Here is a 55,726-nt window from a genome sequence, read left to right on the forward strand (position 1 = left end):
GGAGTGATTGCGATCGTGGTCCTGGACCGCCCCCGGCTCGGCGCCGGCGGGCAGTGGGCGGGCGGCTTCGTGAGCGGCACCCTGCTGACCTCGACCGGTCTCAACGGTCCGGCACTGGTCCTCACCGTGCAGAGCACCGACCTGGACCCGCGTCAGCAGCGCGCCACCTTGCAGGCGGTATTCGTGGTCCAGGACGTCGTCGCTCTCGGGCTCTTCATCGTCCTGGGCCAGATCTCCCAGGCCGCACTGGTGATCGGCCTGGCCGGTGCCCTCGGAGCGCCGTTGGGCTGGGCGGTCGGCGACCGGGTCTTCGCCCGGCTGAACCCGGCCCGGTTCCGGCGCGCGGTCCAGGCGACGCTGGCGATCAGCGCGATCGGCTCCATCTACTCCGCAACGAAGTGAGTTCCGATGACCTTGACTGAGACCGACGCCCGAGCCCTTGCGGACGCCGTCCGCGGTGTGGTCGGGCGGTACGCCTCGATCACCGAGACCCGGTCCGAGCTGGAGAAGTTGGCGCTCGGTGGCGAGCCGCCGCTGTGGGCGGCCCTGGTCGACCACGAGTTGCACGCGCTCCATCTGCCCACCGAGGTCGGCGGAGGCGGTGCTGGCCTGGCCGAGCTGGCGGTGGTGGCACGGGTGCTCGGGGGAGAGTTGGCCCCGGGGCCGTGGCTGGCCACCGTGCTCGCTTCGGCCGCGCTGCAGGCGGTGGCGCCGGAGCATCCGGTTCTCGGTGACTTCGCGGGTGGTGCCCGCGGAGCGCTGGTCCGTGGCGGTCTGGTGGCGGCGGAGGTCGACGGCGGCTGGCGGCTGGACGGCGTCTCGGATCCAGCGCTCGGGGTGCCCGGAGCGCGGTACCTGGTGATCGAGGCGGCGCTGGCGGACGGGCTGACGGCCTGGTTGCTGAGCGAGGCGGAGCCATCGGCCGTCGCGGTCGACGAACCGGTCGACCTCACCCGCTCGGTGGGCCGGGTCCTGGGCGCTGAGCTCGGCGCTGTGTCCCTGCTCGCCGTCGACTCCGACGGCGAGTTCGGCATCCGCGTGGCGCTGCTGCGCAACGCGCTCTTCGGCGCAGAGGCGGCCGGGGTGATGGCGACCGCGCTCCGTACCGCGGTCGACCATGTGGCGACGCGCGAACAGTTCGGGCAGCCGGTCGGCGCCTTCCAGGCCGTGCAGCACAAGGCCGCGATGATGCTGATCAACACCGAGGTTGCGGCGGCGGCGGCCTGGGACGCCGCCCGGGCAGCCGAGCAGCCCCTCGCCCAGCAGCAGCTGGCGGCAGCGAGTGCGGCGATCACGGCGGTCCACCCGGCGGTCGAGGTGACCCTGGAGGCGATCACCCTGCTCGGCGGCGTCGGCTTCACCTGGGAACACGACGCGCACCTCTACTGGCGTCGGGCGATCAGCCTGGCTGCGCTGGTCGGCGAACGGGACGCTTGGGAGCAGCAGCTCGGTGCCTGCGCGCTGGAGGCGGAGCGGGACTTCAGCTTCCTGGAGCCGGACACCGCCCGCGAACTCCGCGCCGAGATCGGCCCGGTCCTGGACCGGTTGGCCCAGCTTCCGGACGCGCCCCGCACCGCGGCCTGGCGACGGCTTGAGGCCGGTCCGGCCGCCGAGCTGCTGGCCGATGCCCGGTTGGTCGCTCCGCACTATCCGGCCCCCTTCGGACGTGACGCCGACGTGATCGAGCAGGCGGTGATCGCCGAGGAGTTCGCGGCCCGAGGACTGGCCGTGCCCAGCACGGTGATCGGCGAGTGGGTGCTGCCCACCCTGTTGCAGCACGGCGATGCAGCGCAGCAGGAGCGGTTCGTCGACCCGACCCTGCGCGGACACATCGTCTGGTGCCAGCTGTTCAGCGAGCCGGGCGCCGGCTCCGACCTGGCCTCGCTGACCACCCGCGCGGTGAAGGTCGACGGTGGCTGGCGGCTCCAGGGTCAGAAGGTCTGGACCTCGGGGGCGCACCTGGCGCACTGGGGTGTCTGCCTGGCCCGGACCGACGCCGAAGCCCCGAAGCACAAGGGGATCTCCTATTTCCTGCTCGACATGTCGACGCCCGGCATCGATGTCCGGCCGCTGCGCCAGGCGACCGGCCGTGCCGAGTTCAACGAGGTCTTCCTCGACGACGTCTTCGTGCCTGACGAATGCCTGGTCGGGCAGCCGGGTGACGGGTGGCGGCTGACGGCGACGACGCTGGGCAACGAGCGGGTCAGCATCGGCAGCCGGTTCCAACATGGCGGTGCGGCCGGGTTCGCCGAGCAACTACGTGCTGCCGCCTCGGTGAGCGAGGCCGCGACCCGAGCACTCGGCAGATCCGCTGCACGTGAGATCGCCTTGTCCGCCTTGGGGCTGCGCAGCCTGCTGGCGCGTGCGGAGGGCCGCGAACCGGGTGCTGAGGTGAGCGTCGCCAAGGTGTTCAGCGCATTGGCGCAGCGCGCCAACACCCGTGACCAGTTGGCCGCCTGCGGTGCAGTGGGTGCGGTCGCGGGCGGCGTGGCCGCCGAGGCGCTCGGGGTGCCCGCCGTCCTCTTCGGCGGTGGCACGGTGGAGATCCAGCTCAACGTGATCGCCCAGCGTGTGTTGCGGATGCCGCGATGAGCGCCGCACCGTTGACCGCGGCCCAGGTCGTGGCCGGGGTCGATCTCGCCGGCGCGACGGTGGTGGTCACCGGCGCTACGACCGGGATGGGGTTGGCGACAGCGCGAGCGCTCGCCACGGCGGGCGCCGAGACCGTGCTGCTCGGCCGGGACCAGGACCGGCTCGACGAGGCGGTACGCGCGGTGGCCGCGGCGGCGCGCCAACGGACCCACGGCGTGCTCGCTGAGCTGGCCGACCTGAACTCGGTCGCCCGGGCCGTCGACGAGATCGCGGCGACAGTCGGCGACGTCAGGATCCTGGTCAACAACGCTGGGGTGATGTTCACCCCCTTCGGAGTCACCGCCGACGGTCACGAACTGCAGTTCGGCACCAACCACCTCGGCCACTTCGCCTTGACCGTGGGGCTCGAACCCCTGCTGGGTAAGGGCGGAGCCCGCGTCGTCAACCTCTCCTCGGCCGGCCACAAGATCGCCGCCCCGGAGCTCGACGACCTGGGCTGGGCGCGGCGCACCTACGACAAGTTCGCCGCCTACGGTGCGTCGAAGACCGCCAACATCTGGTTCAGCAGCGAGCTCGACCGTCGTTGGGCGGATCGTGGCGTCCGGAGCTTCGCCGTGCACCCAGGAACGGTTGCCACCGACCTGGCCCGGCACATGGATCGCGACGACTTCAAGACGATGGCGCAGCTGTCGGCAGCCCAACCCGGTGCCGCCAAGCGGATGAGCTTCGCAACCCCCGAAGAGGGTGCGGCAACCGCCGTCTGGGCCGCGGTCACGCCGGATCTGGCAGACCGGGGCGGGCTGTATCTGGCCGACTGCGCGATCAGCGAGGACGTGGCACCGTGGGCGTTCGACGCCGATCGGGCCGCCGAACTCTGGGAGCTCTCGGAGCGGTGGGTGTCAGCTCCAGCCTGACGGGAGTAAATCCCCATCAGGCACGGGATCTTCCTAGGTTGCACTGACCATTGGGCGCGTTCAGATCTTGCCCACGAGCAGTGAGGACCTTTCATGGCCATCGCCGATAACGCCGACCAATTGGCTCTTGCCGAGCTGACCACCGGACTGATCCGGCGCCATGCGCCGGTCGAGCGGACTCGCGAGCAGTTCAGCGTCCTGGCCGAAGGTGCTACCCCTAGGCTCTGGCAGGAGTTGGTGGAGCACGGGCTGCATGCGCTGCACCTTCCGGAGGCGATGGGTGGTGGTGGCGCCGGGCTGGCCGAGTTGGCGGTGGTGGGGGAACAGTGCGGCCGAGGATTGGCGCCGGGGCCGTGGTTATCGACGGTCATCGCCAGCGGGGTGCTTGCAGCGCTCGACCCGAGCCATCCTGCGCTGAGCAACTTCGTCGCCGGCGCGACGGGCACGCTGGTGCGAGGGCTGCGCGTGACCAAGGTGGGCGAGCGCTGGCAGGTGTCGGGAGTCAGCGAGCTCGCGCTAGGTCTGGTTGGTGCCGAGATCCTGGTACTGGAGACCAGCGACGATCACGGAGATCGTCGCTGGTTCGTGGTACCGATAGACGAGGTCGTCGCTCGATGCATCCCGGTTGAGGCGACGGACCTCTCGCGTTCGCTGGGCCGACTCGACGCCGACGGCTTGGAACTGGCTGCAGACCGGGCCCTGCACGCAGGGGACCGGCGGGTTGACCTGATCCTCACCACGGTGCTGGCCGCAGAGGCCTCTGGGGTGATGGCGTGGGCGCTGGCAACCGGGGTGGACCACGTGCGGACCAGGGTTCAGTTCGGTCGCCCGGTAGGTGCCTTCCAGGCGATCCAGCACCGGATGGCATTGATGCTGGTTCGGGCGGAGAGCGCGGCCGCCTCGGTCTGGGACGTGGCGCGCGCCGAGGCTCAGACGGTCGGTCAACAGAGGCTCGCGGCAGCGCACGGTGTCCTTAACGCGGTGGCGCCGTCGGTCGATCAGGTATTGGACCTGGTCACTCTGCTGGGAGGGATCGGCTACACCTGGGAGCACGATGCACACCTCTACTGGCGCCGCGCGATGAGCCTGGCCGCCCTGGCCGGCAGCGCGGAGCACTGGGCGCTGGAGCTTGGCCATGCGGCCGAGCAGGTCCAGCGTGACTTCACGTTCCTTAGCTCTGAGACGTTGCCCGCGCTCCGGCGCGAGGTGGGTGCGGTCCTCGACCAGGTGGTCGCACTGGGAGAGTGCGCCGAGAGCGGAGGGTGGGCTCAGTTTCGGCCCGGCCCGGCCGCGGATCTGCTGGCCCGGGAAGGCTTGGTGGCTCCGCACTTCCCGGCACCCTACGGCCGGAGCTGTGACGCGCAGGAACAGGCGGTGATCGCCGACGAGTTCGAGCGCCGCGGGCTGAGGCAGCCGAACCTGGTCTTCGGCGAGTGGGTGTTGCCCACCCTGCTGATGCATGGAAGCGCTGAACAGCAGGAACGGTTCATCGTGCCCACCCTGCGCGGGCAGTTGGTCTGGTGCCAGCTGTTCAGCGAGCCTGGGGCAGGGTCGGACTTGGCGTCGTTGAGTACTCGGGGGACCAAGGTCGAGGGCGGTTGGACGCTACAGGGCCAGAAGGTATGGACCTCCCGGGCGCATGAGGCGGACTGGGGCGTCTGCCTGGCGCGCACCGACGCCAGTGCGCCCAAGCACCAGGGGATCAGCTACTTCCTGGTCGACCTGCGCTCGGCCGGGGTCGAGGTTCGGCCGTTGCTCCAATCCACCGGACGGGCCGACTTCAACGAGGTCTTCCTCGACAACGTGTTCGTGCCTGACGACTGCCTGGTGGGCGAGCGTGAGGGTGGTTGGCGACTGGCGATGACCACGCTGGGTAACGAGCGGCTCAGCGTGGGCCATCGGCTGACTCACGGTACGGCCGCCCGGTTCGCGGACCTGCTGGCGGCGCAGCGACCGGGGCCTGTCCGGGATGAGACGCTTCGAGCCTTCGGACGATGCACCGCCCGGGAGATCGCGCACTCGGCGATGGGCCTGCGCGATGTGCTGGCACGGGCGTTCGGGCTGGAGCCGGGAGCACAGAGCAGCGTCAGCAAGGTCTTCGCAGCGCTGCTCCAACGTGACGGCGCCCGTGACCTGGTCGTCGCGGCGGGGCCGCAGGCTGCTGCGGCCGAAGCGGGTTACGCGATGGACCAACTGGGGCTGCCGGCGGTCCTCTTCGGTGGCGGTACCGTTGAGATCCAGCTCAATCTGATCGCCCAACGAGTGCTCGGCCTGCCCCGTTGAGGCCGGTCGGTACCGCCCAGTCCGGGAAGAGCAGCGCCGAGGTGCGGCGGGCCGCATGAGCGACGATCGGGGCGAGGCGTTGGAAGTGCAAGGTGCTGGTGCCGGCCAGCGCGATCGCCCCGATGGGGCCGCGTGGGCCGAGGATCGGTGCGGCGATCCCACTGATCCCGCGGCGGCACTGCCCGACGTTCGTGGCGATGCCGTGGCGCCGACGGACGGCGTCAAGTTGCTGATGGAGGTTCGATAGGTCGGGAAGACCACGACCGTTCGCGGTGCTCTGCACGAGATGGTCGACGTGTTCGGGGGTCAGACAGGCGAGTAGCGCCTTGCCGGACGCCGTCCGATCGGCAGAGATGCGGCCGCCTACCCGGCTGGGTACCGTGTGTGCCGCCGCGCCGCCGATCTTATCGAGGTGGTGAACGCAGGCTCCCTCCAAGACGCTCAGGTGCGCCACGGCGCCGGTGTGGCCGTGCAACTCGTTGAGGGGTGCGGTCGCTGCCTCACGCAGACCGTCGTAGTCGTTGTGAGAACGGGCTCGGACGCCGTGGGACCGTGCCCCGAGCCGATACCCGCGCGGGCCGTGCTCCAGCCAGCCGAGATCGGTCAGTTGACCGAGGATCCGGAAGGCGGTGGAACGGGGCAGCCCGGTGTGGCCGCTGATCTCCTCCAACAGCACCCAACCGGCGTGCGCCATCACGACGTCGAGGATCTGGGTGACTCGTTCGACGACGCTGGGCCGGGTCATTGATCGGCCTGGCCGAAGACCAGATCGATGACGGAGTCGACATCGTGGACCACGTCGTCGTAGGTGGCGCGGCCGCCTTGCCAGTGCATCACCGAGAGCGACATCGTCGAGCTGATCGCCCTCGCCATGGCGTGCGTCTGATTGCCAGGACGGTCGCCGATCAGGGTAACCACCATCCGCCGGTTCTCCTCGGTGACCCGCGCGATCTCCTTGCTGGCATACGGGTCGGCCGATGCGTATACGAACGTCATCAACCGTGCGAAGTGCGGGTGCCGGTAGAAGCTGTGCATCTGGAGATGGACGAACCGGCTGACCCGTTCGCGGGCCGGAAGGTTCGCCGGGACCAACGCGGTCTCGACCTTGCCATCGGCGTACTCCCGCTCCACCTGCGAGGCGAAGCTGCCGTACCAGTCGGTGAGGGAGGCTGCCAGTAGATGGTCCTTCCCGGAGAAGTACCGGTAGACCGCGCCCAGGGAGACCAGCGAGCGTTCGGTTACCTGCTTTACCTGTAACTGCTCAGGGCTGACCTCCTCCAGCAACTCGATCACGGCCGTGGTGAGGCGGGCGCGGCGGGCCAACTGCCCGCGCGTCATCTCGCTCACCGCGAGTGGCGGCTGCGCCCTGGTATCAGGTTGAGTGGTGTCTGGCATCGGTTCCGAGCTCATGGTCAGGGATCAACGAAGGTAGCCGGTGCGCTGGCGTGGCTGGACGGGTTCGCTGAGCCGAACCGACGCCAGGCGGAGACCGGAGAGAAGCGCATTGCGCGCTTCTCGAGGATCGATCACCTCATCGTAGGTGACACTCGAAGCGAGTCGCCACGGCCCGGACGCCTCATTCGCAGCGAGGGCCTGCTGGGTCGACTCGGAGGCCTTCGCGGTGCGTCCGCCGACGCCGGCCGGGATGCCGCCGAGGGTGACTCCAGGGAAAGTGAGGGAGACGGTCTGGGCGTCGAAGGCGTTCATCCCCATCACCGACGAGCCGAAGCCGAATGCCTTGCGGACTGTCAGGTGCAGCTTGGGCACCCCGCTTCGGTGTTGGGCGGCGAACATCCGTGCTGAACTGCGCAGGATCCCGGCCTGCTCCGACACGCTTCCGGCGAGCACCCCGGGATTGTCGGCGATCAGGACCAACGGCAGGTGGAAAGCGCTGGTGACTTCGATGAAGCGGGCGGCCTTCTCCGCGGCCTGGACGTCGATCGAGCCGGCCAACACCATCGGCTGGTTCGCGACCACCGCGACGGGTTGGCCACCGAGCCGTCCCAGCGTGGTGATGATCGAGCGGGCGTGGTCCGGTTGCACCTCGAACATGCTGTCGGCATCGAGGATCGTATCGAGCACGGGACGGATGTCGTAGGGGCGCCGGGAGTTCGGCGGGATCAGATCGAGCAGTTCGGGCAGCAGCCGCGGACCCTCGGCGTCGTCCCGCACCGGCGGTCGCTGCCATGCGTTGGAACCGAAGTAGGACAGGTAGGTGCGAACCAGTGAGAACGCTTCGGCCGGGCTGGCGGCGATCCGATGGGCCACGCCGCTGACCGCGGCGTGAACCTGCGGCCCGCCCAGCGACTGCTTGTCGATCCGTTCACTGAGCGAGGCCTCGACCAACGGGGGACCGGCGGTGAAGAGGGCACCGTCATCGGCAACCATCACCACGAAGTCCGAGAGCGGAGCGGCGAGGGCTCCGTGACCAGCGGACGGGCCGACGACGATCGCGGCGGTCGGCACGATGCCGGCGAGGTCGGCCGCCGCCTGCAGGTCGTTGGGTGCGGGCCGGTGCGCCTCCAAAGCGTTGGTGGCGCGGTGTCCGGCACCTTCCAGCATCATCACCAACGGTAGGTGCTCCTGGCCGGCGAGCTGAGCGATCCGGTGCCGCTTGGTGGCGCCGGCGGTGCCGATCGAACCGCCGGCCACGGTGAAGTCCTCGGAGCCGATCAGCACGGGGCGGCCGTCGATGGTGCCGCTGCCGGCGACGAAGGCGTCGCTGGGAAGCTCCGGTGTACCTGCCAAGGTGCCGAGCTCGACGAAGGAGCCGGAGTCGAGGAACTGATCGATCCGGGCCCGGGTGTGGAGACGACCGGTGGAGCCGTAGCGGCGCACCTTGTCCGGGCCGCCCATTTTTCGGGCCGCCCGCTGCCGGGCGGCCAGATCCTCGAGGAGGACGTTCCATTCATCGCGGTCGGTGGTCATCGGAGGTTCCTCCTGGGCTCAGTTGCTGAGTCGTGGTCAGGCGAGGACGACAGGTCGTCCTCGGGGATGAGATGGCAGGCGACCGTTCCGCCGTCCGCGCGGCGACGAGGAGAAGGTACCTGGCTCGTGCAGGCAGCGACTGCGTCCGGACAGCGCGTGGCGAAGACGCAGCCCCGGGGTGGGTCGGTCGGGTCGGGGAGCTCGCCGCGCAGCCGGGTGCCGCGCCTTTCGGCCTGGCGATCGGGATCGGCCACCAGAGCCGAGGCGAGCAACGCCCTGGTGTAAGGGTGCTGAGGGTCGGCGAAGACCGTCGCGGTGGGACCGGTCTCCACGATCGTGCCCAGGTACATCACCGCGATCCGGTCCGAGATGGTCCGGACCACAGCGAGGTCGTGCGAGATGAACAGGCAACTGATCGCCAGTTGCTCGGTGAGCTGGCGAAGGAGCAGTAGCACCTGGTTCTGGGTCGAGACGTCGAGCGCGCTGACAGCCTCGTCGGCGATGATCAGATCCGGGTTGCTCGCGATCGCCCGCGCGATTGCGATCCGCTGCCGTTGGCCGCCCGAGAAGTCGCTGGGGTAGCGCCCAGCGTGTTCCTCGCGGAGGCCGACCAGCTCAAGGAGTTCCACCACGCGGCGGCCGCGCTCGGCGACGGTGAGGTCGGTGTGTACTTCCAGCGGCTCGTCGATCGATCCACCGACCGGAAGCATGGGATCAAGGGAGGAGTACGGGTCCTGGAAGATCATCTGAACGTGTTTGCGTAGGTGGGCGAGCCGCTTTCCGCGGGCCCGGTCGAACCGTTCGCCGACCAGTTCGATCTGCCCCGTGCTCGGCACCAGGCGCAGGATCGCCCGGGCCAGGGTGGACTTGCCGGAGCCGGACTCGCCCACGATGGCGAGAGTCTCGGCCCGGCCTACCTCGAGGCTCACCCCTTGAACGGCTCGAACCTGGGTGTGCCGACGTCCGCGGACCCTGAAGCGCACGTTCAGGTCGCGCACCCGCAGGACCGGGCCTGCGTCGGGGTCGGCGGTGCTGGGGGACCTCTCAGACATGGCTACCTCGTAGGTCGAGAACGTCGGCGCGGGCGCACCGCACCAGGCGTCCGGGGGCGGCGGTGGTGAGTTTCACGGCACTGTCGGAGCACTCGGGCTGAGCATGCGAGCAGCGGTCTGCGAAACGGCAGCCGACGGTGAACTCGGTGGGCAGCGGCGGCCGCCCCGGGATCACGAACAGTTCGTTGCTGCCTTCGACGCTGGGCCGGGCACGCATCAGGTCAGCGGTGTAGGGGTGGTTCGGGTTGGTGAAGAGTTCGCGGGTGCCGGCCTGCTCGACGACCTGGCCGGCGTACATCACGACCACCTTGTCGCACAGGTCGGCGACGACGCCGAGGTCGTGAGTTACCAACAGGATGCCCATCGTGAGTTCGGAGGCGAGTTCCCGCAGGAGGTCTAGGATCTGCGCCTGGATAGTGACGTCGAGCGCGGTGGTCGGCTCGTCGGCGATGAGCAGCCGCGGATTGGTTGATATCGCCATCGCAATCATCACCCGTTGCCGCATGCCGCCTGAGAACTCGTGCGGGTACTGCCTGACCCGTTCGGCGGCCCGAGGGATGCCGACCAGGTCGAGCACCTCGATCGCGCGTCTTCTGGCCTCGGTGCGGGAAGCGCCTAGGTGGCGGCGGACCGCCTCACTAATCTGGTGGCCCACGGTGAGTGAAGGGTTCAGACTCGTCATCGGTTCCTGGAAGATCATCGCGATCTCCCTGCCTCGGATCCGATTCAACGCACGGTGCGACATCGTGACCAGGTCGGCGCCGTCGAGTCGGATCGAACCGGCTGCGATCCGGCCCGGTGGGGACGGGATGAGCCGCAGGATGGAGGAACAGGTCACCGTCTTACCGGAACCGGACTCGCCGACCAGGCCGACGACAGAGCCCGCCTCGACGGTGAAGGAAACGTCGTCGACGACGGTGGTCCGGCCATCGGGGGTGCGGAACTCGACGCTGAGCCCGTCGACGGCGAGCAGGGGGTGGGGCTGATTCATCACGACCTCCTGTCGTTGCCCATGGAGTCGCGGACGCCGTCTCCGAGCAGGTTGCAAGCCAACACGCTGATCGCGATCGCGCTGGCGGGGAGCGCGACGGGCCACTTGGTGTAGAAGAGCGCCTCGCGCCCTTCCAACAGGATCCGGCCCCACGACGCGTCGGGTGGGTTGACGCCCAGGCCCAGGTAGCTCAAAGAGGCCTCGGAGAGGATCGCGAATCCGCAGGCGAGGGAGACCTGGACGATCAACGGGGAGAGGGCGTTGGGCAGCACGTGACGGCGGATGATCCTTCGGGTCGGCGTGCCGATCGCCCGGGACGCCTCGATGTAGGTCTCTTCACGCACGCTGAGGACCGCCGCCCGCACCACCCGGAAGAACCGGGGGGAGAAGACGATGCCGATGGCGAGCATGGCATTGGTCAGGTTCGGTCCCATGGCGCCGACGATCGCCATCGCGAGCAGCAGCGGCGGGAAGCTGAGCAAGGTATCGGCGACCCGCGACAGGATCGTGTCCCACCAGCCGCCGAGGTATCCGGCGACGGCCGCCGGGACCACGCCGATGGCCATCCCGATCCCGACCGAGGTGGCTGCTGCTTGCCCGGCGACCCGGGCGCCGAAGAGCATCCGCGACAGCAGGTCGCGCCCGAGGTTGTCCGTGCCGAGCGGGTGATCGGGGCTTAGCGGTGGCAGGTGCCGCTGGCTCATGTTCTGGACAAGCGGATCGTGGGGCGCCAACCAGGGCGCGAGGATCGCGGCAAGTGCGAGGAGTACCAGGATCAGCCCAGCGATGAGGTTGACCTTGCGTCCGGCAAGTCGACGTAGGAAGGTGCGACTCCGCCCGTGTGCCCACGGCAGCTTGTCGCGGCGCCGGATCATAGGAAGCGAGCTCATCAGTTTCGTCGCACTTTCGGGTTGAGGAAGCCGTAGGAGAGGTCGACCAGCAGACTCATCGCGACGGTGACCAGGACGGCGAACAGGACGACACCCTGAATGGCCGGGAGGTCGCGGGCCAGCACAGCCTGGACCGCGAAGTCACCCAGTCCGGGGATCCCGAAGACGGCCTCGACGACAGCTGTACCGCCCAGCAGGTAGGCGATCTGCATACCCAGCACGGTGACCACCGGCATCATCGCGTTGCGCATCGAGTGCTTGACGATCCGGGCCGGGGTGCTGATGCCCTTCGCCAACGCGGTCCGCATGTAGTCCTGTTGCATGGTGTCGGCGACGGAGGCTCGCAGTTGCCGCGCGATCTCGGCGGCCACCATGATGCCTAGGGCGATGCCGGGCAGAACCAGCCGTTCGGCCCACGGGCCGACGCCCTCGGCGAGGGGAAGATAGCCGGTGGCGGGAAAGAGTTGCTGCTCGACCGCGAGCATCTGGACCAGCGCGAGACCGATCACGAAGTTGGGGATCGCCAGGCCGCCGGTGCTGAGCACGGTGGCGATCCGGTCGGGGAACCGGCCCGCGTACAGGCCGGCGACGGCGCCCAATGGTATGCCGATCAAGAGGGCGAAGAGCAGGGCCATCGCGGTCAACGACAGGGTGACCGGTACGCGCCCGCTGATCATCTCGGTGACCGGCGTGTTGTAGGCATAGCTGGTACCGAGGTCACCGCTGACCGCGTTGCCGACGAAGGTGGCGTACTGCACCAAGAAGGGGCGATCGAGTCCGAGATCCGCTTCGATGTGCGCGACCTGCTGAGGAGTGGCGTTCTCGCCGGCGATCCGTTCGGCCGGATCTCCTGGGATCAGAAGAACCAGGGAGAAGGTCAGGAACGAGGCGATGACCATCACGGGCAGTAGCGTCAACAGACGCCTGCCGATCATCCGGAGCACAGGGGCTTCCTTTCCGCTCTTCGGCTGGTGCTCCCGCTGGGGAGCGGGAGCACCAGCAGGGGAGTTACTTGGCGACGCCGACGCCGCGGAACTCGTCGCCCGCGACGTAGGGCGTGTAGCCGACGAGGTTGTTGCTATGGATCGCCCCCTGGTTGAAGAAGGCGATCGGCAGGTAGAGGGCGTCGTCCATGACGAGCTGGCTGACCTTGCCGAGCAGGGGTCCGCGTTCGGTGTCGTCGAACGCGCTGTTGGCGGCGCTCATCGCCTGCTCGAAGCCTTCGGCGGACGACTTCGACGGGTTCCCGGGCGCGGCCGGGTTGAAGTACTGGTTGAGAAGGATCGCGGGGTCGCCGCGTCCGGCCCAAGCGTTCATCGCGGCGTCACCCTCGCCCCGGTTGAAGGCGGCGGAGAGGTCGGCGAGAGCGACGGGGGTGATCTTCATCTTGATCCCGACCTTGGCCAGCTGAGCCTGGATGATCTCTGCCTCGCGCACGATCTGGGCCACGTTCAGCACCAGCACCTCGAAGGAGAATCCGTCCTTCAGGCCGACCGAGGCGAGCAGTTCACGGGCCTTGTCGGGGTCGTGCGCGTAGCTGCCCTCAAGTGCTTCGTTGTGGGCGAAGTAGCCGGTGGGGAACGGCTGGTCGGCGACCGTCGCCTGCCCGTCCAGAGCGCCTTCGACGATCTCCTGGCGGTCCACCGCGTAGAGGACCGCTTGGCGTACCTCGACCTTGTCGAACTCGCTCTTGGACCGGTTGAAGTTCAAGGTGTGCGAGTTCAGCGTCGGCTGCGCGCTGACGACGAGTTCCGGGCGAGCTTCGGCCGGCGCCACTAGGGTGGTCGAGACCTGAATGATGTTGGCGTCGTTGGAGGAGATGGCGTTGAGGCGCGTCTGCGGGTCGGCGACGACCTGCCATTCGAAGGTGGTGGCGCCGATCGCCGCGGGGTCCCAGTAGCCGGGGTTGGCCTTGAGTACATAGCGGGCGCCGGCCTCGGCGTCGGCGAGGGTGTAGCGGCCGGCGCCGGCCGGCGTGGTTTTCAGCTTGGTGGCTGCGGCCGGGGTGGCGAAGGCCTGGGGGCTCACCATCATGCCGGGTAGGTCGGAGAGGGTCAGCGGCAGCGCGGCACCGGGTCCCTTGAGCGAGATCACGACCGTCGTCGCGTTCTCGCTGCGTACGTCGCCGACCACTGCGAGTAGCGGAGCGGTGCCACTGTCGGGCTCCAAGGCCCGCTTCAGGTTGGCCACCACGGCGTCGGCGTCGAACACGGAGCCGTCGGAGAAGGTGACCCCCTCGCGCAGGTGCAGGGTGAGCGCCTTGCCGTCCTTGTCGAACTCCCAGGATTCGGCAAGGCCGGGGATCGGATCCCCAGCGGGCGAGCGGTGGACCAGGCGGTCGTAGAACATGCCGAGGAACAATCCGTCGGCACCGAGCATGGTCTTGTGCGGGTCCATTCCCGAGGCGGCCCAGCTGTTCTGGTAGACGACGGCGACGCCGGGGTCGATCTCGGCGTTCGGGTCGGCCTTGGTGGTCTCCGATCCGCCACCGCACGCGGCGGTGATCAGCAGCGCTACGACACTCGCTGCGCTCGCCAACTTTCTTTTCACTGAGTCTCTCCAACCATCCGTGCACCGCTGGGCGCGGCTTGCCCAGGCGCGATGCCGGAACGCTAGGACGAGAATTCGGTTCTCGTCAAGAACATAATTCCATTTTGGAATCTGCTTCTCATTTTCCGGGAACCGCTCTACGCTGCGGATGGGCCCGCTCTCTCGGGCCCCGAGACGACCCGGATGGAGGCAGCGTGCAGGGCAACGAGCTAGGCGATGCGGTGAAGGTGAGCCGGATCAGCAGCGCGGAGGTGATCGCTAAGGGTGACCGCTTCGCGAAGCTTCTCGACGAGGCCGGTATCCCTCGCGATGCCACCATCGTGTTGTTGTCGGGGAACCGGACCGAGTTCCTGTGGTGTCTCCGGGGCGCCAGTTGGTCGGGCCGCAACGTGGTGCCCATGTCGTGCCGTTGGGGAGTGGCGGACGCTGCACATGTGCTGGCGGACTCGGGTGCCGCCTGTCTCGTTGCGGACGCCGGCCAGGCCGAGCTTGCTACCGCACTGGCCAACCAGGTGCCCGCCGCGGCACGTTTCGTCTTCGGTGGCTCGCTTGCCGGCTTCCAGGAGATCGAGTCGTTGTTGCCGGCATCCGCGGAACCGTGCGCGGGGGAGAGGGCAGGGGACGTGGTGCCCTACACCTCGGGAACCACCGGGCAGCCCAAGGGCGTCGTCCGGGCGCCGCGCACCGGGCCGCCACCGACCTTCTCCGCGCTCCGGGGCGCGGCAATGTTGATGCAGACACCTGGCGCCGACAGCGGTACCCATCTGGTCTGCACACCGCTCTACCACTCTGCGCCGCTGTTCTACGCCGACGGCGCGGTCCACCTGGGCAACGACGTCGTGGTGATGGAGCGCTTCGACGCCGAGGCGTTGCTGGCCGCGATCGAAGAGCACCAGGTGGCCTCGATGTTCGTGGTGCCGACCCAGCTGACGCGGATGCTGGCGCTTCCCGAGGAGGTTCGCGCCCGCTACGACCTCACGTCGCTGCGTCTGGTGATGCACAGTGCCGCACCGATCTCCATCGCCGTCAAGCGTGCGGCCATCGAGTGGTTGGGACCGGTGCTCTACGAGTTTTATGGCGGCTCCGAAGGCGGCGGGGCGACGGGCATCAACTCGGCTGACTGGCTCGCCCATCCCGGTTCGGTTGGGCGGATCATCTCCGGCGCCGCGATCCGGATCCTCGATGAGGAAGGTAACCAGCTCCCAGCCGGCGTCGAGGGCCAGATCTGGTTCGAGGGTGGCGAGAGCTGGGAGTACCGCGACGCCCCGGAGAAGACGGCAGCTGCGCGCCGGCCCGGGATGGGCACGCTGGGTGACATCGGCTACCTGGACGGTGACGGCTATCTGTACCTGTGCGACCGGCGCACCGACCTGGTCATCTCCGGGGGCGTGAACGTCTATCCGGCTCAGGTGGAGGGGGTGTTGCAGGCGCACCCGGGTGTTGCCGACGTCTGCGTCTTCGGCACTCCCGACCCCGAGTGGGGGCAGGTCGTCACTGCCGCGGTGCATCCAGCCGCTGGACAGGGCCCTGAGCTTGTCGACGAGCTGATCGCGTGGGCCCGCGAGCGATTGGGCGGTCCACAGGTCCCGCGCCGCATCGTGCTGACCGAGCTGGTAAGGACCGAGACCGGCAAGCTCTCCCGCGGTAAGGTCCGCGACGCATTGCTGGCCCAGGGGCGCCGATGAGCGACTCGGGTCTGCGTCTCTCGCGTGCGGGCGCCGTCGTCCGGATGGAACTGGACCGGCCGCAGGTACGCAACGCGATGGGCTTGGACACCTTCGACGCGATCGGTGAGGCGGTGGCCGAGGTCAGCCGCAGCGAGGTCGACCGGGTGCTGGTCGTTGCCGGGCAGCCGGGGTTCTTCTCCGCCGGTGGTGAGTTGCCGCGCGAGCCCGCACAGCCCGTTGCCCACGGGGTCGGTCTGGTGCGGATGCAGCAGGTGGTGGGTACCGCGGTGCAGCGGCTGTTCTCCTGCCCGAAGCCGGTGATCGCAGAGATCGACGGCTACGCGTTGGGGGCCGGGCTCTCGCTCGTGCTGGCTGCCGATCTCGCGATCGCGAGCACGCGCAGTACCTTTGCCGCTCCGTTCGTGGAGCGGGGCCTGGGGCTCGACGGTGGGCTGAGCTGGAGCTTGCCGCGAGCGGTGGGGCTGCGCCGCGCCAAGCAGATCGTTTTCTACGGTGAGCCTCTTCATGCTGAGGAAGCGCTGGCGATCGGCCTCATCAACGAAGTGATTGAGCCGGAGCGCCTCGCCCAGCGCATCGCGGAGCGGGCCGAACAACTGGCCGAGAGGTCGCCGACGGCGCTGACCTTGGCCAAGCAAGCACTGAACCGGTCGTCGGCCACGTCGCTGGCAGATGTTGTGGAGACCGAAGCGCTAGCACAGGTGATCGGCACGCGTTCGGGGGAGGTCCGGTGGAGGTAGATGTCCGGCTCGACTCAGAGCCGGTGGACTGGGCTCGTCGCGCGCACGAACTGAACGAGAGTGGGGTGGACGGTCTGTTCACCTTCGAGGGAAAGCACGACATCTTTCTGCCCTTGGCTGTCGCCTCGGCCGCGGCGCCGATCGACGTGATGACCAACATTGCAGTCGCTGTCCCGCGCAGCCCGCTCCATCTGGCTCATGCCGCCTATGACCTCCAGCAGCTCTCGGGTGGGCGGTTCAGGTTGGGTCTTGGTTCACAGATCCGCCCACACATCGAGAACCGGTACGGCGCTACCTGGTCGCGGCCGGTAGCACGGATGCGCGAGATCGTCCTTGCTGTGCGGGAGATCCTCGACTCCTGGCAGGAGGAACGGAGCCCCCAGTTCGTCGGCGAGTTCACCCGTCACACGCTGATGCCTCCGACCTTCCGACCTGCGCCGTCGCAGCACGGACGGCCTCCGGTCATGCTCGGTGCGCTGGGGCCGTTGATGACCACGGCGGCAGCGGAGGTGGCGGACGGGTTGCTGGTGATGCCGTTCAACACGCGGCGGCACTTCGTGGAACGGACCCTGCCGGCTGTCGATTCGGGGTTGGCAACCTCGGGGCGTACCCGCGAGCAGTTCGTGATGGTTCCGCAGTTGATCACCGGGATGGGGCGCACCGACCAAGAGGTCGACACCGCCGCCCGCGGGACCAGGCAGTTGGTGGCGTTCTATGCTTCCACCCCTGCGTACCGACCGGTCCTCGAGGTGGAGGGCTATGCGGATCTGCAGCCGGAGTTGAACCGGCTCTCGAAGCTCGGTGACTTCGCGGCGATGGAGGCGTTGATCGATGACGATCTGCTCAGCGCGATCGCCGTCCTCGGGACACCTGAGCAGTGTGCGGCCCAGATCGTCGAGCGGTTCGGGCCGTACGCGCGCCGGGTCTGCGCCTACTTCCCGGGCTATCAGGTCTCCGCTGAGGATCTGAGCGCCTTCGTGACCGCGCTCCATGCGGCCGACGAATCACCGTAGGTACCCGCCGAGGAAGATCTGCGACATCTGGGCGGTGAACTCCGCGCGGCTGTAGGCACCTCGGTTCGGCCAGTGGCGGCTCGCCCAGAGCGCGTCGCGGACGGTCCGGTAGAAGGTCTCGGCGGGTACGTCGTCGCGGAAGGTGCCGTCCGCGACGCCGGCCTCGATCGCGTCCAGCCAGAGGGATCGCATCTCCCGTGAGGGGGCGTCGACCTGCTCGAGCAGGCCGTGCTCGCGCAGATAGCGCCGGTCCTGTTGGTAGATCGCGGTGGGTCGCGGGTGGTCGTCGATCACGGCCAACGTCTCGGCGATCAATCCGTCGATCGTCTCGCGGGGAGTGGTGGCCGCGGCGACGGCAGCGGCGAACCGCTGCTGGATGTCGCTCATGTACGCCTCCAGCAGCTCGGCGACGATCGCGTCCTTCGACCCGAAGTAGTGGTACAGGCTCCCCGACAGCACCCCGGCCCGTTCGCCGATCTCGCGGACGGTGGTGGCACCGACGCCGCGTTCGGCGAAGAGATCAGCGGCGTGTTCCAGGATCTCGGTCCTGCGGTCCTGCGTCATGGATTCCCCTCCGACAAGGACGTTCCTGCTCCAACTCAGTGGGAGCTGAGGCCTTCGTGCTGGGCCCTTTTCCTAGGTTATGGCCAAGCGCTTGCTCAAGTGAAGGGAGGGTAGCCGATGGCCATTGCCACCGAAGACCTGTTGGATCGGTTGAAGATCTTCGTCGGCCGCGAGGCCGAGCCGCCGCGCGTCGCGCGTTACGCCGCGAACACGGCGATGATCCGGAACTGGGTCGAGGCCCATGAGGATCTGAACCCGGTCTACGTCGACGACGACGCGGCCCGCCTGACCGGACGGTGGGGCGTGATCTGCCCGCCCGCCATGGTCTCGACCTGGGTGATGAGCGGTCTGCGCCGCTACCGCGAGGTGCAGCAGCTACGTGCCGACGGTGCGAGCGAGCAGCACGCCTACTCGCAGATGCTGTCGCTGCTCGACGAGAACGGGTACACCTCGGTGGTCGCCACCGACGTCGAGCAGACCTACGAGCAAGAGATCGCCACGGGCGACCGGGTCCGCTGCGACTTCACCATCGAAGCGGTCAGCGACTTCAAGTACACCGGCCTGGGCCACGGATGTTGGATCACGCTGCTGAAGGTCTACCGCAATCAGCACGACCATGTCCTTGTCACCGAGCGCTTCAAGCTGCTGCGCTTCGATCCCACCAAGAAGAAGGAGACGCCGGCATGAGCGGTGTGCCGCACCTGATCCGGACCCAGGACAACTCCTGGTTCTTCGACGCCGCCGCCGCCGGCCGCCTGGAGATCCAGCGGTGCAGTGACTGCCAGACCCTGCGCCACCCACCCGGTCCGGCCTGCCCGGTCTGCCGCAGCTTCGCCTGGGAGACCGTCGTCTCCTCGCGCCGCGGCACCGTGCACTCGTGGACCGTGTTGCACCACCCCAAGGACGACGCCTTCGACTACCCGCTCGGTGTCGCCCTGGTCGATCTCGCCGAGGGCACCCGCTTCGTCGCCGACATGGCCGGCTTCGACCTGGACGCTCTGGAGATCGGGATGGAGGTCGAGCTCGGCTTCGGCGAGCACGCCCACGGCGAGTGGCTGCCCCGGGTCTTCCCGGTCGGTCAGGCCGAGGGTCTCGACGGCGCGCCGAACCGGGAGGAGGCCCCGTGAGCCTGACGCCTTTCCCGAGCTTCGAGGTCGGCACCGCCCTGCCCACGTTGGAGATCCCGATCGACCGGACCACGATCGTGGCCACCGCGATCGCCTCCCAGGACTTCGAGGATGTCCACCACGATCCCGGCAAGGCCGCGGAGCGGGGTACCCCGGACATCTTCATGTCGATCAACTCGACCAACGGTTTCCTGGACCGCTATGTCACCGACTGGACCGGGCCCTACGGCCGGATCAAGAAGGTCAGCCTGCGCCTCGGCGTCCCCAACTTCCCGGGCGACGTGATGACGATGACCGGCGAGGTCGTCGAACTCGCGGGCACCGACGCTGTGGTCGCGGTGACCGGGCGCAACCAGCGCGGCAACCACGTCACCGCACGGATCGTCGTCGGGCCGAACCAGACCATGACTGAAGGAGCAGCACGATGAAGGGCTTCGCGCGGCAGAGTGCGATCGCAGGGATCGGCGCTACCGAGTTCTCCAAGAACTCCGGGCGCAGCGAGTGGCAGTTGGCCTGCGAGGCGACCCTGGCGGCGCTCGCCGACGCCCAGATCGCGCCGGAAGAGGTCGACGGGTTCGCGCTCTTCACGATGGAGACCAACCCGGAGATCGCCGTGGCCCGCGCCCTGGGCATTCCGGAGTTGAAGTTCTTCTCGCGGATCCCGCACGGCGGCGGCGGTGCCTGCGCCCCGGTGCAGCAGGCCGCGCTCGCGGTGGCCAGCGGCGTCGCCGACGTGGTCGTCGTCTACCGCGCCTTCAACGAGCGTTCGGGACACCGCTTCGGCCAGGGCCCGCCGCCGTTCGCCTACAACGCGAACACCGACCAGGAGTACCGCAACTGGATCAACCCCTACGGCCTGATGACGCCGGCGCAGCAGGAGGCCTTCCTTGCTCGTCGGTACATGCACACCTACGGGGCCACCAGCGAGGACTTCGGTCGGATCTCGGTACTCTCGCGCAAGCACGCCGCGAACAACCCGAAGGCGTGGTTCTACGAGCGTCCGATCACCTTGGAGGACCACCAGAACTCGCGGATGATCGCCGACCCGATCCGGCTGCTGGACTGCTGCCAGGAGTCCGACGGCGGCGTCGCGATGGTGATCGTCTCCGCCGAACGTGCCCGTGACCTGCCGCATGCACCGGTCATGATCGCCGGTGCCGCGCAGGGCGTCGGGCCGCAGCAGATCTCGATGTCCTCCTACTACCGCGACGACATCGACCTGATGCCCGAGGTGAAGCTGGTCGCCGATCAGCTCTGGGCCCAGGCCGGGCTCCGCGGCTCCGACGAGATCGACGCCGCGATCATCTACGACGCCTTCACCCCGATGGTGCTGCTCCAGTTGGAGGAGTACGGCTTCTGCGGCCGCGGCGAGGCGCCTGCCTTCATCCGCGACGGCAACCTCGAGGTCGACGGTCGCCTGCCGATCAACACCAACGGCGGCCAGCTCGGCGAGGGCTACATCCACGGTGTCAACGGCATCGCCGAGGGCGTCCGGCTGATCCGCGGCACCTCGGTCAACCAGCCGGCCAAGTCGCTGGCACACGTCCTGGTCACCGGCGGCTCACCCGTGCCGCACTCCGGCATCGTGCTGGCCGCCGACAACTGACCTGACTCACCCACACATTCTCTGGAGACGATATGAGCACCGCACCCGAACAGTCCTTCCAAAGCGACGACGTGATGACCGAACGCATCACCTATGCCCGGGCGACGCATGGCCAGGCCGAGATCGACGCTGTGTTGAGTGTGCTCAACGGCGGGCACCAGAGCCTGCGGATCGGCACGAACGTCTTCGAGCTGGAGCGCCGGATCCCCGAGATCTCGGGCAAGAAGTACGGCGTCATGGTGAACTCGGGTTCCTCGGGTCTCTACCTGGCGATCGAGTTGTTGAACCTGCCCGCCGGCAGCGAGGTGATCACCTCGCCGTTGACGTTCTCCACCGATGTCGCGCCGATCGTGCGGGCCGGGTTGGTGCCGTCGTTCGTTGACGTGAAGCCGAACACCTTCAACATCGACGAGGACAAGATCGAGGCTGCGGTCACCGCGAACACCTCGGCGATCCTGGTGCCGAACTTGGCCGGCAACTGCCCGGACTGGGACAAGATCCGTGAGGTCGCCGACCGGCACGGATTGAAGATCATCGAGGACTCCTGCGACGCGCTCGGCCCGACCCTGCGCGGTACGCCGACCGGTGCTCGTGCCGACATCGTGGTGACGTCGTTCTCGATGGCGCACATCATCACGTGTGCCGGCACCGGTGGCATGGTGATGATGGACGACGTCGAGATGCGTGACCGTGCGCTGTTGCTGCGGCGTTGGGGTCGTCGTTCGGAGCCGAACCTGTTCGGTGTCAACGCTGGTGCGGGCAAGGTGTTCCGTGAGGACCTGGACGGCGTGGCTTACGACAACGACTTCATCTTCGATGAGATGTCGTGGAACTTCGAGCCGCAGGAGCTGGGTGCGGCCTACGGGGTGGTCCAGCTGAACAAGCTGGGGGACAACTACAAGGTGCGTAAGGCGACCTGGCAGGCCTACACCGATGCGTACAACCGGTTCCCGCAGTTCTTCACCACCCCGGTGGAGACCGAGGGCCTCGACACGGCGTGGCTCTGCTACCCGGTGATGATCAACGCTGATGCGCCGTTCACGCGTTCGGACCTGCAGGAGCACTTGGACGAGTGCGGTATCGACACCCGCACGGTGTGGTCGGGCAACATCACCCGGCACCCGATGATGGCCGGTGTTGAGCACCTGGTCCCGGCCGATGGTCTGCCGGAGGCGGACGCGGTCTTCGAGCGTGGGATGACCCTGGGCATGAGCCACGGTCTGCCGCCGGAGCACATCGTCCGGATCGGCGACGCGATCGCCTCGATGGCGGAGAAGCACCTGTGAGCGGGGCAGCAGGCCGACTCGTCGGCCGCCGCGCCGTCGTCACCGGTGCCAGCCGCGGGATCGGGGCCGGCATCGTCGAGCGCCTCGCCGCCGAAGGTGCCGACGTGGTCGCCGTCGCACGCACGCTGGAGCAGCACGACCACCTGCCGGGAAGCCTGCAGGAGACCGTGCAGCGCGGGTCGCGCTACGGCACCAAGGTGCTGGCGCTGACCGCCGACCTGGCCGCCGAGGACGACCGTGACGGTCTGATCGGCCGCGCCGCCGAGATGCTCGACGGACCGATCGACATCCTGGTCAACAACGCCGCCGCAGCGATGTACCACTCGATGGCGGACTTCCCGCTGAAGCGCCGTCGGCTCACCTTCGAGGTCAACGTGCACGCCCCGCTGGACCTGGCCCAGCAGGCGTTGCCCGACATGATCGAGTCCGGTGCCGGCTGGATCGTCAACGTCTCCAGCGCCACCGCCAACCTGCGCCAGGGGCCGCCGTTCGAGTTGCCGCCGCCAGGGACCGCGATGGCGATCTACGGTGCCTCCAAGGCAGCGTTGAACCGTCTCACCAACGGCCTGGGTGCCGAGCTCTACGGCGCCGGCGTCCGGGTGAACACCATCGAGCCCCGGTTCGGGGTACTCACCGAGGGTGCCGCCGCGCTGGTCGGAGACTCCTATTCCGCCGACATCTTCGAGTCGATGGAGGAGATGGTCGAGGGCGTCCTGGTGCTCTGTGACTGTGCTCCGGAGCTGACCGGCCAGGTGACGGTGAGCCTCGACCTTCTGGAGGAGAACTCGATCCTCGCCCGCGGGCTCGACGGTCAGATCCGGGAGGCGGTCCGATGAGCAAGCCCGTCATCGTCGACCTCGTCCGCACCCCCTTCGGCAAGCGCGAGGGCTGGGTCTCCCCGCTGCACGCCACCGAGTTGATGGGCCACGTCCAGAAGGGCGTGCTGGCCCGTAACGGCGTGGACCCGACGGCCGTCGACCAGGTGATCGGCGGCTGCGTGACTCCGGTCGGTGAGCAGTTCGGCAATGTCACCCGCACCTCGTGGGTCCACGCCGGGATGCCGCCCGAGGCCGGGTGCACCACGATCGAGGCCCAGTGCGGGACGGCGTCGCAGACCGTCCAGCTGATGCTCGGCCAGGTCGCGGCCGGTGCCGTCGACGTCGGCGTCGCGTGCGGTGTCGAGGTGATGAGCCGGGTGCCGCTGACCCTCAAGCAGGGCTTCGGTCTGGGCACGCCGCGCCCCGCCGACTGGCGGCTCAACACCCCCGACCAGTACGACTCCGCGGACCGGATCGCAGTGCGCCGCGGCTTCACCCGCGAACAGCTCGACGCCTTCGGGGTCCGCTCCCAGGAACGGGCCCAGGCCGCCTGGGACGCCGGTCGGTTCGATCGCCAGGTACTGCCCGTCGAGGTGCCCCAGGCCGATGGCACCACCACGACCGTCTCCCGCGACCAGGGCCTGCGCGCCTCCACGCTGGAGGGCCTGGCCGGACTCCGAACCGTGAAGGAGGGCGGCCTGCACACCGCCGGCACCTCCTCGCAGGTCTCGGACGGTGCCAGCGCCGCCCTGATCACCAGCGCCGAGCGGGCTGCCGAGCTCGGGCTGACGCCGCGGGCCCGGGTGCTCGGGCAGGCAGTCGTGGGTGGCGACTTCGAGTACATGCTGGACAACCCGATCCTGGCCGCTCAGAAGGTACTTTCCCGGACCGGGCTGTCGCTGGACGCGATCGAACTCTTCGAGGTCAACGAGGCGTTCGCCGCGATCCCGATGTCGTTCGCCCAGGTGCTCGGGATCGATCACGACCGGCTCAACGTGAACGGTGGTGCGATCGCCCTCGGCCACCCGGCCGGTGCGACGGGGATCCGCTTGCTGGCAACGGCGATCGAAGAGCTGGAACGGCGCGACGCACAGTTCGCGATGGTGGCGATCTGCGCCGCCGCCGCGACCACCTGCGTGCTCCTGGAACGGATCTGAGATGCCGATCGCGCTGAGCGCAGAGCTCCGCGACCTGGCCGACGTCGTCCAGCAGATCACCAGCCGCAGCGCTGATCCGGCGAGCACGAGGGATCAGTTCTCCGCCCTGGCGTCGGGAGCTCCGGCTGCGGTGTGGCCGGAGCTGGTCGACACCGGTCTGCTGAGCCTGCACCTCCCCGAACCGATCGGTGGCGGCGGGGCCGGACTGATGGAGCTGGCGGTGGTGGCCGAGGCCGCGGCTGCCGGGCTCCTCCCCGGTGCCTGGCTGCCCACCGTGCTCGCGTCCTATGCCCTGGCCCAGCTCGACGCTGAGCACAAGGCGCTGCACGCCTTCGAAGAAGGTGCCACCGGCGCGCTGGTGATGGCCGGACTGCGGATCACCCAGGAACAAGGGCGGTTCACGGTCGAGGGCACCAGCCTGCCGACGCTCGGGTTGCCCGGTGCCCAGTGGGTCGTGGTGCGTAGCGACGGCCCCGAGCCGATGTGGTTCCTGCTCGGCCCGGAAGCGCTGAGGGATGCGGTGATCGTGGATCGCGGTGTGGACCTGACCCGGTCGATCGGCCGGTTGGACGGGGCTGCGCTGGACCCTGATGCCCTGCTCCTGTTGGGCTCCGGGCAACGGCCGACGATCGATCTCGCGGTCGCTGCCCTCTTCGCGGCTGAGGCTGCCGGGGTCAGCGGCTGGGCGGTCCGGACCGGCGTCGACTACGCCACGACCCGGATCCAGTTCGACCGCCCGATCGGTGCCTTCCAAGCCACGCAGCACAAGGCCGCGCAGATGTTGGTCACCAGCGAGGTGGCGGCCACCGCGGCGTGGGATGCGGCCCGCGCCGAGACGCAGAGCCCTGTCCAGCAACAGCTTGCCGCTCATCAGGCAGCGCTGAACGCGACCTTCCCCGCCGTCGAGGTGACCCTGGAGTTGGTCACGCTGCTCGGCGGGATCGGCTTCACCTGGGAGCACGACGCGCATCTCTACTGGCGCCGCGCTCTCTCGCTCGCCGCCCTGGCCGGGACCGAGAGCGAGGTGGCCGCTCGGTTGGGTGCCGTCGCGCTCGGCGAACAGCGGGACTTCACCTTCCTCGCACCCGACGCCCTCCCGGAGTTGCGTGCCGAGGTCGGCGCGGTGCTCGATCGTGTGCAGGCCTTGCCGGCTGAGGCCCCGGTCATCGAGGTTCACGTCGACCCCGACGAGCCGGACAACGACGAGGCGGAGGCGAGCTGGCAGCGGGTCCGTCCGGGCCCGGCCGCCACCCTGCTGGCGGAGGCCGGGTTGGTGGCGCCGCACTACCCGGCGCCCTACGGCCGCGCCGCCGACGTCGAGCAGCAGGCGGTGATCGCCGACGAGTTCGCCAAGCGGGGCTTGCGGCAGCCGTCCACCGTGATCGGTGAGTGGGCTCTGCCCACGCTGCTCGAACATGGCACCGCCGAGCAGCAGGAACGCTTCGTGGCGCCCACCCTGCGCGGCGAGATCTTCTGGTGCCAGCTCTTCTCCGAACCCGGCGCCGGCTCCGACCTCGCCTCGCTGCGGACCAAAGCCACCAAGGTGGACGGCGGTTGGCGGCTTCAGGGTCAGAAGGTCTGGACGTCGGGGGCACACGAAGCGCAGTGGGGGATCTGCCTGGCTCGCTCGGACGCCTCGGCGCCGAAGCATCGCGGGATCTCCTACTTCCTCGTCGACCTGGCCTCGCCTGGCGTCGAGGTCCGTCCGCTGAAGCAGGCGACCGGTCGCCACGAGTTCAACGAGGTCTTCCTCGATGACGTCTTCGTGCCCGACGACTGCCTGGTGGGCGAACGGGAACAGGGGTGGCGGCTGGCGGCCACCACCCTGGCCAACGAGCGGTTGCAGATGGGTGGTCGGTTGACCCACGGTGGCGCGCACCGGCTGCGCGCGGTGATCGACGGCGGCGACTACGCCACCGCCGTCGAGGTCGCGCTCGCCGCTCTGGGCCGTTGTACGGCACGGGAGAACGCGCTTTCCGCGCTCAACCTGCGGGCCATCCTGGCTCGCCTCGGCGGCCTGGAGATCGGCGCGGAGATCAGCGTCGCCAAGGTCTTCAACGCTGCGGCGCAACGCCAAGGAACCGCCGATCTGCTGGGGGTGCTCGGACCTGCGGGCGCGCTCACCGCCGGCGGCCACGCCATCGACCACCTCGGGCTGCCTGCCGTGCTCTTCGGCGGCGGCACTACCGAGATTCAACTCAACGTCATCGCCCAGCGTGTGCTGGGCCTGCCCCGGGAAGGACGCTGACATGCATCCGGAACTCTCGCAGGACTCGCGGCAACTGCGTCAGCAGTTGCGTGACTACTTCGCCGAGATCATCAACGACGAGGACCGTGCGGCCCTGGTCGACCAGACCGAAGGCGGGCCGGTCTTCGACCGGATCTACCAGAAGATGGGCGCCGACGGCTGGCTAGGCCTCGGCTGGCCCGAGGAGTACGGCGGTCGTGGGGAGAACCCCGAGGCGCTCTACGTCTTCTACGACGAGGCGCTGCGTGCTGGTGCGCCGCTCTCGCTGGTCACCCTGAACACGGTGGCGCCGACCCTGATGGCGCACGGCACCCAGGCGCAGAAGGAATTCTTCCTCCCGAAGATCCTCTCCGGTGAGCTCGTCTTCGCGATCGGCTACACCGAGCCCAGCGCCGGTACCGACCTCGCGTCGTTGCAGACCCGCGCCGCGATCGACGGTGACGACCTGGTGATCAACGGCAACAAGATCTTCACCTCCGCCGGTGTCTTCGCGGACTGGATCTGGCTCGCCGTGCGGACCGACCCCGAGGCACCCCGTCACCAGGGCATCTCGGTAGTCCTGGTGCCGACCAGCTCACCCGGCTTCTCGGTCACCGAGATCCACACCGTCGGCGGGATCAGCACCTCGGCCACCTACTACGAGGACGTTCGTGTCCCGCAGAGCAACGTGGTCGGCGAGCTGAACAAGGGATGGGGTCTGATCACCAACCAGCTCAACCACGAGCGGGTCGCGTTGGCTGCGCGCAACGGGATCGCCAACGAGCTCTTCGACGAGACGTTGGCCTGGGCGAAGTCGCAGCCGGTGGGCGACGGCGTCCTGCTGGATGTGCCGTGGGTGCGTTCCACCCTGGCCGAGGTCTACGCGCTGCTCGCGGCCGCCGACCTCTACAGCCTGCGGTTGGTCGCCGACGTCGCTGCGAACACGCTGGGTGGCGGCGATTCGGCTGCCGCCAAGATCTTCGGCACGGAGGCCGTGGTCACCGCCTACGGGCGGTTGCAGGACGTACTCGGCGGCTACGGTCTGCTCCGTCCGGGGAGCACCGGCGCCGCGGTCGAGGGGCGCGTGGAGACCCTGGCCCGCCGGGCCCAGAACAACACCTTCGGCGGCGGTACCAATGAGGTGATGCGCGAGATCGTCGCGGCCAAGAGCCTCGGCATGACGCTCGCCGCCCGTCGCCGTGAAGACAACGTGCAGAAGGCAGGACGCTGATGAGCAGCCAGATGGAATTCTCGCGCGGGGAGGACCTCACCGCGCTGGCCGACCTGGCCGAACAGATCTTCACCGATCAGGCCCCGGTCGAGAAGGTCGTCGCGGTCGAGCGGTCCGAGGGCGGCTTCGACGGCAAGCTGTGGCAGACCCTGGCCGACGCCGGCCTGCTGGCCGCGGTGCTCCCGGAATCGGCTGGTGGCGGCGACATGGGCCTGCTCGGCCTCGTCGCCATCGCCGAGCAGCAGGGACGACGCGTCGCTCCGGTGCCGTTCGTGGCCGTGGTCGCCGGCGCCGCACTGCCGATCGCGGAGTTCGGAAGCGAGGCTGCGCGCAGCCGTTACCTGGACCCGCTGATCTCCGGCGAGGTGCTGGTCACCTCGGGCTTCGACGGTGTCGGCGGAGAGGCCGGGCTCCGGGGCAGCTTCGACGGCGAGACCCTGCTGGTGCAGGGAACCGCGGTCGGCGTGCCGGCGGCGGACCGTGCTGCGGCGGCGGTCCTCGGCGTCCAGTTGGCCGACGGTTCGGTCCGCGTCGCGATCGTCGACCTGGCGGCCGAGGGCGTGCGCCGGGTGCCGGTGGCGACCACCTTCCGTGGTGCGGGCGCGAATCTCGAGCTCTCAGGCGTCCGGGTCGATTCGTCGGACCTCCTCGGTGGCGACGACGTCGCGGAGTGGATCCAACAACGGTTGCGGCTCGGCCTGGCCGGCGTGCAGATCGGCGTCTGCGCCGAGGCGCTCGCCACCACCGCCGACTATGTCTCGCACCGCGAGCAGTTCGGTCGTCCGCTCTCCACCAACCAGGCGGTCGCGGTCCGTGCCGCCGACGCCTTCTTGGACACCGAGGCGATCCGGTTGACCACCACGCGCGCAGCCTGGCTACTCGACACCGGCCGGGTCCAGGAGGCCGCAGCCGCAGTCCTGGTCGCCAAGTACTGGGCGGCCCGGGGCGGCCTGCGCGCGGTCCACGCCACCCAGCACCTGCACGGTGGCATCGGCGCCGACATCGACTACCCGATCCACCGTTACTTCCTATGGGGACGGCAGCTCGCCTTCTCACTCGGCGGTGCCGACCAGATCGCTGCCGAGCTCGGCGCCGTGATCGAGCAGGCGCCGCCGATCGGAGCGCCTGCATGAGCACCGAGGTGGTCGACCACCGCGAGGCCGCGCTCGATCTTGCCGAGGCCACGCGTGAGCTGATGCTCGTCTCCGCGACCACCGACATGGGCGTCGCCGAGCTGCGCTCGGCGACCGCCCGACTCCGTGAGGTGACGCAGCTGCTCGGGCAGCGGCGTCGTCCGCGGGTGCTGCGCGGTGACTTCGACGGTCCCGCCCGGGCCCGGGCCCAGGGGCCCGAGGCCAGCCACCGGCTCTTCCCCTTCCACCCGGTCGCCTTCCCGATGGAGCTGAGCTTCGGCGAGGACTCCGCTCGCGCGTCCGTGGTGGCCAACGCCCTCTTCGAGGGTCCGACGGACACCCTGCACGGCGGCTACGTCGCGCACATCATGGACTGCATGCTCGGGACGCTGATGCAGGCCCGCAGTACCAGGGCGCTGACCGCGTCGCTGGAGCTCACCTACCACCATCGCACGCCGCTCGACGAGCCGCTGGAGCTCTTCTCCCGGATCGTCGAGATCAACGGCCGCAAGACCGTCGCCGAAGGCTGGATCGAACACAACGGCGTCCGTACCGCTGAGGCTCGCGGCCTCTTCATCGCGCTCAAGGAGGAACTCTGATGTCTTACGCATTGACCGGCCTGGAGAACAAGGTCGCGATCGTCACCGGCGCCGGGCGGATGCGCTCGATCGGCAGGTCCGTCGCCGTCGAGCTGGCCCGCGCCGGCTGCGACGTGGTGATCACCGGCACCGGCCGGTCCCCGGAGTTCTACCCCGACGACGAGAAGGAAGCGGGGTGGCGCGACATCGAGTCGGTGGCCGACGAGGTCCGCGCCCTCGGCCGCAAGGCACTGCCGATGGTTGCCGACGTCGCCTCCGAGGACGGCGTCGAGCAGCTCTTCGACGCCGTCGAGGCAGAACTCGGTCCGGCGCAGGTGCTGGTCAACAACGCTGCCGCCTCACGCGGCAACGACCGGGTCCACGTCCTGGACCTCGACGTCGCCGAGTTCGACAAGGTGATCGCGGTCAACCTGCGCGGCACCTTCTTGATGACCCGGTCCTTCGCACGGCGCACGGTTGCCCGCGACGGTGAGGGCAGCATCGTCAACATCTCCTCGATCGGCGGCAAGCTCGGCGGTCCGGGGACGGCGGCCTACTCGGCGTCCAAGGCGGGCGTGCAGTCGCTGACCTCCTCGACCGCCAAGGAGCTCGGCCGACGTGGCATCCGGGTCAACGCGCTATGCCCCGGCGTCACCGCCACCAGCCGCCTCGACGACTGGAGTCAGGACGCCTGGGACGCCTACGTGGACACGAACCTGCCGTTGGGCCGCGCCGGCGAGCCTGTCGAGGTCGCTCATGCCGCAGTCTTCCTGGCCAGTGACCAGGCGGCCTGGGTGACCGGCCAGTGCTGGAACATCGACGGTGGCCAGCTCACCATCCGCTAGGAAAGAAGCCGATGTCTAACCGCAATGACGTGATTGCCCGGCTCACTGCGCCGGGCGAAGCATTCGAGATCCGTACCGAGCTGGTGCGTGGCCACGCGATGTCGGTCTTCGCGCACCGGCATCGCTCGCTGCTGGAGCTGCTGGAGACCTCGCGGCTCTTCGGCGACGCCGAGTATCTGGTGAGCACCGAGCATCGGATCACCTTCACCGACCACTACCGGATGGTCGCGGCGTTCGCCGCCGCGCTCCGGGACCGGTACGGCGTGCGACAGGGCGATCGGGTGATGCTGCTGAGCGCCAACCGACCGGAGTGGATCATCGGGTTCTGGGCCGCGGTGAGCATCGGTGCCGTCGCGGTCGGCGGCAACTCGATGTGGGCCGCCCCCGAGGTCGCCCACGGTCTGGAGCTGACGGAACCGGTGGTGGTCGTCGCCGACGCCGCACGCCGTGAGCACCTGTCCGGTGACGCAGTGCCGGTGATCGCGATCGAGGACGAGTTCTGGGCGCTGGTCGAGGAGTTCGCCGCCGCCGAGCTGCCTGAGGTCGAGGTGGCCGAGGACGATGCCGCGGTGATCCTCTTCACCAGCGGCACCACCGGTCGCGCCAAGGGCGCCACGCACAGTCACCGCAACATGGTCGCGGCGCTCTGGTTCCATCTGCTCAACGATGCCGTCGCGGCCGAGCTCGGCCACGCACCGTCGAACCGTCGCTACCTGCTGGCGACGCCGCTGTTCCACATCGCGGCGTTGCACAACCTGGCGGTGATCCGACTGGCGATCGGCGACACCGCGGTGATCCACCTGGGCCGCTTCGACATCGATCAGGTGCTCGCCCTGATCGAGCGGGAACGGGTGACGAACTGGGGTGCGGTGCCGACGATGCTGCACCGGTTGGTCGAGGCGGACCTGAGCCGCTACGACCTCTCGTCGCTGGCCAACGTCTCGGTCAGCAGTGCGCCCTCCTCGGCGGTCCTGAAGGCCCGGCTCCGGGAGGCTGTTCCGCAAGCAGCCAAGGCGTTCGGCACGACCTACGGACTCACCGAGTCGTCGTCCGCGGCCACTTTGGCGACGCCGGCCGAGCTGAACGAGGACCCGGAGACCGTGGGCAGCGCGGTGCCGACGATGGAGGTGCGGGTCTGCGACCACGCTGACCGGCCGGTGCCGGACGGCGTCGAGGGGGAGGTGCACATCCGCGGCCCCCTGGTGATGTCGGGTTACTGGCGCAATCCCGAGGCGACCGCGGCCAGCAGTGCTGCCGACGGCTGGTTCCGGACCGGTGACCTGGGGGTGCTGAACGCAGGCAAGCTGAGGATCTGCAGCCGACGTTCGGACCTCATCCTGCGCGGTGGCGAGAACGTCTACCCGGCCGAGGTGGAGGACCAGTTGGCTCAGCTGGACGGCGTCGCCGAGTGCATCGTGCTCGGGGTACCCGACGCCGACATGGGTCAGGCGGTCGCCGCGGTGGTGGTGGCTCGCGACGGGGCCGAGCTCACCGAAGCGATGCTGCGTGACCACCTCGAGTCGCGCTTGGCGCGGTACAAGATCCCGACCCGTTGGCAGATCGGAACCGCGCCTCTGCCGCGGAACGCGACCGGGAAGGTGAACCGGCGCGACATCGAGGTGGGGTGAGACTGAGCAGGCGCTAGCTCTTACAGCGCACGAGCCACGGGTGGGTTGAGACGACCTGCCCGTGGCTGTTTCCATCCCGGGAAGAGCACCTCGGCGGTACGCCGTGCGGCGTGGACGACCATCGGTGCCACCCGGTCGAGGGGGAGGGCCTGTTTGCCGGCCAGACTGATCGCGCCGACGGCGCCGTTGGGGCCGATGATCGGTGCCGCGACGGCGGTGATCCCCATCGAGCACTGCTCGGCGGAGTCGACGGCCAGCCCGTGCTGACGGCGGATGGAGTTCAGTTGGTTGTGCAGCAACGGCAGGTCGAGGGTGCGGCGACGCTGAGTGGTGCTGACGCTGAGCAGGCTGTCCACCTTCTCCGGGACCAGGCAGGCCAACAGCGCCTTGCCGCAGACCGTGTGATCCGCCGGGAAGCGGCCACCGACCCGGCTCGGCACGGTGCCGGAGGCGGCGCCGCCGATCTTGTCCAGGTAGTGCACGCGGGCACCTTCGAGGACGCCGAGGTGGGCGACCGCTCCGGTCGCCGCGTGGAGCTCGTTGAGGGCGGTGCCGGCGGCACCGCGGACGTCGTCGTAGGTGTTGCGGGTCCGCGAGGCGAGTCCGGTGGCCCGGGTGCCGAGGCTGAAGCCTCGTGGCCCGTGCTCCAGCCAGTTGAGCTCGGTGAGCTGGCTGAGGATGCGGAACGCCGTGGATCGGGGCAGACCCGTGAAGGCGGTGACGTCCTCGAGCATCAGGAACTCCTCGCCCAGCATGAAGACATCGAGGATCTGGGTGACGCGCTCGACCACGCTAGGGCGCGGTACACGTTCGCTCTGCTCGTCCAGATAGGGCTGAGTGACGGTCATTGACGACTCCCTCCCGTTCGTTCGGAGCTCTTAACCTAGCACTTGCTTGGTTGATTGGGCAGCCCCCAATTCGTTGCTCTCATCTGATGGGAGCCGGGCTTGAATGGCGGGTTCGGCTTGGTGGGCTGTCCCCGTCAGGCAAGGTTTCCGCGCCGGGCTGCGAGAGCGGCCGGTGTCGGGTGAGGGAGAGAGGCTGGGCATTTGCGAAAAGTGCTCCGGCGGTGCGCCGAACTGGTGGCCGTCTTGTTCCTCGTCAGCTTTGGAACCTTCTGGATGGTGTCCTTGATGGACACCGATCCGGCGGTCTCCATCCTGGGCGAGGGCCACAGCGAAGCGGCCTATGCGCAGGTGCGCGATGACCTGGGTCTCAACGACCCGTTGATCACGCGATACCTGAACTGGCTCACCGACGCCCTGCAAGGCGATCTGGGCACCTCCGTGGTGCCTCCCTATACCGACATCGCCGACCGGATCGGTGCTGCCCTTCCGGTCAGCGTCGAGCTCGCGGTCCTCGGCATGGGGATGGCGCTGATCTTCTGCGTGCCCCTGGCGATGTGGTCCGCCCACCGCCAGGGCGGGCGGATCGACCGGATGGTCTCGGCCGGCACCATCGGTGTGCTGTCGATCCCGAGCTTCCTCGCCGGTCTGCTGGTGATCCTGATCTTCGCCAACACCCTGGGCTGGTTCCCGCGCGCGCAATGGTCACGGTTGGAGGACGGCGTCTGGCAGAACCTGTATCACGCCTTCCTTCCTGCGTTGACGATCGCGCTCGCCGAGACCGCGATGTTCACCCGGATCCTGCGCAACGACCTGGTGACCACCTTGCAGGACGACTTCATCCTGGCCGCGAAGGCGAAGGGGATGGGCACCGTCCACATCCTGTTCAGCGACGCCCTACGCCCGTCGTCCTTCTCGCTGATGACCCTGATGGGCATCGGTCTCGGACGGCTGATCGGCAGCACCGTGATCGTCGAGTATCTGTTCGCCCTGCCGGGTATGGGTTCGCTGGTGGTCGGCGCCGCGAACGCCGGTGACTACGTGATGGTGCAAGGCGCAGTCCTGGTGATCGCGGTCGTCTACGTCGTCACCAACGCCTTGATCGACCTCTCCTACGGCTACCTCGACCCCCGGATCAGGAGGGCACATGTCTGACGTCGTGGACCTGGCCAAGCCAGCGGCCGCTGGCAAGCCGGCCAAGAAGATTCCCGTGCTGCGCGGTCGGCCCAGCCTGCTCCGCGGTCTGCTCCCGCTGCTCCTCGGTCTGATCGTTCTCGGGGTCGCCATCGGCGCGATGGCCAACCGGGGTTGGTGGCAACTGCTCGCCTTCGTCGTCGCGTTCGCGCTGCTGCACTCGGGTGGGTCGGCGCTCGGCCGTCGCCGCTGGGGTGCCGGTTTCGACCTGACGAGTTGGCTCTGCGGCACCTGGCTGGTGCTGCTGTTGGCGGGTGCCATCTTCGTGCCGTGGCTACCACTCGGCGAGAGCCAGAACCTGGCCGCCGCCCTCGGCGAGCCGACGATGGCCCGCCCGGACCTGCTGACCAACCGCCCGCTGGGCACCAACAACTTCGGGCTCGACCTGATGGCCCGCGTGCTCTACGGCGCCCGCTCCTCGTTGGTGGTCTCCATCGGTGCGGTGCTGATCGGCATGGTGGTGGGTGGCGCGATCGGCATCCTGGCCGGCTACTTCCGCAAGACCACCGACACCGTGGTCGGGATCTTCACCAATGCGCTGCTCGCAGTGCCGCCGTTGATCCTGCTGATCGCCCTCGCCACCGTGCTGGAGCCGAGCCTGCGCAACATCGCCTTCGGGCTCTCCCTGATGGCGCTGCCGAGCATGATCCGGATGGCCCGGGCCAACACTCTCACCTTCGCGCAGCGCGAGTTCGTCCTCGCCGGCCGCTCGATGGGTGCCTCCAACATCCGGATCATGGGCCGCGAACTGCTGCCCAACGTGATGCTTCCGCTGCTCTCCTACGGCATGGTCATCGTCTCGGTGCTGATCGTGGCGGAGGCCTCGCTGAGCTTCCTCGGTCTGGGCATCCAGGCACCGGAACCCTCGTGGGGCAACATGATCGCCGAAGGTGAAGGGTCCACCTTCGAGCAGCACCCGCACATCGTGCTGGTCCCCGGTGTCGTCGTCTTCCTGACCGTCTTCTCCTTCAACCTCCTCGGCGAGCGGGCCCGCAAGCGCTTCGACTCTCGCCAGGCCCAGCTCTAGGCGAGGAGCCAGTAATGATGAATCAGACCGAGACCCCGTTGCTCGAGGTCAACGATCTGCGCACCGTATTGCACACCCCGCGCGGCGACCTCGCCGCGGTCGACGGCGTCTCCTTCCAGCTGGGGCGCGGCGAGACGCTCGGCATCGTGGGGGAGTCCGGGTCCGGCAAGTCCGTGCTCGGCCGCACCGTGATGGGGCTGCACACCACGGGACCGATGAAGACGATCACCGGTGAGGTGCTCTTCGCCGGCCGCGATGTGCAGAAGCTCGACCCGCGATCCTTGCGCCAGCTCTGGGGCTCCGAGATCGGGATGGTCTTCCAAGACCCGATGACGGCGTTGAACCCGGTCAAGCGGATCGGCGTCCACCTGACCGAGACCCTGCGCAAGCACCGCGGTCTGGGCCGCAGACCCGCCAAGGAGCGGGCGATCGAGCTGCTCAGCCTGGTCGGCATCCCCGACCCCCGTCGCCGGATCGACCAGTTCCCGCATGAGATGTCGGGGGGTATGCGGCAGCGCGTCGTGATCGCGATGGCGTTGGCCAACGATCCGGCGCTGCTGATCGCCGACGAGCCGACCACCGCGCTCGACGTCACCGTGCAGCGCCAGATCCTCGACCTGCTGGCCAAGCTGCAGGCCGAGCTGGGGATGGCGATCATCCTGATCAGCCACAACCTCGGCGTCGTTGCCGGCCGGGCCGACCGGGTCGCGGTGATGTACGGCGGCCGGATCTCGGAGACCGCCTCCGCGCGCACGCTGTTCGACTCTCCGCAACACCCCTATACCGAGGCCCTGCTGGAAGCGATCCCGCGGCTCCAGGAGCCCCCGCACCGCCGGCTGGCCGCGATCAACGGCGCGCCGCCGGACCTGATCCACCCGCCGAGCGGATGCCGGTTCGCGGCCCGTTGCCGGCACCGCCAGGACGACTGCGACCTGACCCTGCCCGAGCTGACCCCGGCCGTGCACAACGAACAGCACCACTACGCCTGCTTCCACCCGGTGAACCAAGGAGGACGATGATGGTCGAGACCGTATTGAGCGTGACCGACCTGAAGGTCGAGTTCCCGCTCGGCGGCGGCCAGAAGGTGCACGCGGTCTCCGGGGTGAGCTTCGACGTCCGGGACGGCGAGACGCTCGGCATCCTCGGAGAGTCCGGCTGCGGGAAGTCCACGGTGGGCCGTGCGGTGATGCAGTTGCCGCGCCCCACGGCCGGGTCGGTCCGGCTGCTCGACGACGAACTCACCGGCTACGCCGGGCGCAGGTTGCGCCGTCAGCGGTCGCCGATGCAGATGATCTTCCAGGACCCGGTCTCGTCGCTGAACCCGCGACGGAAGGTCAAGGACCTGGTCGCCGAAGGTCCACGGATGCGCGGCCGGTCGGTGAGCGACGAGGAGATCCGCTCGATGCTGAGCGCCGTCGGGCTCGACCCCGACGTGGTCTGGGACCGCCGACCGCACGAGCTCTCCGGTGGGCAGTGTCAGCGCCTCTGCATCGCCCGCGCCCTGATGCTCGACCCGCGGATGCTGATCTGCGACGAACCGGTCTCCAGCCTCGACGTCTCGGTGCAGGCGCAGATCCTGAACCTGCTCGAAGACACCAAGGAACGTCACCGGCTGAGCATGATCTTCATCGCCCACGATCTGGCGGTGGTGAAGAACATCAGCGACCGGATCATGGTGATGTACCTGGGCAAGGTCTGTGAGGTCGTCCCTGCGGACCGGCTCGCCGAGCATGCCCTGCACCCGTACAGCCTGCTGTTGATCGACTCGGTCCCGGAGGCCCACCTTCCCGGTGCGGACCTGGAGACCGAGCAGGTCGCCGAGCGCAACAGCGAATTGCCCTCGCCGATCGACCCGCCCTCAGGATGCCGTTTCCGCACCCGTTGTCCGCTGGCCACCGAGAGGTGTGCTGCGGAGGAGCCGGAGATGCGTGAAGCTGCTCCTGACCATTTCGTTGCCTGCCATCACGTGGAGTTGTGAATGCGTACTTTTGCTGAGATCGTCCGGTCCCGTGCCGGCGACGAGAAGGTCGGTCTGCGGTTCGAGGACCAGAGCTGGACCTGGGCCGAGGTGGTCGATGAGAGCTCGGCCCGGGCCGCGCTGCTCGCCGACCTCGTGCCGTCGCCCGCGGATCGCCAGGTGCATATCGGCGTGCTGCTGGAGAACGTCCCCGACTTCGTCTTCTGGATCGGCGCCGGCGCGATGGCCGGTGCGGTGGTGGTGGGCATCAACGCCAGCCGGAGCGGACCGGAGTTGGCCGACGACATCCGCCACGCCGATGTCGACGTGGTGATCACCGAGCAGAAGCTCGCCCACCTCGTTACCGGCACCGACCACGGGGTGCCCGAGAACCGGGTGCTCAACGTCGACAGCGACGCCTATGCCGAGCAGATCAAGGGATATCTCGGCGCGCCGCTGCCTGCGGTGACCCCGACCCCGAGCGACCTCGCCCTGCTGCTCTTCAGCTCCGGCTCGACCGGCGCCCCGAAGGCCGTCATCGTCAGCCAGGGCCGATTGGGCACCCTGACCGACACCCTCATCGACCGGGTCCGGATGCGACGTGACTCGGTGGCCTACCTGTGTATGCCGTTGTTCCACGGGAATGCCGTGATGCTCAACCTGGCAACGGCGATGGCCACCGGCGCAACGGTGGCGCTGACCCGCAAGTTCTCCGCCAGCGGCTTCGGACCTGACATCCACCGTTACGGCGCGACCTTCGTCAACTACGTGGGGCGTGCCCTCTCCTACGTGCTGGGTACTCCGCAGGACCCCCGCGACGCGACCTCCACCCTGGAGCTGGCCTTCGGCACCGAGGCCTCCGAGGTCGACGTGGCCCGATTCTCGGCCCGCTTCGGCTGCGACGTGCTGGAGGGCTACGGCCTGAGCGAAGGGGTCTTCCGGATCAACCGGACCCCGGACACCCCGAGCGGTTCGTTGGGTGTGCCGGTCGGCGTCGAGGTGCGGGTACTGGACGAGGAGACCGGCGTGGAGTGCCCGCGCGCCACCTTCGACGACCAGGGCCGGCTGCTCAATCAGGAGGCCGTCGGCCAGATGGTCGCGATCGGTGCGGCCGGCTCGTTCGAGGGGTACTACAAGAACCCCGGAGCGATGGCGGACCGGATCCGCGGCGAGGACTTCTGGTCCGGCGATCTCGCCTACCGTGACGCCGACGGGTGGTTCTGGTTCGCCGGACGCTCCTCGGACTGGCTCCGGGTCGACAGCGAGAACTTCTCCGCGGCACCGTTGGAGCGGCTCCTGCAGCGCGCCCCCGGTGTGGCGGCAGCACCGGTCTACGCGGTCCCCGACCCGAGCACCGGCGACCAGGTGATGTGTGCCGTCGAGTTGGAGGCCGGTGCGGAGTTCGACGCCGCCGCGTTCGTCGCCTTCGTCGGTGCTCAGCCGGAGATGGGGGCCAAGTGGTGGCCCCGGTTCATCCGCGTGGTGGACCGGTTGCCGCTGACCGGCAGCAACAAGGTCAGCAAGGGCCCGCTGCGGGCGGAGGGCTGGCTCTGTGCCGACCCGGTCTGGACGCGGGTCGGTCGGAGCACCGACTACGTCCTCCTCGACGACGCCGCGCGGATCGAGCTCGAGGATGCCTTCCGCAGCCACGGCCGGATCGGCCTGATGCCAGGAGCGACATCGGTTGGCTGATCGGCCCACGAGGTTCCTGATCCCGGCGATGGTGGTCCTCACCCTGATCACCGGGGTCGTCTCCTCACTGGGCGCACCGCTGGTCCCGGCGATCGCCGAGCACGAGGGGGTCCGATTGGTCAGCGCCCAGTGGGCGCTGACCGGCACCTTGTTGACGGCTGCGGTCAGTGCCCCGATCCTCGGACGGATCGGGGCTGGCCGACGCCGCAAGCCCACCATCATCGTGGTGCTGATCGTGGTGGTGATCGGCTGCCTGCTCGCTGCGCTGCCGCTCGGCTTCGGTGGCTTGGTGGCAGGCCGCGTCCTGCAGGGATTGGGCTTCGGCGTCTCGCCATTGGCGATCGCGGTGGTCCGTGACGCCTTGGACGATGAACGCGGACGGCTCGCCGCAGCCACGCTCTCGGTGGCCAACGTGGTCAGCGTCGGCGTCGGGTTCCCCGTCGCTGCCGGAGTGGCGCATCTGGTCGGCGTCAAGGGTGCTTTCGGTCTGGCCGGTGCGCTGGCGCTGGTCGCGCTCGTTGTTGCGGTGTGGACCGTGCCCGGGTCAGCGGCAGTGGTCGCCTCAGGTGTCGACTGGGTCGGCGCCGTCCTACTCGGTGCCGCCACCGTGGCGATCCTGTTGGCACTCAGCCGGTCCGGGACCTGGGGCTACACCGACCCGCGGACGGTGACGCTCAGCGGGCTGGGGCTGCTGCTGGGTGCGCTCTGCACCTGGTGGCTGCTCCGCGTGCATGCGCCATTGGTCGATCTCCGGTTGGCGTTGCGGCACGGAGTGATCGGTGCCAACGCTGCTGGGCTGCTCGCCGGGATCGGCATGTACCTGATGATGGCGATGGTCGTGGTCCTGGTCCAAGGCGGAAACGACGGCGGCTTCGGCCTCCGACATTCGCTGCCGATGGCGGGCCTGATGATGACGCCGTACGCGGCAGCCAGCGTGGTCGGCAACCGGCTCGCGCTCTGGTTGGGGCCACGGATCGGTCCGGACCTGGTGCTGCCGGTGGGCTGCCTGCTCTTCGCCTGCGCCAACCTGATCCTGGCCGGCTGGCACGACCACCTCTGGCAGGTGGCGTTGGTGATGGCGATCGGCGGTCTGGGCAGTGGGGCGACCTTCAACGCGATCCCGTGGCTGATGCTGCGGGTCGTGCCGCACCACGAGACCAGTAGTGCGCTCGGCTTCAACATGGTGATGCGGTTCGCCGGTTTCGCCACGGGCAGCGCGCTCTCGGTCGCGGTGCTGGCCCAGCACACCGACGTCACCGGGCACCCGGTCGAGTCGGGCTTCGTCGCCGGATCGCTGACCGGGGTGGTGATCTCGGTGGCGGCGGCGCTCTGCTGCCTCTTCCTGGCGCGCGCCGCGGGACGGGCGGCCGAGGTCGGCTGACCCCGGCCGCCCGCGGTGCTCAGCTCTTGTTGCCGACACCCGTGGTGTCGAGCGCGGCCACGCTGCGGGCCGCGAAGTTCTTCGCAGCCGGGCGATCCTCGAAGTACGGGCTGACCAGCTGGGCCAGCTCGTCGGTGCTGAAGGCGCCGGTCGACGAGGTGAACTTCTGCTCCACCGTCGGCGGCGCGAGCAGCGCGACCATGTCGCCGTAGACGACGAAGACCTGCCCGTTGATCTGGGCCGCGGCGTCCGAGGCCAGGTAGGAGACCATCGTGCCGACCCGCTCGGGGGCCAGGATGTCGAGGCCGCCGGCCTCCGTCGGGTCCTCGAAGACGTGGGCCGTCATCTCGGTCCGGGCCCGGGGTGCGATCGCGTTGGCGCGCACGCCGTAGCGGCTCATCCCCTGCGCGACCGAGAGGGTCAGCGCAACGATGCCGGACTTGGCCGCGGCGTAGTTCGACTGGCCCGGCCCGCCGAAGAGGAACGCCTCCGAGGCGGTGTTGACGATGCTGGCCGAGACCGGGTTGCCGGTGCTCTTGGCCTGCGCACGCCAGTGCACCGATGCCGCGTGACACAACGCCGCATGGCCCTTGAGGTGGACCCGGATGACGTCGTCCCACATCTTCTCGGTGAGGTTGAAGAGCATGCCGTCGCGAATGATTCCGGCGTTGTTCACCACGATGTCCAGCGAGCCGAGCTCAGCGACGGCGGCCTCCACCATCGTCGCGCCCAACTGCCAATCGCTGACGTCGCCCTTGACCGCGATCGCCCGCCGTCCCAGTGCTTGGATCTCGGCGACCACGGTGTCGGCAGCGTCGCCCACGTCGTTGACCACGACGTCAGCGCCTGCAACGGCCAAAGCGAGTGCCTCGGCGCGCCCGAGGCCGGCCCCGGCCCCGGTGACAACGGCTACGCGGCCGCTCAGATCGGTAGTGCCCATCGTGTTGTCGCTCCTTCTCGAATGCAGTCGTATCCCTGTCGAACCTAGGGATTCGCAGCCTCCGAGATCGGCGAGGTCCCGTCAGATGGTGGCGCGGGGATCAACTGGGTGGGACCTGGCCGACCCCGAGCCGGAATGCCCGGCAAGGTCGGAGGTCCAACCATGAGGAGGGCGCTGTGCCTATTGACCTTGCCGCCGCGATGGCGGCACCGCCGACGACGAAGACGATCAGCTGGACCACCCGCGACGTACTGCTCTACCACCTGTCGCTGGGAGCCGGCCGCGGCGCCGATCCGCAGTTGCGCTGGACCTACGAGCAGGAGCTCCAGGTGCTGCCGACCTTCGCCCTGGTGGCCGGTCAGGGGCCCTCGGCCGGCGAGCTGGCGCCGACAGCTTTGCGGCTGACCGGCTGTGACATCGACCTGCGCCGGATCCTGCACGCCGGACAGGCGGTCACTGTGCATCGTCCGTTGCCCGCGATCGGCGAGGCGACGATCACCACCCGGATCGCCGATCTGTGGGACAAGGGCAAGGCAGCGGTGATCGTGCTGGAGCACAGCGCCGTCGATCCGGCGGGGGAGTTGCTGTGGACCACCAGGATGCAGATCTGGGCTCGGGGTGAGGGCGGCTTCGGTGGTGAAGCGGGTCCGACCGAGGACGCAGCGCTGCCGGCACGGGAGCCGGACCTGGTCGTGGAGCGGGCGACCTGGCCCGACCAGGCTCTGCTCTACCGGCTCAACGGCGACCTCAATCCGTTGCACGCCGACCCGGCATTCGCACGGGCGGCGGGCTTCGAGGCCCCGATCCTGCACGGGCTCTGCTCCTACGGGATCCTGGCCGGTGCGGTGGTCGAGGAGCTGCTCGACGGCGACGCCGCCCGGTTGGCGGCGCTCGAGGTCCGCTTCGCCGGCACCCTGACGCCGGGGGAGACGCTCCGTCTCCGGATGTGGCGTGAGGCGGATCGCCTGCAGCTGTTGGCGACCTGCGTCGAACGCGACGATGCGCCGGTGCTCACGCATGCCGGCGCGCTGATCCTCTCTTAGGTTCCGTGAACAGACAGAACGGCGCCGACCCGCACTGCGGATCGGCGCCGTTCTTCATGCTCAGGTCAGCTCTTCCACGCCTTCGCGTAGAGGACCATCGAGTTGCCTGCGCCGAGGACGCCGCGCACGTTGTCGTTCCACAGCACGGTCTCGGCGTACGGACCGAAGGTCAGGAACGGCACGTCCTCGTTGACCCGCTGCTGGATCTCGTCCATCACGGCCTTCTGCTCCTCGTAGGTGGGCGCGACCTGGAACTTCTCCAGTAGAGCGTCCATCTCCGGGCTCGTCTGCGAGCCGTACAGCTGGGTACCGGTGCTGTGCAGGATCGCGAACATCTTGGGGATCGGGTCCGGCTCGCGGAACGAGTGGCCCCAGGCCGAGACGTCGTAGTCGCGGTCGACGACGACCTTGGTGATCAGGTCGGCGACGGTGCGGGTCAGCACGGTCTCCACCTCGAAACCGACAGCCTCGAGCAGAGCCTTGACGGCCAAGGCGGTCTCGCGCGACGCCGGGTCGGAGCCGTCGGTGTACTCGATCTTTCCGTCGAAACCGTCAGCCTTGGCCTCGGCCAGCAGCTTCTTGGCGGCCTCGGGGTCGTAGGCCAGGCCCTGGGTCTTGCCGTGCCAACGCGAGTACTCCGGGAAGATCGTCGGGCTGCCGCCGCCGGCGCCGCTGAAGGCACGCTCGGTCAGCAGCTGGGTGTCGATCGCCAACTGCATCGCCTTGCGGACCCGCGGGTCCGCACCCGGACGGCCTTCGCTGGCGTTGATCAGCGCGCTGTTCTGCGCAGCGGTCATGTTGACCACGCCGTGCGGGTCGTTCTTCAGCGCGTCCTCGACCTGGTTGGGCTCACGGATGAAGGCGACGTCGATCTCGCCCTTGGCCTGCGAGTCGATCGCGGTCTGGGCGTTCGGCAGGTAGACGAACTTGACGGCGTCGAGCTTCGGCTTGCCGCCCCAGTAGTCCTTGCGGGCGTCCAGGGTCAGCGACTCCTGCGGGGCCCACTTGCCGAGGGTGAACGGACCGGCGCCGACCGGCTTGAAGGTCTCGCCCGCGCCGGAGGCCTTGCCGACGATCATGCCGGGGCCGGTGGTCAGGATGCCGGGGAACTGCACCCACGGCTTGTTCAGCGTGTAGACCACGGTCGAGGCGTCGGGGGTCTCGACCGTGGTGACGTTGGCGTTCCACAATGCCGCCTCGGGGGCCGGCATCGAGGCGTACCGCTCCTGGCTGGCCTTGACCGCGGCCGAGTCCAGGGTGGAGCCGTCGGAGAAGAGCACGCCGTCGCGCAGCTTCAACGTCCAGGTGATGTTGTCCTCGGTGCTGATCCCCTCGGCCATCTGCGGCACGAAGCTCTGGTCGTTGGCGTCGTAACGCATCAGCGAGTCGTAGATGTTGAGCATCTCCGAGCCACCGGTGGTCAACGCGGCGATGGTGACGGCCGGGTCGAGCGAGCGCGGCTCGGCGAACGAGGCCATGCTCAGGGTGCCACCCTCGACGGCGTCGCCGCCCTTGTCCTTGCCGAGGAACCCCTCACGGATCGAGGAGAGGTCGACGGCGTCCTGCTTGCCACCTCCGCCGGACTCGGCGGAGGAACATCCGGCGACCAGGGCGGCCGCCAGTCCCACGGCCACAAGGGCGTGGAGTTTCGTGCTTCGGGTTCGGTTCATCCGAGCCTCCTTCGGTGCAGCCCGATCGGGCGTTGGTGGGTGGTGCGAAGTGCTGGTGCGGCTCAGGCCGGCACCTGGTCCACCGGCGCTTCGGCCGGGTAGGACGCCGGCGAGATGGCGTAGGCGTCCTTGAGGACGGCGACGAAGGTGTCGTCGTTCCAGGGGTCCGAGGGCTCGCTGAAGGCGATGCCGCGGGACCGCAGGTCAGTGATGAGCAGGTCGAAGATGATCTCTTCGGTGAGGTCGTCGGTGTGGTCGTAGTAGCGGGTCACCTCGGCAAGGTCGTCGAAGACCCGGGCGCCGTAGTGGAAGAGGAACCGCATCTCGCTTGCCGCATAGGTGCGCAGCACCTGGTCGCCGTTCTTGATCGACCAGGCGTCGTCACCCTCGGCCGCGATCACACTCTCCAGGCTGAAGCCTTCGGGGTTGGCACGTCGGTCACGGGGGCCGCTCGCCTCGCCGCGGTGGAACATCCGCGGGTTGTGGACCACGACCGCGTCGTTCCAGAACGGCGCTGGGAACCGGGCCGGTGCGGCTGCCGGGCCGTCCGGCCAATAGGTGAAGCCGCCGTCCTCGGCGCTGGGGTAGTAGTAGGTGATCACCTGGCCGGTGCGCACCTCCCAACGGTCGAAGAGGCCGGACTTCGCCATCACCGCGGAGAGCCAGACCGGCAGCTTCATCATGTCCATCCCACGCCAGGACTGGGGATCGAAGTGACCGGCGTCGAGGCTGTGGGCAGGGGCACGCAGGTTGAAGAAGAACTGGGCCGGCAGCGCGTACTTGGCGCCGAACATGCCCTTGACCAGGTTCAGCAGCTTCGAGCTGTAGAAGATGTCCTGCACCTCTTCGTGCAGAGCCACCGCCTGCTGCGCGAAGTAGCCCCGGAACGTCGGGGTGATCAGGTCGCTCAGCTTGAGGTCGGTGCGCCCCTGCTGGCCGCCGCCCGCGACCGCGAGGTACTGCTCGGCGCTGGAGAAGGTCTGCGCCGCGATCGAACTCCACGGCCCCTCCTGTCGCAGCACCGTGAAGAGCCGCTGCTGCTCGTCGTCGGTGTACATGTCGGGCACCAAACGCGGAGGAACCACGGGCGTGAAGGCCCGTCGCACTCGATCTGGATGCATCTGCCTGTCTCCTTCCAACTCACCTGGCCTGGTTCGCAACCACCGAGTGGAACGTGCGGTTGCCTTGTGGCGTCCGTCACGCTAGGCGGGCGGCGGTGCGAGCCAGGGCCAGGTTTCACTGGGTTGGATCGGAGAGCGGATCAGGCCCAGTTCGCGGGGCGCTTCTCCAAGAAAGCGCGCGAACCTTCGCGGGCATCCGGGCTCTCCAGGACCCCGGGAATGGCGGCGTTGACCCGTTCCCAGGCCTCGGCGGTCGCCAGCTCGGAGGCGTCGCGGAGCAGGCCACGGGTGACCCGGACGGCGTTGGGGCTGTTCGCGGCGACCGCGTGCGCGAGCTCCAGGGCACTGGCCAGGACGGCGTCGCCCGGCACCACCCGGTTGACCAACCCGAGCTCGTAGGCCCGTGCTGCGTTGATCGGCAACGCGGTCAGCGCCAACTCGAAGGCGACGGCGCGAGGGATCCGCAGGGGAAGGAAGGTGCCGCCGGCGCCGGCCACCAGGCCGCGGGCGACCTCGGGGAGGCCGAAGAGCGCATGGTCGGCGGCTATCACCAGGTCGCAGGCCAGGACCAGCTCGAACCCACCGGCCACGGCCGTGCCGTTGACCGCGGCGATCAGCGGCTTGGTGCTGCCCTCCTGGATCAGACGCAGGTAGGTGGCGGTCTCCGGGCGGGGCGCGGGAGAGCCCTCGGTGGAGCCGCCGACGCGGGTGAGGTCCATCCCGGCGCAGAACGCCTTCTCGCCGGTCGCCGTCAGCACGATCACCCGGACCTCAGGGTTCTCCTCGTGAGCGAGCAGGCCGTGCACGATCCCGTCGATCATCGCGGCGTTGAGCGCGTTCCGCTTCTCCGGTCGGTCCAGCGTGATCAGGCCGACGTGGCCTTCGGTGTGGTGGGTGACGGTCATCGGGTGATCTCCATGAGTTCGATCCAGTTCTGGTCAGGGTCCTCGACGGCGGCCACCCGCACGCCGGGGCCCATCGTGGTGGGGCGCATCCCGATCCGGTAGCCGGCGTCGCGGCAGGTGGCCACGACGTCGTCGAGATCGCTGATGCTGAAGGTGCAGTAACGCATGCCGCCGGCGCCGGCACGCAGACCGCCCGGCTCCGGTTCGATCTCGATCTCCCGGTCGAGCTGGACCAGCTTGAGCGTGCTGTTGCCGACGTCGAGCAGCAGTAGGCGCCCCACACCGGGGACGTTCATGTCGCCGCGCACCTCAAGGCCGAGCAGGTCACGGTAGAAGGTGAGCGAGCGTTCCACGTCGCGCACCACGATGCCCAGGTCGAGGCCGGGCTTGGTCAACTTCATCGGGTTGCCTCCAGGGCGGCGAGTCGTTGGTCGCGGACCGCCGAGCGGCGGACCTTGCCGGCGTCGTCGCGCAACGGATGCTCGACGAACTCGAAGCGGCGTGGGATCTTCGGGCCGGCCAGGTGGTCACGCAGGTGCGTGCGCAGTTCCTCCTCGGCGGAGGCGCTGTCGGTGCTGGCGTCGAGCTGGACGACGGCGTGGACGTACTGCCCGAGATCCTCGTCGGGGAGGCCGATCACCACCGCACTCTGCACCTCCGGGTGGGACTCCAGAGCGCTCTCCACCTCGGCGGGATACACGTTGACGCCCCCGGAGACGATCATGTCGGTCCGCCGGTCGGCGAGCCGGACCCAGCCGTCGGCGTCGATCGAGGCGAGGTCGCCGTAGCCGCGCCACTCGCCGGTCGCAGCGGTGCTGCCGATGTAGGTGTGGTGGCCGCTCGCCCGGGACCGGAAGACCAGCTCACCGATCTCACCGGGCGGCAACGGCAGACCGTCGGCGTCGACCACCCGGACGTCGTCGTCGGCCTGACCGATCGCACCGGGATGGTCGACCGCATCGGTGCCGGTGATCCGCAGGCCCCCTTGTTCCTCGGTACCTCCGTACCACTCGATCACCCGGTCGGGGCCGAGCCACTCCAGCCAGTGCTGCTTGAGCCAGGACTGCCAGGGTGCGCCGGTGCTGAAGAGCAGACGGAGGCTGGAGAGGTCCGCGGCCCGGCGCTGCGGCTCAGGCAGGCGCCAGATCCGGTGCGTCATGGTGGGCACCAGGAAGGCCCAGGTGACCTGGTGGCGCTCGATCAGTCCGAGCGTCTCGCCGGCGTCGAAACGCGGCGTGATCACCACGCTGCCGCCGGTCAGCAGCCCAGCGGTGGCGAAGATGAAGGGGCCTTGGTGGTAGAGCGGTCCGGGCACCAGCACGGTGTCGTCGGTGCCGATCGTGTACCGCGGCACTCTCGGGTCGACCAGGGCCGGAACGCCGGCCATGATCAGCTTCGGCAGGCCAGTACTGCCGCCGGAGCCGATCACCTTCCAGGGCTGCTCACCGGTCGGACGCGGCAGTTGGTCCAGCCGCTCGGCGGGCAGCTCGGCGCGGAGCGCAGCCGGGCTGAGGGTGGTCCAGTCGGGGTGTGGTTCGCCGATCACCACGGCGGGTTTCGCCAACGCCAGCAGGGCATCGCGTTCGCGGGCCGGTAGATGGGCGGCGAGCGGGAACGGGACGGCGTCGAGGCGCCAGGCCGCGAACGCTGCGACCAGGAAGTCGATGCTGTTGGGCAGCGCGATCGCCACCACGTCACCGGGGCCGACGCCCGCGTCGGCGAGGTGGGCCGCGGCGAGGTCGGTCGCGGCCGCGAGTTGCGGATAGCTGAGGGCGTCGTCGCCGCAGGAGATCGCGGTCCGGTCCGGGTAACTGGCGGCATGGGCGGCGAGCACGTCGCCCATCGGGATCAGGGGATCGCTCATCGGCCGAAGACCGTTCCGCCGTTGAGATGGATGACCTGCCCGTTGGCCAGCCCACCGGCCTCGGAGGAGAGCCAGACGCAGGCTTCGCCGACGTCGTCGGGGCGGCCGAGGCGGCCGATCGGGATCGAATTGATCAACCGGTCGACGCCTGGGTCTCCGGCGCGGCCGACACCTTCCATCAGGCCGAGGGCCAACGAGTTGGCGGTGATCCCGGCGGGACCGTACTCGACGCCGAGGTGGCGGATCAGGGACTCGCCACCGGCCTTCGCGGCACCGTAGGCGGCGACCCCGATCGCGAGCCCGCGGGCCGAGGCTCCCGAGGAGATCTGGATGATCCGGCCCCAACCGCGCTTGGCCTGACCGGGGATCACCAGCTGGGTAAGGCGCATCAGGGCGGCCAGGTTGAGGTCGATCTGCAACTGCCAGTCCTCGGGCGGCATCTCGGCGAACCTGTTGGGGCGGCCGCCACCTGGCGGTACCCCGGCGTTGTTGACCAGGATGTCGATCTCGAGACCGTTGACGGCGGTCTCGGCGGCAGCGGCGTCGGTGACGTCGAAGGCCAGGCCGAGGGCGTCGCCGCCGTGGTCGCGGATCTCGGCGGCGACGGCGTCGGCGCGGGCCGGACTGAGGTCGTTGACGGCGACCTTGGCGCCGGCTGCGGCCAGGCGCATGGCGATGCCGCGGCCAACGCCTTGGCCGGCCCCGGTGACCAGTGCCACGCGGCCCGCCAGTGGGCGTGCGTCGTAGGGCTCCATGGCTCTCTCCTTGATGAGTGGGTTGAGCTGATGATGCTGGCTGGGGTTGCAGGCTCCGCGCCGGGTTCCCGTCTGACGGGAGCATGCGCCCAGGTCGGGCGTGGGGATCTGCGTGTCGCCACTAGGGTCTGGGGGCGGGTGGTCCTGAGGAGGAACGATGAGCGAACCGATGGTGCGGTTGGACGACAAGGTCGCGTTGGTGACGGGGGCCGCCGTCGGCCAGGGCGCTGCGGAGGCACGGCTCTTCGTCGAGCTCGGTGCGACGGTGATCGCGACCGATATCGATGGTGCGGGCGTGGCCGCGTCGGCGGCGTCGATCGGGGCGGAGAGTTACCAGCTCGACACGTCGTCGGCAGCCGACTGGCAGCGGGTGGTGGACGCGGTGGTCGCCGACCACGGGCGGGTCGACGTGCTGGTGAACAACGCCGGGATCCTGCGGAGCGGGGAGCTCGCGGATTGGGCGGAGGAGACGCTGCGGCTGGTGCTGGACGTCAACCTGCTGGGGCCGATGCTCGGGATGCAGACGGTCGCGGCGGTGATGCCGCGCGGTGGCTCGATCGTCAACGTCTCGTCGACGGCCGGGGTGCGCGGCTACCCCGGGGCACTGCCGTACTCGGCGTCCAAGTGGGGGTTGCGCGGGGCAAGTCGCTCGGCGGCGTTGGACCTTGCTCCGCAGGGGATCCGGGTCAACTGTGTCTGTCCGGGCGCTGTGGAGACGCCGATGGTGGCGGACCGGAGCTCGGACTTCAGCCATCTGCCGATCCCGCGTCGGGGTTCTGCGGACGAGATCGCCCGGATGGTCGCTTTCCTGGCGTCGTCAGCCAGTTCCTATGCGACCGGCGCCGACTTCGTGGTGGACGGCGGTGCCACCGCCTGACGCTGCCGGGTTAGGTTCGAGGCGATGGATGAGTTGAGTCTCGGAGTCGTCGCCCTCCTCCTGGTGGCTGCCTTCGCCGCGGGGTTCGTGGACGCCGTGGTCGGTGGTGGTGGGCTGGTGCAACTGCCTGCGCTGCTGCTGGGCGTGCCGGGTGCCTCGCCGGTGCAGATCCTGGCGACCAACAAGTTGGCCTCGATCTGCGGGACGGCGACGAGTGCCGCGACCTACTACCGGCGGTTGCGACCGGACCCGCGCACCTTCGTGCCGATGATGGTGCTGGCGTTGACCGGCGCCTTCGTCGGAGCGTTGGCGGCCAGGCTGATCCCCAAAGAGGCGTTCACCCCGATCGTCCTGGCCGCGTTGATCGTGGTCGGTGCCTACGTCCTGCTCCGGCCCGACCTGGGGGAGAGCACCGAGCTGCGCTTCGAGGGGCACCGCCATGTGGTGGCCGCGATGTTGGTCGGCTTCGTGATCGGCGCTTACGACGGCGTCCTCGGCCCCGGCACCGGCAGCTTCTTCGTGATCGCCCTGGTCGGGCTGCTCGGCTACGATTTCCTGCAAGCCTCCGCCAAAGCCAAACTCGCCAACTTCGCCACCAACCTCGGTGCCCTGCTGCTCTTCATCCCTACCGGCGCCGTGATGTGGAAGCTTGGCCTGCTGATGGGCGCCGGCAACCTCCTGGGCGGCTACCTCGGCGCTCGCACCGCCGTCGCCCGTGGCGCCGGCTTCGTCCGCATCTTCTTCATCGTCGTGGTCGGTGCGTTCGTGGTGCGGCTGGGTGGTGAGGTCATCGGGGTGTGGTGATCGAGCCCCTGTTGATCGAGCTTGTCGAGATCAAGTTCCCACACCGATCTTTGTGTCGGAGGGTCGTGATGGACTGTTTTCATGATCGAGATCGATGCCACGCACACCCCGTATGAGGTCACTGACCTCGATGCGGGATGCCTGCTTGCGGTGATCTCCGAGAGCCACGAATCCTCGTTGGTGCTGGCTCGGCGGCAGCTGCGGTTGGCCCACCAGTGGTGTGTCGTGAACCCGGTCATCGACGGCGGCGCGGCGGCTTCGTGGTCCGACGACCCCGCGTTGGCGTCGTTGGAGTTGGACGATGTGCTGGGCGGCGCCGGTACGCCGGCGGTTGCGGCGTTCGCAGCGGAAGAGTTCGCGGTCGCCGCCAACCTCACCCGCCAGGGCGCGATGAGCCTGCTTGCGGACACCCTCGATCTGCACCACCGGCTCCCGCGGCTCTGGGCCAAGGTCGAACTCCTGGAAGTCCCAGGCTGGAAGGCGCGCCGGGTTGCGGAGCTGACCAGGAAACTCTCCGCTGAAGCCGCGGCCTGGTTCGATACCCAGCTTGGTGTTGGTGAGCGCTATGGCTGGCCGACCATCGAACGCACGCTGGCGATGGCGGTCACCAAGTTCCACCCCGAGTTGATCCGCGACAAGACCGGGCCCCTCTCCAAGGCCGACTGGGACGTCACGCTCACCCACAAGCACGGCCCGGAAGGCACCGCCTCGGGCACCTCCACGTTGGACGTGGTGGGCGATTCGCTCGACCTGGCCCGGTTCCACGACCTGGTCTGCGAAGAAGCCGAAAAGCTACGCCGCGCTGGAGATGTGGACACGCTGGGTCAGCGGAAGGCGAAGGCACTCGGGTCCATCGCCGAGGCGCAGGACACCCTCGACTTCGAAGGTCTCGACAAGCTCGACCACCGGGATTCCGGGGATCGAGCTTGTCGAGATCACTCCCGCGACTACGACCGGGGGTCTCGACAAGCTCGACCACCGCGGCGCGGGTTGCGGGTCTTCGTGCACACCACGCTCACCGATCTCTTCGGCACCGACGACCTCGCGATCGCCGACGCAGACAAGCTCGGTCCGGTGCTCGTCGAACAGCTCACCGACTGGCTCCAACGCCACGGCTCCATCGCCACGATCACCCCGGTCATCGACCTGAACCGCACCGGCTTCGTGGACCGGCACGACCCACCGGCCTGGATGGCCGACCAGGTCCGTCAACGCGATCCGCACTGCGTCTTCCCGCACTGCACCCGCAGCTCAGCCGACGCCGACCTCGACCACATCACCGCCTACGACGAGACGGGGCCGCCGGGCCAAACCCGGCCAGAGAACCTGGCGCCGCTATGCAGACGCCACCACCTGGCCAAGACCCACGGCCGCTGGCGTTACCAACGCACCAAAGACGGCAACTACCTCTGGACCGACCACCGCGGACGAGCCTGGCTGGTCACCGCCGTCGGCACCGTCCTCCTCGACTAGCGCTACCCCAAGAAGCCCGCAACCTCCGGAACCACACGGTCACCGAAGGCAGCGGCGCGCCATCGTGGTGCCCGCTCGCCAGGGCGCACTCCCAGCTGCCGCTAGCCACGTCCCAGTCGCGCCTTCGCTACACGCGCGCCTCGGCCGCGCTGCCCGCCCGCTCCACGTGCCCGCCGCGGTCTAGTCCGCCGCCGTCCCACCGCTGCGGAACTTATCGTGCAGATGACAACTTTCGCGTTCAGCCTCGGCAACGGCCACCCGCGGTCCGCGGTTGGTTCCTACCGTGCTGCCAAGGACGTCGAACGTGAAGGGGACGAGGGATGAACCAGCAGCAGAGCAAGGTTCCGGCATGGCTGAAGACGCGCACGTCGGTGGGCGTGATCTGCGGGCTCCTCGGGTTGATGATCGGTGTCAGCGGAAGCACCGACGACGGCAACGACGACAAGGACGCTGACCGGATCTCGGCGCTCAGCGACCAGCTCGAAACGCTGCAACACAGCTCCGACGAGATGCAGGCCGCAGCCGCCACCAGTGTCGACCAAGAGACAGCCGACGCAGCCGTCGCGGACGCCGTCGAGGAGGCGGTCGCCGCGGCCGAGAGCGACGCGGCGAAGGCCCAGCGTCAAGCTGTGAAGGCAGCAACCGCCAAGGTGCGGGCCCAGGAGCGGAAGAGGGCCGACCGGCGGGTCGCCGAGGTACGGGCACTCGCGGCGGTCCCGAAGCAGGCCACACCGCAGCAAAGCACGCCGAAGCCCCCGCCCGCGGCGAGCACCGACCCGCGGTTCGGCACCTGCGGCGAGGCCAACGCCGCCGGCTACGGGCCGTACCGCCGTGGCGTCGACGCCGAATACTCCTGGTACATCGACCGGGACGGCGACGGCGTCGTCTGCGAATCCTGACTCAGGCCGTGTGGGCCAGCATCCCTTGCGAGGTCTGCTGGGCGGCCTGGACGACGTGACCGAAGAAGCGTTCCACGTTCTCCAGGCCCACACCCGCGATGCCGATGGTGGCCATCGAACCGTCCGGCATCGGCACCGCGGCCGCGACCACCCCGATGTTCATGTGACTTCGGCTCGCCGGTGCGAACGCCATGAACCGACGGCGACGCACCCGGTGCAGCGTGCCGTGCAACGACGGATGCTCCCACAGCGGCGACCGGCCGCTACGCCCGTCGATCAGCGTGTCCACCTGCTCGGGGCTGAGCGTCGAGAGCAGCGAGAGCCCACAGATCGAATGGTCGGCAGGGAGCTTCTTGCCGATGTGGGACGGCACCGTCTCCGCGAACGGGCCACCGATCTTGTCCAAGTACCGCACCGTCGGACCATCGAGAACCGCCAAGTGGGCAACGGCTCCGGTGCCGATGTGCAACTTGCTCAACGGCGTCGACGCCGCGTTGCGGAGCGCATCGTGGGCGGTAGTGGCACCGGTGCCGAGCGTCAGGCTGCGGACGCCGAGCCGGTAGCCGGGCGCGGCGTGGATCAACCACCCCAAGGAGACCAGCTGGTTGAGCATCCGAAACGCCGTTGATCGCGGAAGCTCGGTGATCCGGATGACGTCTTCCAGAAGCACCGTCTCGGGTCCGGAAGCGAAGACATCCAAGATCTGAGTCAACCGTTCGGCGACGCCGGGACGTTGCGCGGGTGCCTTGTCGGAGACGAGGGGGAACGATCCATCAACGTCGTTCAAGATTGACCTCCTGCCACATTCTGCCGCCGCAGACTAACACCGATTCGGGTGACCCAGACCACTGTGCTGGTTGGGCTCCCAGAGAGCCACTCGGCACTCCCATCAGATGAACCCAGCCCTTTGCCGCTGGTGAGGCGCAGTTGCTTCGATCACCTCAACGTCGTGTCGTCTAAGGCGGGAGGTCATCGAAGACGATGTTGAAATTCATGGTGAAGCGGTCCCTGATGGCCGTACCGATCCTGCTGATCGTCAGCACGATCACCTTCGGCCTGGTGCTCGCGATCCCGGGCGACCCCGCCTCGCGGATCGCCGGCGACCACGCCACCCCGGACCGGATCGAAGCGATCCGCGCCCAGCTCGGGTTGGACCAGTCGCTGATGACCCAGTACGGAGCCTGGTTCTCCGACGTCGTCCGCGGCGACCTCGGCAACTCGCTGATCACCCAGGTGCCGGTCACCGAGATGATCACCAGCCGGATCGAGATCACGCTGTCGTTGGCGATCCTGGCTCTGCTCTTCGGCGCGGTGATCGGTATCCCACTCGGTGTCGCGGCGGCTCGGCGTCCCGGTGGCGTGGTGGACCGGGCGCTCCAGGTGGTCGCCGCGATCGGGATCGCGATGCCGACCTACTGGCTGGCGTTGCTTGCGCTCTATGTCTTGTCCCTGAAGCTCAACTGGCTTCCCATCGGACAGTACGTGCCGATCGCCGAGGACCCGTGGGGCTGGTTCCAGCACCTGTTGATGCCGGCCGCCGTGCTAGGCGCAGCCCTCGCCGCCGAGTTGATGCGTCAGGTGCGCAGCGCGATGATCGAGGTCGCCGCGAAGCCGTACGTGACCACTGCCTGGGCGGTCGGCAACAACCGACGCCTGGTGACCTGGAAGTACATGGCGAAGAACGCGGCGATGCCGGTCGTCACCGTGCTCGGCATGCAGTTCACCCGGGTCCTCGGCGGTGCGGTCGTGCTGGAGGAGATCTTCTCGCTGCCCGGCCTCGGCAGCCTCGTGGTCGACGCGGTCCGTGACCAGGACCTGCCGGTGATCCAGGGAGTGGTGTTGGTCTCCGCGGTGATCGCGGTCCTGGTCAACCTCCTGGTCGACCTGTCCTATGGGTTCCTCAATCCGAAGGTGAGCAAGGCATGAGCGCCCCCAACGACCTGCGCCCAGAACGCTCCCGGACACCGCGGGTGGTGCGCCAGTTCGTCGCCGATCCGACGGCGATGGTCGCCTTCGGTTTCCTGATCCTCCTCATCCTGGTGGCCCTGCTGACGCCGTGGATCGCTCCGCATTCGCCGGACACCCAGCACCTCGATCGGGCGCTGGACGGTCCGAACGGCACGCATTGGCTCGGTGCCGACCAGTTGGGCCGGGACGTGCTGAGCCGCTTGATGTACGCAGCCCGGCTCTCGCTGATGGCAGCGACCGTCGCGGTCGGGATCGCGGTCGTGATCGGCGTACCGATCGGGGTGGCCGGTGGCTACTTCGGTGGCTGGGTCGACCGGATCGTGGTGTTGATCGCGGACTCGCTGATGGGATTCCCGTACCTGATCCTGGCGATCGGCGTGGTCGGCGTCCTCGGCCCCAGCCTGGTCAACGCGATGATCGCGATCGGCGTGGTCTACGTCCCGCGCCTGATCCGGGTGGCGCGCAGTGCCGTCCTCGCGGTCCGTGGCGACACCTACCTCGAAGCATCCCGCAGCATCGGCGCGACGTCGGCCTCGATCATCGTGCGGCACGTGGTGCCCAACGTGATGCCACCGGTCGTTGTGCAGATCTCGCTGATGTGCGGCTTCGCGATGTTGGCCGAGGCCAGCCTGAGCTTCCTCGGTCTTGGCGCGCAACCGCCGGCCGCAAGCTGGGGATCGATGCTCAGCTCCTCGGTTCGCTACATGGATCGTCAACCCCTGTTGATGATCTGGCCCGGTCTGGCGCTGGTGCTCACCGTGCTGGCGATCAACCTGGTGGGCGACGGACTGCGTGACGCCTTCGCTCGCCGTGACAAGAGGAGCGGTTCGTGACCACCTCCGCAGCGACGTCGACACTCGCCGTCGAGAACCTGATGATCGGTCTCGACCGGGCCAAGGGCGACCAACCGCGCCGCCTCGTCGAAGGGGTCAGCTTCACCGTGGAACGCGGTCGCACCCTGGGTCTGGTCGGGGAGTCGGGATCCGGCAAAAGCCTTACCTGTATGGCGATCCCCGGCCTCCTGCCGCGCGGCGTCCAACGGTTGGGCGGCTCGATCACGGTGGACGGCGTGGAGCTCGGCGGCCTCGCCTCCGACGAGTTGGAACGGGTCCGCGGGACCGAGATCGGTGTGGTCTTCCAAGAGCCGATGTCGAGCCTGAATCCCGCCTTCACCATCGGCGACCAGATCGCGGCAAGGCTCCGTCGCCACGAAGGTCTCTCCAAGAAGGAGGCCCGGCTCCGGGTCGTGGATGCCTTGGGCGCCGTCGGGATCCCACGTCCCGACCTACGAGCCGACGCGTACCCGTTCGAGCTCTCCGGCGGGATGAGCCAGCGCGCGATGATCGCGATGGCGATCGTCGGCCGGCCCAAGGTTCTGCTTGCCGACGAACCGACGACGGCGCTCGACGTCACCGTGCAGGCCCAGATCCTGACCCTTCTCAAGAAGCTCCAAGAGGAGCTCGAGATGGCGAT

52 protein-coding genes (2 of these 52 running past the window's edge) are annotated in these 55,726 nt (G+C 68.8%); 34 read left to right on the forward strand and 18 right to left on the reverse strand.

From position 1 onward, the window contains the following. The 4 genes from ACLM5J_RS12845 to ACLM5J_RS12860 all read left to right on the forward strand — a co-directional run. Positions 1–402: the 3' portion of a sulfite exporter TauE/SafE family protein gene (locus tag ACLM5J_RS12845; RefSeq protein WP_413656814.1), read on the forward strand. Its footprint begins 327 nt before the window's first position; 402 of the gene's 729 nt are visible here — the last part of the coding sequence; its start codon lies beyond the left edge, outside the window; it ends in the stop codon at positions 400–402. A 6-nt stretch (positions 403–408) separates the two neighbouring features. Beyond that, positions 409–2,592 (forward strand): acyl-CoA dehydrogenase family protein, encoded by a 2,184-nt coding sequence (locus tag ACLM5J_RS12850; protein ID WP_413656815.1) that lies wholly within the window; start codon positions 409–411, stop codon positions 2,590–2,592. Next, positions 2,589–3,506 carry an SDR family NAD(P)-dependent oxidoreductase gene (locus ACLM5J_RS12855; protein ID WP_413656816.1) on the forward strand — a complete coding sequence of 306 codons (918 nt, stop codon included), beginning with the start codon at positions 2,589–2,591 and terminating at the stop codon, positions 3,504–3,506. Before ACLM5J_RS12850 ends, ACLM5J_RS12855 begins: the two co-directional genes overlap by 4 nt. Before the next feature lie 93 nt (positions 3,507–3,599). Continuing rightward, positions 3,600–5,789, forward strand: a complete 2,190-nt coding sequence (locus tag ACLM5J_RS12860) for an acyl-CoA dehydrogenase family protein (RefSeq protein ID WP_413656817.1) — start codon at positions 3,600–3,602, stop codon at positions 5,787–5,789. Here ACLM5J_RS12860 and ACLM5J_RS12865 read toward each other — a convergent pair. From ACLM5J_RS12865 to ACLM5J_RS12900, 8 genes are all read right to left on the reverse strand, one after another. Then, complete coding sequence (locus tag ACLM5J_RS12865) at positions 5,749–6,534, reverse strand: IclR family transcriptional regulator (protein WP_413656818.1); 786 nt, start codon at positions 6,532–6,534, stop codon at positions 5,749–5,751. The genes ACLM5J_RS12860 and ACLM5J_RS12865 overlap by 41 nt on opposite strands. Continuing rightward, the gene (locus ACLM5J_RS12870) at positions 6,531–7,127 is read right to left on the reverse strand and encodes a TetR/AcrR family transcriptional regulator (protein WP_413656819.1); all 597 of its coding nucleotides are present in this window, start codon (positions 7,125–7,127) and stop codon (positions 6,531–6,533) included. The genes ACLM5J_RS12865 and ACLM5J_RS12870 overlap by 4 nt, the downstream gene beginning before the upstream one ends. Before the next feature lie 81 nt (positions 7,128–7,208). After that, on the reverse strand, positions 7,209–8,717 hold the full coding sequence (locus ACLM5J_RS12875) for an acyl-CoA carboxylase subunit beta (RefSeq protein ID WP_413656820.1): 1,509 nt from the start codon (positions 8,715–8,717) through the stop codon (positions 7,209–7,211). Then, positions 8,714–9,769 (reverse strand): ABC transporter ATP-binding protein, encoded by a 1,056-nt coding sequence (locus tag ACLM5J_RS12880; RefSeq protein ID WP_413656821.1) that lies wholly within the window; start codon positions 9,767–9,769, stop codon positions 8,714–8,716. The genes ACLM5J_RS12875 and ACLM5J_RS12880 overlap by 4 nt, the downstream gene beginning before the upstream one ends. After that, positions 9,762–10,760 (reverse strand): ABC transporter ATP-binding protein, encoded by a 999-nt coding sequence (locus tag ACLM5J_RS12885; protein WP_413656822.1) that lies wholly within the window; start codon positions 10,758–10,760, stop codon positions 9,762–9,764. Before ACLM5J_RS12885 ends, ACLM5J_RS12880 begins: the two co-directional genes overlap by 8 nt. Then, positions 10,760–11,650, reverse strand: a complete 891-nt coding sequence (locus tag ACLM5J_RS12890; RefSeq protein WP_413656823.1) for an ABC transporter permease — start codon at positions 11,648–11,650, stop codon at positions 10,760–10,762. Before ACLM5J_RS12890 ends, ACLM5J_RS12885 begins: the two co-directional genes overlap by 1 nt. Then, the gene (locus tag ACLM5J_RS12895; protein WP_413656900.1) at positions 11,650–12,585 is read right to left on the reverse strand and encodes an ABC transporter permease; all 936 of its coding nucleotides are present in this window, start codon (positions 12,583–12,585) and stop codon (positions 11,650–11,652) included. The genes ACLM5J_RS12890 and ACLM5J_RS12895 overlap by 1 nt, the downstream gene beginning before the upstream one ends. 73 nt (positions 12,586–12,658) lie before the next feature. Further along, positions 12,659–14,200, reverse strand: coding sequence for an ABC transporter substrate-binding protein (locus tag ACLM5J_RS12900; RefSeq protein ID WP_413656824.1), 1,542 nt, complete (start codon positions 14,198–14,200; stop codon positions 12,659–12,661). Between the two features lie 194 nt (positions 14,201–14,394). On the opposite strand from ACLM5J_RS12900, the gene ACLM5J_RS12905 reads away from it, so the two are divergent. From ACLM5J_RS12905 to ACLM5J_RS12915, 3 genes are read left to right on the forward strand one after another with little or no spacing between them, the layout of a single operon-like run. Beyond that, entirely contained in the window at positions 14,395–15,885 is a 1,491-nt protein-coding gene (locus tag ACLM5J_RS12905) for an AMP-binding protein (protein WP_413656825.1), read from the forward strand. Continuing rightward, a complete protein-coding gene (locus ACLM5J_RS12910; RefSeq protein ID WP_413656826.1) occupies positions 15,882–16,625 on the forward strand; it encodes an enoyl-CoA hydratase/isomerase family protein in 744 nt (247 codons plus the stop codon). Before ACLM5J_RS12905 ends, ACLM5J_RS12910 begins: the two co-directional genes overlap by 4 nt. 23 nt (positions 16,626–16,648) lie before the next feature. After that, complete coding sequence (locus ACLM5J_RS12915) at positions 16,649–17,638, forward strand: TIGR03617 family F420-dependent LLM class oxidoreductase (protein WP_413656901.1); 990 nt, start codon at positions 16,649–16,651, stop codon at positions 17,636–17,638. Here the strand turns inward: ACLM5J_RS12915 and ACLM5J_RS12920 are convergent. Then, on the reverse strand, positions 17,630–18,202 hold the full coding sequence (locus tag ACLM5J_RS12920) for a TetR/AcrR family transcriptional regulator (protein ID WP_413656827.1): 573 nt from the start codon (positions 18,200–18,202) through the stop codon (positions 17,630–17,632). The two genes, ACLM5J_RS12915 and ACLM5J_RS12920, sit on opposite strands and share 9 nt — an antisense overlap. A gap of 117 nt (positions 18,203–18,319) precedes the next feature. Here ACLM5J_RS12920 and ACLM5J_RS12925 point away from each other — a divergent pair, with 117 nt between their 5' ends. Genes ACLM5J_RS12925 through ACLM5J_RS12985 form a run of 13 tightly spaced genes read left to right on the forward strand, consistent with a single transcriptional unit; the run spans position 18,320 to position 31,838 of the window. Beyond that, a complete protein-coding gene (locus tag ACLM5J_RS12925) occupies positions 18,320–18,889 on the forward strand; it encodes a MaoC family dehydratase N-terminal domain-containing protein (RefSeq protein WP_413656828.1) in 570 nt (189 codons plus the stop codon). Then, a complete protein-coding gene (locus ACLM5J_RS12930) occupies positions 18,886–19,329 on the forward strand; it encodes a Zn-ribbon domain-containing OB-fold protein (RefSeq protein WP_413656829.1) in 444 nt (147 codons plus the stop codon). Before ACLM5J_RS12925 ends, ACLM5J_RS12930 begins: the two co-directional genes overlap by 4 nt. Then, on the forward strand, positions 19,326–19,757 hold the full coding sequence (locus ACLM5J_RS12935) for a beta-hydroxyacyl-ACP dehydratase (RefSeq protein WP_413656830.1): 432 nt from the start codon (positions 19,326–19,328) through the stop codon (positions 19,755–19,757). Before ACLM5J_RS12930 ends, ACLM5J_RS12935 begins: the two co-directional genes overlap by 4 nt. Continuing rightward, on the forward strand, positions 19,754–20,935 hold the full coding sequence (locus ACLM5J_RS12940) for a lipid-transfer protein (protein ID WP_413656831.1): 1,182 nt from the start codon (positions 19,754–19,756) through the stop codon (positions 20,933–20,935). The genes ACLM5J_RS12935 and ACLM5J_RS12940 overlap by 4 nt, the downstream gene beginning before the upstream one ends. A gap of 32 nt (positions 20,936–20,967) precedes the next feature. After that, positions 20,968–22,221 (forward strand): DegT/DnrJ/EryC1/StrS family aminotransferase, encoded by a 1,254-nt coding sequence (locus tag ACLM5J_RS12945; RefSeq protein ID WP_413656832.1) that lies wholly within the window; start codon positions 20,968–20,970, stop codon positions 22,219–22,221. Further along, complete coding sequence (locus tag ACLM5J_RS12950) at positions 22,218–23,057, forward strand: SDR family NAD(P)-dependent oxidoreductase (protein ID WP_413656833.1); 840 nt, start codon at positions 22,218–22,220, stop codon at positions 23,055–23,057. Before ACLM5J_RS12945 ends, ACLM5J_RS12950 begins: the two co-directional genes overlap by 4 nt. Further along, on the forward strand, positions 23,054–24,196 hold the full coding sequence (locus ACLM5J_RS12955) for a steroid 3-ketoacyl-CoA thiolase (protein WP_413656835.1): 1,143 nt from the start codon (positions 23,054–23,056) through the stop codon (positions 24,194–24,196). Before ACLM5J_RS12950 ends, ACLM5J_RS12955 begins: the two co-directional genes overlap by 4 nt. A 1-nt stretch (position 24,197) precedes the next feature. Continuing rightward, complete coding sequence (locus tag ACLM5J_RS12960) at positions 24,198–26,444, forward strand: acyl-CoA dehydrogenase family protein (RefSeq protein ID WP_413656836.1); 2,247 nt, start codon at positions 24,198–24,200, stop codon at positions 26,442–26,444. Between the two features lies 1 nt (position 26,445). Then, complete coding sequence (locus tag ACLM5J_RS12965) at positions 26,446–27,654, forward strand: acyl-CoA dehydrogenase family protein (protein WP_413656837.1); 1,209 nt, start codon at positions 26,446–26,448, stop codon at positions 27,652–27,654. Next, a complete protein-coding gene (locus ACLM5J_RS12970; protein ID WP_413656838.1) occupies positions 27,654–28,787 on the forward strand; it encodes an acyl-CoA dehydrogenase family protein in 1,134 nt (377 codons plus the stop codon). Before ACLM5J_RS12965 ends, ACLM5J_RS12970 begins: the two co-directional genes overlap by 1 nt. Then, positions 28,784–29,386: a PaaI family thioesterase gene (locus tag ACLM5J_RS12975; protein WP_413656839.1), complete on the forward strand. Its 603-nt coding sequence runs from the start codon at positions 28,784–28,786 to the stop codon at positions 29,384–29,386. Before ACLM5J_RS12970 ends, ACLM5J_RS12975 begins: the two co-directional genes overlap by 4 nt. After that, positions 29,386–30,210: an SDR family NAD(P)-dependent oxidoreductase gene (locus ACLM5J_RS12980; RefSeq protein ID WP_413656840.1), complete on the forward strand. Its 825-nt coding sequence runs from the start codon at positions 29,386–29,388 to the stop codon at positions 30,208–30,210. Before ACLM5J_RS12975 ends, ACLM5J_RS12980 begins: the two co-directional genes overlap by 1 nt. An 11-nt stretch (positions 30,211–30,221) precedes the next feature. Continuing rightward, on the forward strand, positions 30,222–31,838 hold the full coding sequence (locus ACLM5J_RS12985; protein ID WP_413656841.1) for a class I adenylate-forming enzyme family protein: 1,617 nt from the start codon (positions 30,222–30,224) through the stop codon (positions 31,836–31,838). 20 nt (positions 31,839–31,858) lie between these two features. On the opposite strand, the gene ACLM5J_RS12990 is transcribed toward ACLM5J_RS12985, so the two are convergent. Then, positions 31,859–32,686 carry an IclR family transcriptional regulator gene (locus tag ACLM5J_RS12990; RefSeq protein ID WP_413656842.1) on the reverse strand — a complete coding sequence of 276 codons (828 nt, stop codon included), beginning with the start codon at positions 32,684–32,686 and terminating at the stop codon, positions 31,859–31,861. 210 nt (positions 32,687–32,896) lie between these two features. Here ACLM5J_RS12990 and ACLM5J_RS12995 point away from each other — a divergent pair, with 210 nt between their 5' ends. From ACLM5J_RS12995 to ACLM5J_RS13020, 6 genes are read left to right on the forward strand one after another with little or no spacing between them, the layout of a single operon-like run. Continuing rightward, entirely contained in the window at positions 32,897–33,838 is a 942-nt protein-coding gene (locus ACLM5J_RS12995) for an ABC transporter permease (protein ID WP_413656902.1), read from the forward strand. Continuing rightward, a complete protein-coding gene (locus ACLM5J_RS13000) occupies positions 33,831–34,904 on the forward strand; it encodes an ABC transporter permease (protein WP_413656843.1) in 1,074 nt (357 codons plus the stop codon). The genes ACLM5J_RS12995 and ACLM5J_RS13000 overlap by 8 nt, the downstream gene beginning before the upstream one ends. Positions 34,905–34,921: 17 nt before the next feature. Further along, complete coding sequence (locus ACLM5J_RS13005; protein ID WP_413656844.1) at positions 34,922–35,923, forward strand: ABC transporter ATP-binding protein; 1,002 nt, start codon at positions 34,922–34,924, stop codon at positions 35,921–35,923. Further along, positions 35,923–36,882: an ABC transporter ATP-binding protein gene (locus tag ACLM5J_RS13010; protein WP_413656845.1), complete on the forward strand. Its 960-nt coding sequence runs from the start codon at positions 35,923–35,925 to the stop codon at positions 36,880–36,882. The genes ACLM5J_RS13005 and ACLM5J_RS13010 overlap by 1 nt, the downstream gene beginning before the upstream one ends. After that, positions 36,883–38,553: an AMP-binding protein gene (locus ACLM5J_RS13015; protein WP_413656846.1), complete on the forward strand. Its 1,671-nt coding sequence runs from the start codon at positions 36,883–36,885 to the stop codon at positions 38,551–38,553. Next, positions 38,546–39,934, forward strand: coding sequence for an MFS transporter (locus ACLM5J_RS13020; protein ID WP_413656847.1), 1,389 nt, complete (start codon positions 38,546–38,548; stop codon positions 39,932–39,934). Before ACLM5J_RS13015 ends, ACLM5J_RS13020 begins: the two co-directional genes overlap by 8 nt. Before the next feature lie 19 nt (positions 39,935–39,953). On the opposite strand, the gene ACLM5J_RS13025 is transcribed toward ACLM5J_RS13020, so the two are convergent. After that, positions 39,954–40,874 carry an SDR family NAD(P)-dependent oxidoreductase gene (locus ACLM5J_RS13025; RefSeq protein WP_413656848.1) on the reverse strand — a complete coding sequence of 307 codons (921 nt, stop codon included), beginning with the start codon at positions 40,872–40,874 and terminating at the stop codon, positions 39,954–39,956. Between the two features lie 176 nt (positions 40,875–41,050). Here ACLM5J_RS13025 and ACLM5J_RS13030 point away from each other — a divergent pair, with 176 nt between their 5' ends. Next, positions 41,051–41,917 (forward strand): MaoC/PaaZ C-terminal domain-containing protein, encoded by an 867-nt coding sequence (locus ACLM5J_RS13030; RefSeq protein WP_413656849.1) that lies wholly within the window; start codon positions 41,051–41,053, stop codon positions 41,915–41,917. Between the two features lie 65 nt (positions 41,918–41,982). Here ACLM5J_RS13030 and ACLM5J_RS13035 read toward each other — a convergent pair whose 3' ends face one another. From ACLM5J_RS13035 to ACLM5J_RS13060, 6 genes are all read right to left on the reverse strand, one after another. Next, on the reverse strand, positions 41,983–43,587 hold the full coding sequence (locus ACLM5J_RS13035) for an ABC transporter substrate-binding protein (RefSeq protein WP_413656850.1): 1,605 nt from the start codon (positions 43,585–43,587) through the stop codon (positions 41,983–41,985). A gap of 62 nt (positions 43,588–43,649) precedes the next feature. Then, the gene (locus tag ACLM5J_RS13040; RefSeq protein WP_413656851.1) at positions 43,650–44,708 is read right to left on the reverse strand and encodes a hypothetical protein; all 1,059 of its coding nucleotides are present in this window, start codon (positions 44,706–44,708) and stop codon (positions 43,650–43,652) included. A 140-nt stretch (positions 44,709–44,848) separates the two neighbouring features. Further along, positions 44,849–45,613 (reverse strand): enoyl-CoA hydratase/isomerase family protein, encoded by a 765-nt coding sequence (locus tag ACLM5J_RS13045; protein ID WP_413656852.1) that lies wholly within the window; start codon positions 45,611–45,613, stop codon positions 44,849–44,851. Further along, entirely contained in the window at positions 45,610–46,014 is a 405-nt protein-coding gene (locus tag ACLM5J_RS13050; protein WP_413656853.1) for a VOC family protein, read from the reverse strand. Before ACLM5J_RS13050 ends, ACLM5J_RS13045 begins: the two co-directional genes overlap by 4 nt. Beyond that, on the reverse strand, positions 46,011–47,477 hold the full coding sequence (locus ACLM5J_RS13055) for an AMP-binding protein (RefSeq protein WP_413656854.1): 1,467 nt from the start codon (positions 47,475–47,477) through the stop codon (positions 46,011–46,013). Before ACLM5J_RS13055 ends, ACLM5J_RS13050 begins: the two co-directional genes overlap by 4 nt. Further along, the gene (locus ACLM5J_RS13060; RefSeq protein ID WP_413656855.1) at positions 47,474–48,232 is read right to left on the reverse strand and encodes an SDR family NAD(P)-dependent oxidoreductase; all 759 of its coding nucleotides are present in this window, start codon (positions 48,230–48,232) and stop codon (positions 47,474–47,476) included. The genes ACLM5J_RS13055 and ACLM5J_RS13060 overlap by 4 nt, the downstream gene beginning before the upstream one ends. A 157-nt stretch (positions 48,233–48,389) precedes the next feature. Here ACLM5J_RS13060 and ACLM5J_RS13065 point away from each other — a divergent pair, with 157 nt between their 5' ends. The 4 genes from ACLM5J_RS13065 to ACLM5J_RS13080 all read left to right on the forward strand — a co-directional run bounded on the left by ACLM5J_RS13065 (position 48,390) and on the right by ACLM5J_RS13080 (position 52,285). Next, the gene (locus ACLM5J_RS13065; RefSeq protein WP_413656856.1) at positions 48,390–49,109 is read left to right on the forward strand and encodes an SDR family NAD(P)-dependent oxidoreductase; all 720 of its coding nucleotides are present in this window, start codon (positions 48,390–48,392) and stop codon (positions 49,107–49,109) included. Between the two features lie 24 nt (positions 49,110–49,133). Continuing rightward, on the forward strand, positions 49,134–49,913 hold the full coding sequence (locus ACLM5J_RS13070) for a TSUP family transporter (RefSeq protein ID WP_413656857.1): 780 nt from the start codon (positions 49,134–49,136) through the stop codon (positions 49,911–49,913). Positions 49,914–49,994: 81 nt separating this feature from the next. Beyond that, positions 49,995–51,386 (forward strand): HNH endonuclease signature motif containing protein, encoded by a 1,392-nt coding sequence (locus tag ACLM5J_RS13075; RefSeq protein WP_413656858.1) that lies wholly within the window; start codon positions 49,995–49,997, stop codon positions 51,384–51,386. A 320-nt stretch (positions 51,387–51,706) separates the two neighbouring features. Next, positions 51,707–52,285: an excalibur calcium-binding domain-containing protein gene (locus ACLM5J_RS13080; RefSeq protein ID WP_413656859.1), complete on the forward strand. Its 579-nt coding sequence runs from the start codon at positions 51,707–51,709 to the stop codon at positions 52,283–52,285. Position 52,286: 1 nt separating this feature from the next. On the opposite strand, the gene ACLM5J_RS13085 is transcribed toward ACLM5J_RS13080, so the two are convergent. Further along, a complete protein-coding gene (locus ACLM5J_RS13085) occupies positions 52,287–53,072 on the reverse strand; it encodes an IclR family transcriptional regulator (RefSeq protein ID WP_413656860.1) in 786 nt (261 codons plus the stop codon). A 206-nt stretch (positions 53,073–53,278) separates the two neighbouring features. On the opposite strand from ACLM5J_RS13085, the gene ACLM5J_RS13090 reads away from it, so the two are divergent. The 3 genes in view from ACLM5J_RS13090 to ACLM5J_RS13100 are tightly spaced (each overlapping or abutting the next) and all read left to right on the forward strand, a layout consistent with a single transcriptional unit that may run on beyond the window. Then, the gene (locus ACLM5J_RS13090) at positions 53,279–54,211 is read left to right on the forward strand and encodes an ABC transporter permease (protein WP_413656861.1); all 933 of its coding nucleotides are present in this window, start codon (positions 53,279–53,281) and stop codon (positions 54,209–54,211) included. Further along, entirely contained in the window at positions 54,208–55,086 is an 879-nt protein-coding gene (locus ACLM5J_RS13095) for an ABC transporter permease (protein ID WP_413656862.1), read from the forward strand. The genes ACLM5J_RS13090 and ACLM5J_RS13095 overlap by 4 nt, the downstream gene beginning before the upstream one ends. Next, positions 55,083–55,726 carry the 5' portion of an ABC transporter ATP-binding protein gene (locus tag ACLM5J_RS13100; protein ID WP_413656863.1) on the forward strand. 370 nt of this gene lie beyond the right edge of the window, so only the first 644 of its 1,014 coding nucleotides appear in the window; it begins with the start codon at positions 55,083–55,085; the stop codon falls past the right edge of the window. Before ACLM5J_RS13095 ends, ACLM5J_RS13100 begins: the two co-directional genes overlap by 4 nt.

Origin of the sequence: Nocardioides sp. Bht2 (genome assembly GCF_047308515.1) — a bacterium.
In the GTDB taxonomy this organism is placed as follows: Bacteria; Actinomycetota; Actinomycetes; order Propionibacteriales; family Nocardioidaceae; genus Nocardioides.

What these genes read in the sequence shown, in the direction of transcription:
- ACLM5J_RS13095 (WP_413656862.1), top strand. Translation starts at nt 54,208, where the DNA reads ATGAGCGCCCCCAACGACCTGCGCCCAGAACGCTCCCGGACACCGCGG.
- ACLM5J_RS13045 (WP_413656852.1), bottom strand. Translation starts at nt 45,613, where the DNA reads ATGACCGTCACCCACCACACCGAAGGCCACGTCGGCCTGATCACGCTG.
- ACLM5J_RS12980 (WP_413656840.1), top strand. Translation starts at nt 29,386, where the DNA reads ATGTCTTACGCATTGACCGGCCTGGAGAACAAGGTCGCGATCGTCACC.
- ACLM5J_RS12975 (WP_413656839.1), top strand. Translation starts at nt 28,784, where the DNA reads ATGAGCACCGAGGTGGTCGACCACCGCGAGGCCGCGCTCGATCTTGCC.
- ACLM5J_RS12880 (WP_413656821.1), bottom strand. Translation starts at nt 9,769, where the DNA reads ATGTCTGAGAGGTCCCCCAGCACCGCCGACCCCGACGCAGGCCCGGTC.
- ACLM5J_RS13035 (WP_413656850.1), bottom strand. Translation starts at nt 43,587, where the DNA reads ATGAACCGAACCCGAAGCACGAAACTCCACGCCCTTGTGGCCGTGGGA.
- ACLM5J_RS13055 (WP_413656854.1), bottom strand. Translation starts at nt 47,477, where the DNA reads ATGAGCGATCCCCTGATCCCGATGGGCGACGTGCTCGCCGCCCATGCC.
- ACLM5J_RS12865 (WP_413656818.1), bottom strand. Translation starts at nt 6,534, where the DNA reads ATGACCCGGCCCAGCGTCGTCGAACGAGTCACCCAGATCCTCGACGTC.
- ACLM5J_RS12860 (WP_413656817.1), top strand. Translation starts at nt 3,600, where the DNA reads ATGGCCATCGCCGATAACGCCGACCAATTGGCTCTTGCCGAGCTGACC.
- ACLM5J_RS12965 (WP_413656837.1), top strand. Translation starts at nt 26,446, where the DNA reads ATGCATCCGGAACTCTCGCAGGACTCGCGGCAACTGCGTCAGCAGTTG.
- ACLM5J_RS12990 (WP_413656842.1), bottom strand. Translation starts at nt 32,686, where the DNA reads ATGACCGTCACTCAGCCCTATCTGGACGAGCAGAGCGAACGTGTACCG.
- ACLM5J_RS12945 (WP_413656832.1), top strand. Translation starts at nt 20,968, where the DNA reads ATGAGCACCGCACCCGAACAGTCCTTCCAAAGCGACGACGTGATGACC.
- ACLM5J_RS12955 (WP_413656835.1), top strand. Translation starts at nt 23,054, where the DNA reads ATGAGCAAGCCCGTCATCGTCGACCTCGTCCGCACCCCCTTCGGCAAG.
- ACLM5J_RS13075 (WP_413656858.1), top strand. Translation starts at nt 49,995, where the DNA reads ATGATCGAGATCGATGCCACGCACACCCCGTATGAGGTCACTGACCTC.
- ACLM5J_RS13025 (WP_413656848.1), bottom strand. Translation starts at nt 40,874, where the DNA reads ATGGGCACTACCGATCTGAGCGGCCGCGTAGCCGTTGTCACCGGGGCC.
- ACLM5J_RS12970 (WP_413656838.1), top strand. Translation starts at nt 27,654, where the DNA reads ATGAGCAGCCAGATGGAATTCTCGCGCGGGGAGGACCTCACCGCGCTG.
- ACLM5J_RS13000 (WP_413656843.1), top strand. Translation starts at nt 33,831, where the DNA reads ATGTCTGACGTCGTGGACCTGGCCAAGCCAGCGGCCGCTGGCAAGCCG.
- ACLM5J_RS12870 (WP_413656819.1), bottom strand. Translation starts at nt 7,127, where the DNA reads ATGACGCGCGGGCAGTTGGCCCGCCGCGCCCGCCTCACCACGGCCGTG.
- ACLM5J_RS12875 (WP_413656820.1), bottom strand. Translation starts at nt 8,717, where the DNA reads ATGACCACCGACCGCGATGAATGGAACGTCCTCCTCGAGGATCTGGCC.
- ACLM5J_RS13065 (WP_413656856.1), top strand. Translation starts at nt 48,390, where the DNA reads ATGAGCGAACCGATGGTGCGGTTGGACGACAAGGTCGCGTTGGTGACG.
- ACLM5J_RS13090 (WP_413656861.1), top strand. Translation starts at nt 53,279, where the DNA reads ATGGTGAAGCGGTCCCTGATGGCCGTACCGATCCTGCTGATCGTCAGC.
- ACLM5J_RS13010 (WP_413656845.1), top strand. Translation starts at nt 35,923, where the DNA reads ATGGTCGAGACCGTATTGAGCGTGACCGACCTGAAGGTCGAGTTCCCG.
- ACLM5J_RS12930 (WP_413656829.1), top strand. Translation starts at nt 18,886, where the DNA reads ATGAGCGGTGTGCCGCACCTGATCCGGACCCAGGACAACTCCTGGTTC.
- ACLM5J_RS13050 (WP_413656853.1), bottom strand. Translation starts at nt 46,014, where the DNA reads ATGAAGTTGACCAAGCCCGGCCTCGACCTGGGCATCGTGGTGCGCGAC.
- ACLM5J_RS12985 (WP_413656841.1), top strand. Translation starts at nt 30,222, where the DNA reads ATGTCTAACCGCAATGACGTGATTGCCCGGCTCACTGCGCCGGGCGAA.
- ACLM5J_RS12925 (WP_413656828.1), top strand. Translation starts at nt 18,320, where the DNA reads ATGGCCATTGCCACCGAAGACCTGTTGGATCGGTTGAAGATCTTCGTC.
- ACLM5J_RS13005 (WP_413656844.1), top strand. Translation starts at nt 34,922, where the DNA reads ATGAATCAGACCGAGACCCCGTTGCTCGAGGTCAACGATCTGCGCACC.
- ACLM5J_RS13080 (WP_413656859.1), top strand. Translation starts at nt 51,707, where the DNA reads ATGAACCAGCAGCAGAGCAAGGTTCCGGCATGGCTGAAGACGCGCACG.
- ACLM5J_RS13070 (WP_413656857.1), top strand. Translation starts at nt 49,134, where the DNA reads ATGGATGAGTTGAGTCTCGGAGTCGTCGCCCTCCTCCTGGTGGCTGCC.
- ACLM5J_RS13040 (WP_413656851.1), bottom strand. Translation starts at nt 44,708, where the DNA reads ATGCATCCAGATCGAGTGCGACGGGCCTTCACGCCCGTGGTTCCTCCG.
- ACLM5J_RS12895 (WP_413656900.1), bottom strand. Translation starts at nt 12,585, where the DNA reads ATGATCGGCAGGCGTCTGTTGACGCTACTGCCCGTGATGGTCATCGCC.
- ACLM5J_RS12855 (WP_413656816.1), top strand. Translation starts at nt 2,589, where the DNA reads ATGAGCGCCGCACCGTTGACCGCGGCCCAGGTCGTGGCCGGGGTCGAT.
- ACLM5J_RS12920 (WP_413656827.1), bottom strand. Translation starts at nt 18,202, where the DNA reads ATGACGCAGGACCGCAGGACCGAGATCCTGGAACACGCCGCTGATCTC.
- ACLM5J_RS12960 (WP_413656836.1), top strand. Translation starts at nt 24,198, where the DNA reads ATGCCGATCGCGCTGAGCGCAGAGCTCCGCGACCTGGCCGACGTCGTC.
- ACLM5J_RS12885 (WP_413656822.1), bottom strand. Translation starts at nt 10,760, where the DNA reads ATGAATCAGCCCCACCCCCTGCTCGCCGTCGACGGGCTCAGCGTCGAG.
- ACLM5J_RS12850 (WP_413656815.1), top strand. Translation starts at nt 409, where the DNA reads ATGACCTTGACTGAGACCGACGCCCGAGCCCTTGCGGACGCCGTCCGC.
- ACLM5J_RS13015 (WP_413656846.1), top strand. Translation starts at nt 36,883, where the DNA reads ATGCGTACTTTTGCTGAGATCGTCCGGTCCCGTGCCGGCGACGAGAAG.
- ACLM5J_RS12940 (WP_413656831.1), top strand. Translation starts at nt 19,754, where the DNA reads ATGAAGGGCTTCGCGCGGCAGAGTGCGATCGCAGGGATCGGCGCTACC.
- ACLM5J_RS12910 (WP_413656826.1), top strand. Translation starts at nt 15,882, where the DNA reads ATGAGCGACTCGGGTCTGCGTCTCTCGCGTGCGGGCGCCGTCGTCCGG.
- ACLM5J_RS13060 (WP_413656855.1), bottom strand. Translation starts at nt 48,232, where the DNA reads ATGGAGCCCTACGACGCACGCCCACTGGCGGGCCGCGTGGCACTGGTC.
- ACLM5J_RS12890 (WP_413656823.1), bottom strand. Translation starts at nt 11,650, where the DNA reads ATGAGCTCGCTTCCTATGATCCGGCGCCGCGACAAGCTGCCGTGGGCA.